Genomic DNA, 57,671 nt, shown 5'->3' on the forward strand with positions numbered 1-57,671 from the left:
CGGGCCGTTCGTCCGGGCCGTTCGTCCGGGCCGTTCGTCCGGGCCGTTCGTCCGGGCCGTTCGTCCGGGCCGTTCGTCCGGGCCGTTCGTCCGGGCCGTTCGTCCGGGCCGTTCGTCCGGGCCGACGATCTGTACGGACGGGAGTCTAGGCCCTGATAAAGGCACGGTAAGCAGCCCGTCACCCACTCCGCGCGAGGGGTGGGGTTTTCCCCAGGGGGCGAGGGCGGTCGCCCTCATGGCGCGGGCCCCCGGGTGACGGGCAGGCTAGGGCTCATGACCAAGCATGGCGACCCCGGCGGCCCCGGCGATCCCCGAGACCCCGTCGGCCCCGGTGAACCCGGCGGCTCTCGCGACTCGGGCGACCCCGGTGGCCTTCGCGTCCGCGTGGACCGCGGCGCGGGCGACGACCGTCCGCCGCCTCCCCGATTCGCGTTCGACCGGCACACCTGGCAGGAGATCGCCCATCTCCTGCTGAACCTCCCCGTGTCGCTGGTCGGTTTCACCTACGTGGTGACCGTGCTGTTCACCAGTGTCCCGCTGACCGTCACCGTCATCGGGCTCCCGCTGCTCGCCGCCGCGCTGATGGGTGCGCGGCTGCTGGGGAGGGCGGAGCGGGCCCGGGCGAGGGCGTTGCTGGGGGTGCGGGTCGAGGAGCCGAGCCGGCTGCCGATGCCGGGCTCCGCGGGGTTCTGGGAGCAGTTGTGGCTGGCGCTGAAGGACCCGGTGGGCTGGCGCACCATGCTCTACGAGCTGATCCGGCTGCCGTGGGGTGTCCTCACCTTCTCCGTCACGCTGGTCTCGCTGTTCGTGCTGTGGCCGGTGCTGCCCTACCTGGCCCGCGCGATGACCGAGGTGGACCGGGCGATGGTCAGGGGGCTGCTCTCCCCGTCCGACGAGCTGGAACGGCGCATCGCCGAACTGGAGTCGGACCGGGGCGTGGTGGTCGACACGGCGGCGGCCGACCTGCGTCGCATCGAACGCGACCTGCACGACGGCGCGCAGGCCCGGCTGGTCAACCTCGCCATGGGGCTGGGCCTGGCCAAGGAGAAGCTGCTGGAGGACCCGGACACGGCGGCGGCGATGGTCGAGGAGGCCCACGGCGAGGTGAAACTGGCCCTGCAGGAACTCCGGGACCTGGCCCGGGGCATCCACCCCGCGGTGCTGACCGACCGGGGCCTGGACGCGGCGCTGTCGTCGGTGGCCACCCGCTGCACGGTGCCGGTGAAGGTGACGGTCGACCTGACCGAACGCCCGGCCGCCGCGATCGAGGGCATCGCGTACTTCACGGTCTCGGAGCTGCTGCAGAACGTGAGCAAGCACAGCGGTGCACGGTCCGCCTCGGTGGACGTGTGGCGCACCGACGACCGGCTGCTGGTGCAGGTGGAGGACGACGGCCACGGGGGCGCGAGCCTGGAACGGGGCACGGGGATGCGCGGGCTCGCCGACCGGCTGGGAGCGGTCGACGGGCTGTTCGTCGTCGACTCCCCGCAGGGCGGCCCGACGACGGTGACCGCGGAACTGCCGTGGCGCGCCCGCGCCGAGGACCGTGCCGACGCCTCCCACGCCCCGCACACCCCGCCTGCCCCGTCCGCCCCGCCGACGTCCCACACCGCGTCCGCCCCGCAGCCCCCGTCCGCCCGCCCCCCGCGCCGGACCGCACCCTGAGGCGCACGCGGGCCGACCCCGCGCCCCGCCCCCGGACCTGCCCCGCCCCCGTCCCCCTGGGTACGGGGGCGTCGTCCGTGCCCGGTGCCGCCGACGCGGGCACGGCCGGCGCGGCCGGCGCGGAAACGGGCCCCGCGGTGGGGTTAACCCCCGTCCAGGACTGCGACGGACTCCATGGTCCGCCGACCTGCGACGGAGCAGGCTGGAGCACGACAGGACAGCCGCCGGACAGGAGAGGGACGACGCCGATGGCCACCGACTACGGACAGGGCGACGGGTACGGCTACGGGCCGGCCCACGGACTCGGCAGCGGACCGGGGCGCCGGGAGACCGCCGGGCGCCGCCACCGGCTGCCGGCCGCGCTGCGGGCACCGGTCGAGGGGCGCACCTGGCGCGAGCTGGGCTACGTCCTGCTGAGCCTGCCGATCAGCGTCGTGCTGTTCACCTACGCGGTCACGATGGTGTCGCTGGGGGCCGGTCTGCTGGTGACCTTTCTGGGCGTCCCGGTGCTGGCGGCGGCGCTCGCGGGATGCCGCGGGATCGGCGTGCTGGAACGGGCACGGGCCCGGGCGCTGCTGGACCTGGAGGTCGACGAGCCGGAACCCGTACGGATGAGGAAGCCGGGCGCGATGGCCTGGATGGGGGCGGTGCTCAAGAGCGGCACCTCCTGGCGGGCCCTGCTGTACTCGCTGCTCCAGATGCCGTGGTCGATCTTCACCTTCACCGTGTCGGTGACGTTCTGGTCGATCGGCTGGACGCTGCTGACGTACCCCCTGTGGTTCTGGGTGTTCCCGGCCTACGCCGGACAGGGCGGCATCCAGCTGTACGGGGACGGGCAGCACCGGATCTACCTCGACAACGCCTTCGAGGTCACCGTGACCGCGCTGGTGGGCCTGCTGTTCACCCTCGCCACGCCGTGGATCGTGCGGGCGCTGACGACGGTCGACCGGGTCATGGTGCACGGGCTGCTGGGGCCGTCGCGGCTGGCGACGCGGGTGGTGGAGCTGGAGTCGGACCGGGGCGTGGTCGTGGACACGGCGGCGGCCGACCTGCGCCGCATCGAACGCGACCTGCACGACGGCGCGCAGGCCCGGCTGGTCAACCTCGCCATGGGGCTGGGCCTGGCCAAGGAGAAGCTGCGGGAGGACCCGCAGGCCGCGGCCCACATGGTGGACGAGGCGCACGGCGAGGTGAAGACCGCGCTCCAGGAGCTCCGGGACCTGGCCCGGGGCATCCACCCGGCGGTGCTGACCGACCGGGGACTGGACGCGGCGCTCTCGTCGGTGGCCTCTCGCTGCACGGTGCCGGTGCGGGTCGAGGTGGACCTGACGGAGCGGCCCGCGTCGGCGATCGAGGGCATCGCGTACTTCACGGTCTCCGAGCTGCTGCAGAACATCAGCAAGCACTCGGGCGCGACCGCTGCGAGCGTGGAGGTGTGGCGGACGGAGGACCGGCTGCTGCTCCAGGTGACGGACAACGGTGTGGGCGGCGCCGACGTGGCCGCCGGCTCGGGTCTCGCGGGGCTGGCGGAGCGGCTGGACGCGGTGGACGGCATCCTGGTGGTCGATTCGCCGGCGGGCGGCCCGACCCGCGTGACGGCCGAGCTGCCGTGGCGCACCGAACCGCACCGGTGAGCCCTGCGCCCCGGACCGCACGGGCACGCCGCACCGGCCACACCCCTCCGGCCCCGTGCCGCACCGGCGCCGACCCGGCGCCGGCGGTCCTGCGCCCCGGACCGGCCCCGCACTGGTGCGTACGCACCGGTGCGTACCTCGCCCGCGTCCGGCCCCGAGCCCCGCGACCACCGTCCGGCGGCATCGACGGCCCCGGCGGCCCCCGCGGCCCCGGCGACACCCGGCGGCGGACACTCCCGACCGCGTCCCCCTCCGCATGTCCGGGACGAACTGGGATGCTGGTCCTGTCGAACGGGCCGCCACACGGGCGGTGCCGGGACAGGGCTGGGGGGCCGAGGAACGTGGAGGACAGGGTGCGGGTGGTCATCGCCGAGGACTCGGTGCTGTTGCGGGAGGGACTGACCCGGCTGCTGACCGACCGGGGCCACGACGTGGTGGCCGGGGTCGGCGACGGTGAGGCACTGATCAAGACCGTCGGCGAACTGGCCGACCAGGGGGAACTCCCGGACGTGGTCGTCGCCGACGTCCGGATGCCCCCGACGCACACCGACGAAGGCGTGCGCGCGGCGGTGCAGCTGCGCAGGTCGCACCCGGGGGTGGGGGTCCTGGTGCTGTCGCAGTACGTGGAGGAGCGCTACGCCACCGAGCTGCTCGCCGGATCCAGCCGGGGCGTCGGCTACCTGCTGAAGGACCGGGTGGCCGAGGTGCGCGAGTTCGTGGACGCGGTCGTACGGGTGGCCGGGGGCGGTACGGCCCTGGACCCGGAGGTGGTCGCCCAGCTGCTCGGGCGCAGCCGCAAGCAGGACGTGCTCGCGGGACTGACCCCGCGGGAGCGCGAGGTCCTGGGGCTGATGGCCGAGGGGCGCACGAACTCGGCGATCGCCCGGCAGCTGGTGGTGAGCGACGGCGCGGTGGAGAAGCACGTCAGCAACATCTTCATGAAGCTGGGGCTGTCCCCGAGCGACGGCGATCACCGCAGGGTGCTGGCCGTGCTGACCTATCTGAACTCCTGATCCGCCCGAAGGGTCCGTCCCACCGACCGGATCCGTCCCTCGGCCGTCCCGCCCGCCCTGAGGCGTCCCGCCGGTCCTGAGCCTCCGCCCGGTCCGTCCGTCACCGCCCGTCCGTCGGCCCGTCCGTCGCCGCCCCTTCGTCGTCGCCCGTTCGGCACCGCCGCCTCTCGGTGTCCGATGCCCCGAACCCGGATTGCGATCCGCTCCCACCGGTACCCGGACCCCGGAGGTCGCAGATCTCCGGCCCCGGAGGTTCCAGGTCCCCGAACCCGGAGGTTTCCCGGATCCGCAATCTCCCCGGACCCGGAGCCTTCCCGGACCCGGAGCAGCCGCCCCCGTCCCGGAGGGCTTCCGGACGCCGGGCCCCCGCGACCGGCGCCGCTCCCCGGCGGACGCGCGCCCGCCCGTACGGGCGATTTCCGGGGCCGGAGGCGCGGCGGTGCGGCCGGGCGCGAACCGGCGCGGGAGCGGGCCGCGTCTTGGATGGCAAGGGTGCGGGGCCGGAAACCGGCGTGATTCAAGGGAAAAGGCGGGACACATCGGTACGTCGTGACGGGCCGCGTTCGGGTCCAACATGCGAATGACCCGAGGAAGGCGACCCTTACGGACGTAGGGTTGATCCAGGGAGGGCCTGCGGGAGGGCCGTCCCGGACAGCCGCCTCGAGGAGGTCCAGTTCAGTGACCAGTCAGGTCAGCAGCCCAGCGGAGCAGGCCGACGGAGCAGTCGTAGGAGAGCAGCGCACAGCGGCGGGGGCGAAGGACGTCCGCCGGCTCGACCGGGTGATCATCAGGTTCGCGGGGGACTCGGGTGACGGCATGCAGCTCACCGGTGACCGCTTCACCTCCGAGACCGCGTCCTTCGGCAACGACCTGTCGACGCTGCCGAACTTCCCCGCGGAGATCCGCGCGCCCGCCGGCACCCTGCCGGGGGTCTCGTCCTTCCAGTTGCACTTCGCCGACCACGACATCCTGACCCCGGGTGACGCGCCGAACGTGCTGGTGGCGATGAACCCGGCCGCCCTGAAGGCGAACGTCGGGGACCTGCCGCGCGGCGCCGAGATCATCGTCAACACGGACGAGTTCACCAAGCGGGCGATGGCCAAGGTCGGCTACGAGAGCAACCCGCTGGAGGACGGCTCGCTCGACGGCTACCACCTCCATCCGGTGCCGCTGACGACGCTCACGGTCGAGGCCCTGAAGGACTTCGAGCTGAGCCGCAAGGAGGCCGAGCGCAGCAAGAACATGTTCGCGCTGGGCCTGCTGAGCTGGATGTACCACCGGCCCACCGAGGGCACGGAGCGCTTCCTGAGGTCGAAGTTCGCGAAGAAGCCGGACATCGCGGCGGCCAACATCGCGGCCTACCGGGCCGGCTGGAACTTCGGCGAGACGACCGAGGACTTCGCCGTCTCCTACGAGGTGGCCCCGGCCGCGACGGCGTTCCCGCCGGGCGTGTACCGGAACATCTCGGGGAACCTGGCGCTGGCCTACGGCCTGATCGCGGCGTCCCGACAGGCGGACCTGCCGCTGTTCCTGGGGTCCTACCCGATCACCCCGGCGTCCGACATCCTGCACGAGCTGAGCCGCCACAAGAACTTCGGCGTGCGCACCTTCCAGGCGGAGGACGAGATCGCGGGCATCGGCGCGGCCCTCGGCGCGGCCTTCGGGGGGTCGCTCGCGGTCACCACGACCTCCGGTCCCGGCGTGGCGCTGAAGTCGGAGACCATCGGGCTGGCGGTGTCGCTGGAGCTGCCGCTGCTGATCGTGGACATCCAGCGGGGCGGCCCGTCGACGGGGCTGCCGACCAAGACGGAGCAGGCGGACCTGCTGCAGGCGATGTACGGGCGCAACGGCGAGGCGCCGGTCCCGGTGGTGGCACCGCGCACGCCGGCGGACTGCTTCGACGCCGCGCTGGAGGCGGCCCGGATCGCGCTGACGTACCGGACTCCGGTGTTCCTGCTGTCCGACGGTTACCTGGCCAACGGTTCGGAGCCCTGGCGGGTGCCGGACCTGGAGGAGCTGCCGGACCTCGGGGTGCAGTTCGCGCAGGGCCCGAACCACACCACCGAGGACGGCACGGAGGTGTTCTGGCCGTACAAGCGCGACCCCGAGACGCTGGCCAGGCCCTGGGCGGTCCCGGGCACCCCCGGCCTGGAGCACCGCATCGGCGGCATCGAGAAGCAGGACGGCACGGGCAACATCTCCTACGACCCGGCCAACCACGACTTCATGGTCCGCACCCGGCAGGCCAAGGTCGACGGCATCGAGGTGCCCGACCTGGAGGTGGACGACCCGGACGGCGCGCGGACCCTGGTCCTGGGCTGGGGGTCGACGTACGGGCCGATCACGGCGGCCGTGCGGCGGCTGCGCCGGGCCGGGGAGGCGGTGGCGCAGGCGCACCTGCGGCACGTCAACCCCTTCCCGAAGAACCTCGGGGACGTCCTGCGGTCGTACGACAGGGTGGTGGTCCCCGAGATGAACCTGGGCCAGCTCGCCACCCTGATCCGGGCGAGGTACCTGGTCGACGCGCGGTCCTACAACCAGGTCAACGGCATGCCGTTCAAGGCGGAGCAGCTCGCAACGGCTCTGAAGGAGGCCATCGATGGCTGAGACGTCCACACGAGGCGCGGCGACGGGCCCGGACGCGGGCACGGGACCCGAGGCGGGCACGGGATCCGCGGCGGGCACCGGCACGCTCGGGCCCCTCTCGCTGGTGCCGAAGGCCGAGGGCAAGCAGTCCATGAAGGACTTCAAGTCCGACCAGGAAGTGCGCTGGTGCCCCGGTTGCGGTGACTACGCCGTGCTCGCCGCCGTGCAGGGCTTCATGCCCGAGCTCGGGCTGGCGCGGGAGAACATCGTCTTCGTCTCCGGCATCGGCTGCTCCTCCCGCTTCCCGTACTACATGAACACCTACGGGATGCACTCCATCCACGGCCGGGCCCCGGCCATCGCCACCGGCCTCGCGGCCTCCCGGCGCGATCTGAGCGTGTGGGTGGTCACGGGGGACGGCGACGCGCTGTCCATCGGCGGCAACCACCTGATCCACGCCCTGCGCCGCAACGTCAACCTGAAGATCCTGTTGTTCAACAACCGGATCTACGGTCTGACCAAGGGCCAGTACAGCCCGACCTCCGAGGTCGGGAAAATCACCAAGTCGACGCCGATGGGTTCGCTGGACGCCCCGTTCAACCCGGTGTCGCTGGCGCTGGGCGCGGAGGCGTCGTTCGTGGCCCGCACGGTCGACTCGGACCGCAAGCACCTCACCGGGGTGCTGCGCGAGGCCGCCGCCCACCCGGGCACGGCCCTGGTGGAGATCTACCAGAACTGCAACATCTTCAACGACGGTGCCTTCGAGGTCCTCAAGGACCGGCAGCAGGCCGAGGAGGCGGTGATCCGGCTCGAACACGGGCAGCCGATCCGCTTCGGCAGCGAGGGCTCCAAGGGGGTCGTGCGGGACCGGCTGACGGGCGACCTCCGGATCGTCGCGGTCACCCCGGAGAACGAGGCCGACATCCTGGTCCACGACGCGCACGCCGCGTCGCCGACCACCGCGTTCGCGCTCTCCCGGCTCGCCGACCCGGACACGCTGCACCACACCCCGATCGGCGTGCTGCGCTCCGTGGACCGCCCGGTCTACGACACGCTGATGTCCGACCAGCTCGACACCGCCGTCGAGCAGCAGGGCAAGGGCGATCTCGCCGCGCTCCTCGCGGGCGGCGACACGTGGACGGTCGTGGGGTGAACCCGGGGGCACCGACGCACGGTGCCCTCCGCACACCGGCAGGACGGGGCCCGGACACCGAGGAGCGGTGTCCGGGCCCCGCCGTGTGTGCGCCGGCGGCGCAGGAGTCTCGCAGGGTCCCCGGACGCGTGCGCGGCCTCGGCGACGGCCGCCCGGCGCGGACGCGGTGGCTTCAGGAGGCGGCGCGGGCCGCGTCGTACGCCTGCCGGGCGGCGAGCACCTCGGGCGTGCGGCGCTCGGTCCACCGGGCCAGCTCACGGACCTGCTCGGCGGCCTCCCGGCCCAGGCCGGTGAGGGAGTAGTCGACGCGTGGGGGGATGACCGGACGGGCGTCGCGGTGCACCAGGCCGTCGCGCTCCAGGGTCTGGAGGGTCTGGGTGAGCATCTTCTCGCTGACCCTGCCGATGGCCCGGCGCAGTTCGCCGAAGCGGTGCGGCCGGTCGAGCAGGAGGACGAGCACCAGCACGCCCCAGCGGCTGGTCACGTGTTCCAGGATCAGCCGGTGGGGACACATCGCCTCGGCTTCGTCCCGTGCGGCACGTCCACTGACCGTCATACCCGTACCTTCATACCCGTACCTTACTTCAAGGTGGGTACTTTCAATGAGTTAGTACCTCCCCTACGGTGGGTGGGAAAGCCACCCACCCGCACAAGGAGTCGCACACCATGGGCATCGTCGTCACCGGCGCCACCGGGCACCTCGGCCGGCACGTCGTCGGGCAGCTGCTGGAGAAGGTCCCGGCCGACCGGATCACCGCCGTCGTCCGGAACGCCGACAGGGCCGCCGACCTCGCCGGACGCGGCGTCCGGATCGCCGTCGCCGACTACAACGCGCCCGAGACCTTCGACGGCGTCTTCGCGGCCGGGGACAAGGTGCTGCTGATCTCCGGCAGCGAGGTGGACCAGGACCGGGTCGCCCAGCACCGGGTGGTGATCGACGCCGCCCGGGCCGCCGGGGTCGCCCTGCTCGCCTACACCAGCGCGCCCGGCACGCTGACCGCCTCGCTCGCCGACGCCCACCGGGGCACCGAGGAGGTGCTGCTCGGCTCGGGGCTGCCGTACACGCTGCTGCGCAACTGCTGGTACCACGAGGTCTACACCGAGAACCTCGCCCCGGTCCTGGAGCACCGCGCGGTGGTCGCGGCGGCCGGCGAGGGCCGGGTGTCGTCCGCGTCGCGCGCCGACTACGCCGCTGCCGCCGTCGCCGTGCTGACCGGCGAGGGCCACGAGAACAAGACCTACGAGCTCGCCGGTGACCGGGCGTGGAGCTTCGCCGAGTACGCGGCCGAGCTGAGCCGGCAGACCGGCGAGGAGATCGCCTACCGGAAGGTCACGCAGGAGGAGCTGACCGCGATCCTGACCGGTGCGGGCCTGCCCGAGCCGGTGGCCGCCGTCTACGCGGGTGCGGACGCCTCCATCGCCAAGGGCGAGCTGGTCGTCGACAGCGGCGACCTGTCCCGTCTGACCGGCCGTCCGACCACTCCGCTGTCCGAGGCGATCACCGCCGCCCTGAAGGGCTGACCGGCACCCCCGCCGCACCCCCCGATACCTCGCCCCGCCCCCGCCCCGGCCCCGGCCGTCGGTGCGGGGGCGGGGCCGGCACCGGACGACCCGGTGACCGAGGTATCCCACCTCCCGCTGCCCCTCCCCGCCTCCCGTACCCGGACCCGCGCCCCGACCCCGTCATGACCGTATCCCGGTACGGGCATGACAGGCAGGGGCCCGCGGCGTTACCGTCGAACAGTTCGGGCGGCGCCCGGACACGGCACACGCAGGGAACCGAGGGAGGGCCAGTGACCGGGAAGCCGGCCGCCGAAGGGCGCACAGGACTGCTGAACGGCTTCGCGGCCTATGGCATGTGGGGCCTGGTCCCCCTCTTCTGGCCCCTGCTGATGCCCGCCGGAGCGGTGGAGATCCTCGCCCACCGGATGGTGTGGTCCCTGCTCTTCGTCGGCGTCGCCCTGCTGCTCGTGCGCCGCTGGGCGTGGCTCGGCGAACTGCTGCGGCAGCCGCGCCGGCTGGCGCTGGTGGCGCTGGCCGCGGCGGTCATCACCGTCAACTGGGGCGTCTACATCTGGGCGGTCAACTCCGGGCACGTCGTCGAGGCGTCCCTCGGCTACTTCATCAACCCGCTCGTCACGATCGCGATGGGCGTGCTGCTGCTGAAGGAGCGCCTGCGCCCGGCGCAGTGGGCGGCCGTGGGCGTCGGCGCCGCGGCGGTCGCCGTCCTGACCGTGGGGTACGGGCAGCCGCCGTGGATCTCGCTCTGCCTCGCCTTCTCGTTCGCCACCTACGGCCTCGTGAAGAAGAAGGTCGACCTCGGCGGGGTCGAGTCACTGGCCGCGGAGAGCGCGATCCAGTTCCTGCCCGCGCTCGGCTACCTGATGTGGCTGGGCAGCCGGGGCGAGGCCACCTTCGGCACCGAGGGCACCGGCCACGTACTGCTGATGGTCGCCTCCGGACTCGTCACCGCGCTGCCGCTGGTCTGCTTCGGCGCCGCCGCCATCCGCGTGCCGCTGTCCACGCTGGGGCTCCTGCAGTACATGACGCCGGTCTTCCAGTTCCTGCTCGGCGTCCTGTACTTCAAGGAGGCCATGCCGCCCGAGCGCTGGGCCGGGTTCGCGCTGGTGTGGCTGGCGCTCACGCTGCTCACCTGGGACGCGCTGCGCACCGCCCGCCGGACCGCACGCACCCTCGCCGAACACCGGGCCGCCGGCCGGACGGCCGCCGGCGGCCCGCGCGCGGGCGGCACGGCGCACACCCCGGCGCCGGAGCCGGTACCCGCACCGGTGCCGGTACCGGCCGGGCCGGAGGGCTCCCCGGCGGCCGGCGCACCGCTCCGGACCGACGCGCCCCGAAGCGAGACGGCCCGGAGCGACACGGCCCGGTCCCGTCCGTGACGCGCTCAGCGGCGCCGGCGCGGTAGAACTGTGGGCATGAATCAGACGCCGGCACCGCCCGTCTCCGTCCCCGTGCACTGGAAGCTGGTCATCGACGCGGGGGACCCGCACGCCCAGGCGGACTTCTGGGCCGCGGCCCTGGGTTACCTGGTCGAGGACAACAGCGCCCTCATCGAGCGGTTGCTCGCGTCCGGCGCCCTGCCCGCCGAGGCGGTGGTGGTACACCACGGCCGCCACGCCTTCCGGGACCTGATCGGGGTACGGCACCCCGACGACCCCTACGAGGAGGCGAGCGGCACGGGGCTGGGCCGGCGGCTGCTCTTCCAGCGGGTCCCGGAGGCGAAGACGGTCAAGAACCGGCTGCACCTCGACCTCCATCCGGAACCGGCGGACCGCCGCGAGGAGGAGGTCCGCCGACTGGAGCGGCTGGGTGCGCGGGTGCTGCGGGAGGTGCGGGAACCCTCCGGGACCTGGACCGTGATGACCGACCCCGAGTCGAACGAGTTCTGCGTGCACTGACCAGCACCCGGGCCTCGGCCACCGCGCTGCGGGCACGGCGACAAGGGGCAGAGACAGCGGAAACAACGGCAGCGGAAGCAACGCAACGGAAACCACGGCGACAGAACCCCGCGTGGGCTCCCGGACGGTGACCGCCCGGCCGTACGCCGCCCTTCCGTACACCCCCCGGGTCCGCTCCGCGCTTCCCGGGCGGGCCCGTTCGCCTCCGGAATGCGCGAACGGGTGTCCTGATACCGCTCTTGACGGAGATTCAGTTTCAGCTTCACCATCCAGGCACCCCCACACCCAGGGGATGCCTGTGGACTCCCACGGGCTCACCCGAGGAACTCGGAGCCCCCCATGAAGCTCTCCGTTTCCGTCCGTACGGCGGCCGCCGGTGCCGTCGCCACCGCCACCCTGCTGGCCGGCGGCACCGCGTCCGCCGGCGCGGCCCCCGCCCCCGCCCCGCGCGCCGCCGCCGCACCCGACATACCCGTGGCCAACGTCAAGGCGCACCTGTCCCGGCTCCAGTCCATAGCCGCCGCCAACGGCGGCAACCGCGCCCACGGCCGCCCCGGCTACCAGGCGTCCCTCACCTACCTGAAGGACCAACTGGACGCGGCCGGATTCACCACCCGGGTGCAGCAGTTCACCGCTTCCGGACGCACCGGCTACAACCTCGTCGCCGACTGGCCCGGCGGCGACTCCGAGCACGTCCTGATGGTCGGCGCCCACCTCGACGGGGTCACCTCCGGCCCCGCGATCAACGACAACGGTTCCGGCTCGGCCGCCGTGCTGGAGACCGCGCTCGCCGTCGCCCGGACGGGGTACCAGCCCTCCAGCCACCTGCGGTTCGCCTGGTGGGGGGCGGAGGAACTGGGCCTGGTCGGCTCCCGGTACTACGTCGCCCAGCTGTCGTCCGCCGACCGCTCCCGCATCGACGGCTACCTGAACTTCGACATGATCGGCTCGCCGAACCCCGGCTACTTCGTCTACGACGACGACCCGGTGATCGAGCAGACCTTCAAGGACTACTTCGCGGGCATCGGCGTCCCCACCGAGATCGAGACCGAGGGCGACGGCCGGTCGGACCACGCCTCCTTCAAGAACGCGGGTGTCCCGGTCGGCGGCCTGTTCACGGGCGCGAGCCGGACCAAGACCGCCGCCCAGGCCAGGAAGTGGGGCGGCACGGCGGGCCGCGCGTTCGACCGCTGCTACCACTCCTCGTGCGACACGACGGCCAACATCGACGACACGGCCCTGAACCGCAACAGCGACGCGATCGCCCACACCGTCTGGGAGCTGTCGCAGTGACGCGGTGACGCACCCCTCAGGGGTAGCTCCGGAGCCACCAGCCACGGAGTGACGGAGCGACGGAGCGGGACGCCGACGGAGGGGCGCGAGCCCTCCTGCGGCGCGGCTCAGTCCTGCCGGGTGCGGGCCCGGGTGTGGAGCCGGTCCATGCGGGCCCGGGCCGACTCCAGGGCGTCGGTCTCGGCGCCGGCCGGTCCCCCGTCGGCCGCGAGTTCCGTCCACAGCGCGAGGAGTTCCCGGCCGAGTTCCAGCCCCCGCAACGGGTCGCGCACCGCCCGCCAGGCGGTGGCGGCACCGCGGACGCTGCTGTACGCGGCCTCGGCGTCCCCCGCGCGGCGGCGGAGCGCGGCGACGTCGAGGCAGGTCCGCAGGGCGGGCTCGGGATGCCCGGCCAAGTAGGCGACGTAGGCGCCGAGTTCCCGTACGCGGAGCACCTCGGGATGCTCCGCTCCCAGGGTGGCCGTCGCCTCGGTCACGGTCTCCTCGGCCAGGCGTGCGGCCGGGTCCAGCCTGCCGTGCCGGACGGCGTCGCTGATCCGGGCCACGGGCTCGGCCAGCAGGCCGCCCGCGGTGGGACCGGGGAACTCGGACCCGTCCCCCAGCACCGCCTCCGCCACCGCGTCGAACCCGCGGGGCGGGGCCGGCCGGTCGTCCGGGTCGGGGCTCCGGTGCGGGGAGGTCCCCGCTGCCCGTCGGGGCCCCTCGTCGGCGACGACGGGGTGCGGCTTCGCCTCCATCACCGGGGGCGGACCGAAGGTCCCGGTGGGCGGCGCCACCGTGCCGAACGGCACCGCCCGGCCCGTGTCGCCGACCGGCAGCGGGGCCGGGGGACGCACCACGGCGTTCCGCGCCGCCACCGCGTCGGGTGCCGGGGCCTGCGGCGGCGCGGAGGGGACCGGGGGCGCGAAGGGCGCGGCGGGCGGTGCGGGCCGCGCTTGTTCCGTGGGCGTCGAGACGGGCGCGGGCGTCGAGGTCGGCGCGGGAGCGGCCGGTGCGGGTGCCGTGCTCGGGCCGGTCGGCACCGGGTCGGCGGTGAAACGGCTGGAGCCGTCCGGCTCGACCCGGAGCGGGACGACGAAGCCGATGCGCTCGTCACGGACCGTCGCCAGGACGGCGTGCCCGGCGGCGCGGGCCAGGTGCTGGAGGCGGTCCAGGACGGCCTGCTGCACTTCCTCCCCGGGTGCGACGGTCACCGGCACCCCGCCGACCGACGCGACGGCGTCACCGGCCCCGTGGGCGGGGATGCGGACCTCGATCGGCTCGGCGGCACCGTGCGTCGTGTGCGCCGCCTGCTGCTGTTCCCGCTTCTTCTCGCGGCTGAGTCGCGCCATGGTCCCCTCATTCGGGTCGTACACCTACCGACCAGTCTGTCCGCCTCCCCCGGTTTCTCACGTCACCGCGCTGTCACAGGCTCGTCCCAACGGCCGTCCGCCCCCGCGCCGGGCTCGCGCCGGGCGGAGCAACGGGGCCCCGGCGGGGCGTGCGGGGCCCACCGGGGCTCGTGGGACCGCGACACGACCCGCGCGCTCGGTGGAGCGGCAACCTGCGCAGGGGCGGAGTGTGCGGAGGGGGAAGTGCGCGAAGGAGCAGGGAAGGGCATGCAAGGGCACGGAGGAGCGGAACGGGAACGGCCGGCAACCGCCGCCACGGCTCCTGGACCCCGCCCCCGCCTGGCTCGCCCTGCGGACCGGACGGACCGGAGGAGCCCGGCGCACCGCCGGGCCACCGGCCGGTCACGCGGACGACGCCCCGGCCGGGGCCGGGGCGCTGCGGCGGGAGAACGACGTGCGTCTGGCCCGCGTGTGCGCCGAGGCCCCCCTGCTGCTCACGCCCACGGCGCCGACCGCACCGCACGGCCACGACGGCCCCGGGGACGTCTACTCGACCGCCCTCACGTGGGCGTTCAACCTGAGCGGGCACCCGGCGCTGAGCCTCCCGGCCGGGCTCGGCACCGAGGGCTGCCCGGCGGGCCTTCAGCTGGTGGCACCGCACGGGCGGGAGGACCTGCTGCTGGCCGTGGCGCGGGCGGCGGAGGCGGGCACTCAGGTGCGCGCGGCGGCGAACACCCGGGCGCGCGCGGCACTCGCGGGACCCGAGACGCATGCGCGTGCGGAGGCGAACACACAGGCGCGCGCCCCCGCCCCTACGGCCCCGCCACCGTCGGAGGCGGCCACATAACGGCCGGGCACAGGAGACGCCCCCGGGCGGCGGAGCGTCCCGGGGCCGCTGCCGCGCCGACGGCGAAGCCCGCCGGGACGGCCTGGCAGGGCCGGTCCCGGCGGGCTTCAGCCACCGGCCGGGGCGGGCCGACGCGGCCCACCGCCGGCCGCCGCCCCGGAAGGGCCGCTTCACCTGCCTGGAGGGCTACTTCGCCCCCTCGGCCGCCTTCACCAGGGCGTCCTTGGTGACCGCGCCGACGTAGACGGTGCCGTCCTCGGTGATCAGGGCGTTGATCAGGCGGGTGCTGAACACCGTGCCGGTGCCGAACTCGCCCTTGACCCGGTCGCCGAGGGAGCCGAGGAAGCCGTCCAGGTCGCTGCCGGTGCCGCCGGCGGGCAGGCCCGGGCCGCCGGTGTCGAAGGTGGCGACGGAGTTCCAGCCCTCGCCGAGGACCGTCATCCCGTCGAGCCCCCGGGCCGGGCCGTCCTCGGGCCCCGGAGCCTTCCCGGGCCGGCCGGAGTCCTCGGCGGCACTCTTGCCGGAGTGCCGCCCGGCTTCCTTCTCCGCCTTCTCCGCCTGCTCCGCCTCCTTCTGCGCCTTCTTCGCCAGGTCGCCCTCCTCGGTCACCCGGGCGCCCTCGGGCGGGGTGAAGTCGAAGGTCGAGGCGGCGGGGCGGTCGAAGTCGACCTTGGTGAAGCCGACGTCGACGACGGCCGCGCCGCCGCTCGCCGGGGTCAGGGTGAACTTCAGCGGCAGGCCGGTCTCGTGGTCGACGGCGATGCTGATCGCGCCGACCGTGGTGCCGGACTGCCGGGGCTGGACGACCAGCTTGTAGGCGTCCCGGCCCGCGACCCGAGCGGTGCCGTCGACGGTCACGGAGGTGGTGTCGTCGACCGCCTTCAGGGCCTCCTCGGCGAAGTCCTTCGGGGTGGCGGGCGGCTGGTGCTTCCCGTCGTCCTCGCCTGGCCGCTCGTCGACCGTGCCGTGGAAGACCTCGTCGGACGTGCTGTCGTAGCCCCAGACGTCGCTGCCGTTGCGGATGAGGCTGTACTCGTCGGAGCCGTCCAGGATCGACAGCTTCTGCCGGTCCGGGCCGTCGGCGGCGACGCGCAGCGTGTGGGTGCCGGAGGCCAGCTCGGTCAGCTGGGCGGAGGGGTCGGCCGAGGAGCCGTCACCGCCCTGGCCGAGGGCGCCGGAGGTGAGGGCGCTCTCCAGCCCGCCGAGGTCCGGCAGGCCGAGGTCGGTGGTCACCTTCACCGTGCCGGACAGCTGCTCCACGTCCGACTCGGCGATCTTCTCGATGAGCTGGGCGGCGGTGATCTTCGGCAGGTCGGGGTCACCGGAGCTGGCGAGGGCGGGCACGAGCCCGATGGTCGCGGCCGCCACCCCCATCACCGTGACCGGGACGACGTACCGGGCGGCCCTGCGGCGGGCCGGGCCGGGCTCGACGGCCGGCGCCGCGGGCGTCTGGTCGTCGGATGCGTTCGGTGCCATGTGTGCCTTACCTCCTGGTCGGCGGCGGCCTGCGTCGCGTGCTGCGCACCTGTTCACCCCGAGCCGCCGTTCTCACCCGAATCGGTGAGGACTGGTGATGTCCGTCGTGTTCCATCTGACCAAACCGCAGCGGAGGATGCGTCAGACCGCGGGCCCAACTCCGTGTACTGCTGGGGTATGACATCGGGGCCGCCACGGGTCCGCCAACCAGTAGGGGTCGTCGGGGACGGGGCGCGGCGGCCGGTCCGGGCCGGGGGCCGGCCCGGCCGGTGCACCACGGTGCCGGACCGCACGCGGCGGGTCCGGGCCGCGGGTCAGCCCGCCCGGTGCACCACGGCGTCGCACAGCTCCGTCAGGGCCGTCCTCGCCTCGCACTCCGGCAGCGGGGCCAGCACGGCGCGCGCCTCCTGGGCGTAGCGGACGGTGTCCCGGCGCGCCTGCTCCAGGGCGGGGTGGGCGCGCAGCAGGCGCAGCGCCTCGGCGTGCCGGCGGTCGTCGGTGAGGTCGGAGTCGAGCAGTTCGCACAGGGCGAGGTCGTCGGCCAGTCCGAGCCGGGCCGCCCGTTCGCGCAGGCGCAGCACCGGCAGGGTGGCGACGCCCTCGCGCAGGTCCGTGCCGGGGGTCTTGCCCGACTCGTGGGAGTCGGAGGCGATGTCCAGGACGTCGTCGGCGAGCTGGAACGCGACGCCGAGGCGTTCGCCGTACTGGGTGAGCACGTCCACGAACGTCTCGTCGGCGCCGGACATCATGGCGCCGAACCGGCAGGAGACCGCGACCAGGGAGCCGGTCTTGCCGCCGAGCACGTCCAGGTAGTGCTCCACGGGGTCCCGGCCGTCCTGCGGGCCCGCGGTCTCCAGGATCTGCCCGGTGACGAGCCGCTCGAACGCCACGGCCTGCACGCGGACGGCCTCGGGGCCGAGGTCGGCCAGGATCTGCGAGGCCCGGGCGAAGAGGAAGTCGCCGGTGAGGACGGCGACCGAGTTGCCCCAGCGGGTGTTGGCGCTGGGCACCCCGCGCCGCACGGCGGCCTCGTCCATCACGTCGTCGTGGTACAGCGTGGCCAGGTGGGTCAGCTCCACCACCACGGCCGACGGCACGATGCCGGGCGCGTAGGGGTCGCCGAACTGGGCGGAGAGCATCACGAGCAGCGGCCGGAACCGCTTTCCGCCGGCCCGTACCAGGTGCTGGGCGGCCTCCGTGATGAAGGGGACCTCACTCTTGGTGGCCTCGAGCAGCCCTTCCTCGACAGCCGTCATACCGGCCTGGACATCGGCTTCCAGAGCCTGGTCCCGCACGCTCAGCCCGAACGGCCCGACGACGGTCACGAGGGGTCTCCTGTCTGCTGGTGTCCACTGGCGTTTACACGGTTTGTCGATAGGTCGCTGCCATCACTCAAGTCAGCGTATCCGGTCATGTTTCGATCACCGCCAGGGCCCGGGGCTACGGGCGGGGCAGGAGACGATCAGGACCGGCCCGTTTTCGATCGGACGACAACAAGGAACATTTTCCGACTTTCCGGGGTGCATCGCAGCGCACTCCGGACCACACCTCGACATGCGCACCATCCTGCCCGCCCCGACGCCCGATTTGCCGCAATTACCAAGCGAATTCCCCTTGGCGTGAAATGCTCCGGCACCCCTCGGCCCGTGAGGTCGGTCACGCGCCACCCGGCAGAGGGACGACGGGCGCGGGCCGCCGGTTCCCCGTTGCCCCGTGGCGAGTTGAGCCGTGGCGACCGCAAAGGATCAAGTGGAGCAAACCGCCCATGTCAAGATCAAGCAGCGTTTACCGTGACGGCCGCACTTGTTCCCGGCGTGTGCTCTCGCATACGTTCCGGGCCGCCGGGCGGACGCCGAATCCTGCCGCCGCCCGCACCACCCATCGACGAACTCACTCACGCACGGCAGGAGCGGGGGACCCAGGTAAGTCGCCGGGACGGCCACGCGCCGGAACGGCTCGGGGTGAAGCCGTGCCCGCAGGGGCACGGCCGGACACTCTCCCGTCCGAACCCGACAGCTCACCTCGCAGGCGTAGGAGAGGAACACAGACATGCCTGCATCCGGTCAGCTCCGCCGCCTCGGCGGTCGCCGTCTCGCCCGCACCCTCGCCGTGGCCGGCACCGGCGTCGCCGTGGCCGCCCTCCCGCTGCTCGGCGCCTCCAGCGCCTCCGCGGCCACCCCCGCCGCCCCGGCCGCCGCCACCGCGGCGACGGTGTACCCGGACAACCTCGACGGCTGGATCCGCGAGTCGCTGTCCGTCATGGCCCAGCACGGCATCCCCGGCTCCTACGAGGGCATCCACCGCAACATCATCCGCGAGTCCTCGGGCAACCCGCAGGCCATCAACCTGTGGGACTCCAACGCGGCCAAGGGCACCCCGTCCAAGGGCCTGCTCCAGGTCATCGACCCGACCTTCGCCGCCTACCACGTGCCCGGCACCGTCTACGACCCGTACGACCCGGTCGCCAACATCACGGCCGCCTGCAACTACGCGGCCGACCGCTACGGCTCCATCGACAACGTCTTCGGGGCGTACTGAGCCACCACCCTCCCCGCGGCGGGCGGGGACGGGACGCCCGGGGCGGACAGGTGCGGCACGTGTTGGGGCACGTGCGGCACCGCGCCCCGGCCGAACAGTCGCTCGAGGACGACGGCCACGCCGTCGTCCTCGTTCGTCGTGGTGACCTCGTCCGCCACCGCCTTCAGCTCCGGGTGGGCGTTGGCCATCGCGACCCCGCGGGCCGCCCAGTCGAACATGGGGATGTCGTTGGGCATGTCACCGAACGCGAGGGTGTCCGCGGGGCTCAGGCCCAGGTGCCCGGCCGCCAGCGCCAGGCCGGTGGCCTTGGTGATCCCGCACGGCTGGAGCTCCACCGTGCCCGGCCCCGACATGGTGACGGTGGCCAGCGAGCCGATCACCGAACGGGCCGTCGCCGCCAGCTCGTCGTCGGACAGCACCGGGTGGCGCAGCAGCACCTTGCTGATCGGCCGCTCCCACAGGTCGGAGCGCCGCTCCACCCGCACGGCGGGCAGCGTGGGGTGCGGCATCCGGTAACCCGGCTCGATCAGCGTGAGCCCGTCGACCCCGTCCTGGTCGACCGCCGCGTACACCTCCCCCGTCTCCGCCTCGATCTTGCCGAGCGCGGTCTCCGCCAGCTCCCGGTCCAGGGTCACCGACCACAGCAGCCGGTCGCTCCCGGCGTCGTACACCTGGGCGCCCTGCCCGCACACCGCGAGCCCCGTGCAGCCGAGGTCCTCCAGGAGGGGGCGCACCCGGGGGGCCGGACGCCCCGTCACCACCAGGTGCCGGGCACCGGCCCGCGTGGCCCGCGCGAGCGCGGCGAGGGTCCGGTCCGACAGGGTGTCGTCGCCGCGCAGCAGCGTCCCGTCCAGGTCGGTGGCGATGAGTGAATATGCGGTGGGTGCGGCCATGATCAGAGAATACGGACAGCGCACGCCCCCCATTCACCACGTCCGCCCGCCCCGCTCCTCACGTCCGCCCCACCCCGCCACCACGCGCCACCCCGGCCGCACGCACCCGACCCCCGCAGCCGTCCCCGCGTCCGGCCCCCGCGTCCGGTCCTCGCATCCGGCCGCCCGCCCCGCCGCCCGACACGACGGTGCCGGACGCTGCCAGCCGCTGCCGGACGCTGCCGGACGCTGCCGGGCTGTGCCGGACGGTGCCCGGTCGTCGACGGTTCGTGCACCCGGTGGCGAAAAGGGCAGGACGCCACCTACCGGCCACCGGCCCCCGGCGGTACCTTCCAAGGGTCCAGGGGGACTTGATCGGGGGGTCGGGTGAACAGTGGACGCCTGCGTGTGCTGAGGCCGGAGGAGCTCGGCGAGGGGGAGAAGGAACGGTGGCGCGACCTGCGCGCCGCCGCGGACACACCGCGCAATCCGTTCATGGAACCGGAGTTCACCGCGGCCGTCGGACGGGTCCGGCCGCGGGCCCGGGTCGCCGTGCTGTACGAGGGGGCGGAGCCGGCCGGCTTCCTGCCGTACGAACGGGGACCGTGGGGACAGGGCCGGGCGATCGGGCTCGGGGTGTCGGACTGCCAGGGAGCGATCCTGGCGCCGGGGGCGGTCCCGGACGCCCGGGAGCTGCTGCGCGCCTGCTCCCTGTCCAGCTTCGCCTTCGACAACCTGGAGGCGGACCAGCCGCTGTTCGTGCCGTACGCGGCCGAGGAGCACGCCACCTACGTCATCGACGTGGAGAAGGGCTACGAGACCTACGAGTCGGTGCTGCGCACGCAGGCACCGAAGTTCCTGAAGACCACGCTGGCCAAGGAGCGCCGGCTCGGCCGCCAGGTCGGTCCGGTCCGGTTCGTCCTCGACGAGCGCGACCCGGCCGCGCTGCGCACGCTCATGGAGTGGAAGTCCGCGCAGTACCGCAGGACGGGCCGGCGCGACCGGTTCGCGCAGGAGTGGATCGCCCTGCTGGTGGCCCGGCTCGCCGAGACCAGGGCCGCGCAGTGCACGGGCACGCTGTCGGTCCTCTACGCCGGCGGCCGTCCCGTCGCCGCGCACTTCGGCCTGCGCTCGGCCTCCGTGCTCGCCTGCTGGTTCCCGGCCTACGACCCGGAGTTCGCGAAGTACTCGCCCGGGCTGGTGCTGCACCTGCGGATGGCGGAGGCGGCAGCCGCCGACGGCGTGGGCCTGCTCGACCTGGGGCGCGGCCGGGCCGAGTACAAGGACTCGCTGAGGACCGGCGAACTCGCCGTCCACGAAGGGGCGGTGACCCGTCCGGGGGCGGGTGCGGCGCTGCACCGGCTGAGCCGCGAGCCGGTGCGCCGGGCACACGGCTTCGTCCGCGCCCGCCCGCGCCTGGCGTCGCTGGCCTCGCGGACCCTGCGGGGCGCGGGCCGGCTGCGCCGTTCCTGAGGAGGGAGGGAACCCATGTCCCGCAGTACACCGTCCGGCTGGAGACCGTCCCGCGGAACACCGTCCGGCAGCACGTCCTCTCCCGGAACACCGTCCCGCGGAGCAGCGTCCCGCAGAGCACGCGCGGCCCGGGAGGAGATCCGCCGTTTCCTGGCCATCGGGGCGGTGCAGGTCGCCGAGGTGGACCTGCGCGGCGCCGAGGTGGACCTGAGACCCGGCCCCGGCAGCCCGGCGGTCGGGCACGGCGAGGTGTTCGCCCTGGTCCGCCGCGACGGCCGGCCCGTCGGGACGCTGCTGGGACACGTCCCGGAGGGGGCCGACCCCCGGGCGGTACTGGCCCGCCTCGCCCGCGCCGCCGTGCCGGCCGGCGGTGCGGCGGCCGGGAGGGCCGCCGACGCGGGGGCCGCGCCCGCTGCTGTGGCCGGGCCCGTCTCCGGGGCGGGCGGCGGGGACTCCGCGGGCGGGGCGGCGGAACCGCCGTGCACGACGGTCGTCGTGGCCACCCGGGAGCGCGCGGGGCAGTTGGCCCGGGCGCTCGACTCCCTGCTCGCCCAGGACCACCCCCGGTTCGAGGTCGTCGTCGTCGACAACGCCCCGGTGACCGACGCGACGCACGACCTGGTGCACGGGGCGTACAGGGGGCGCGTGCGCTATGTACGCGAGCCGGTCCCGGGGCTCGCGGTGGCCCACAACGCGGGGCTCGCGCGGGCGCGGGGCGAGGTCGTCGCCTTCACCGACGACGACGTGGTCGCCGACCCCCGCTGGCTGACCGAGCTGACCGCGCCCTTCGCCGCCGACCCCCGGCTCGGCTGCGCCACCGGCCTGATCCTGCCCGCCCGGCTGCGGACACCGGCTCAGGTGCTGCTGGAGAGCCACGGAGGCTTCGCCAAGGGCTTCACACCGGTCACCTACGACCCGCGGCACCCGCCCCGCGAGGAGCCGCTGTTCCCGTTCACCGCGGGCCGGTTCGGCTCGGGCGCCAACATGGCGTTCCGCGCCGGGGCCCTGCGGGAGGCCGGCGGCTTCGACCCGGCCACCGGCGCCGGCACGGCCGCGCGCGGCGGGGACGACCTGTACGGCTTCGTCCGCGTCCTCGCCGAGGGTCACCGGCTGCACTACACGCCGTACGCGCTGGTCTGGCACCACCACCGGGAGACCTGGGCCGACCTGGAGACCCAGGCGTACGGCTACGGCGCCGGGCTCACCGCCTACCTCACCGCCGTCCTGGTCAACCGTCCCGCGCTGCTGCCCGCGTTCCTCGCCCGGCTGCCCGGCGGGCTGTCCCACGCCCGGTCCCTGACCGCCGTGCGGGACACCGACGGCGGCGGCACCCCAGGCGCCCACGACACCCGCACCCATCCCTGGCCGCGCCGACTGTCCCGGCTGCAACGGCGGGGCATGCTGTACGGACCGGTCGGCTACCTACGGGCCCGGCGCGCGCTGCGCGGCTCCCGGGACGGCGCGTCGGGGGCGGGGGCGGGGGCGGGCGCGGGTGGTGCGGCTGCGGGTGCGGGGGCAGGTGCGGGTACGGCTGCGGCTGTGGTGGTGGGTACGGCTGCGGGTACGGCTGTGGCTGCGGAGAGGAGAACGCGATGACGGCGTCGCCCCAGCGGTCCGGGGCGGGGCAACCCCGCCCGGAGGGCACCGCGCGGACTGCGCCCGGATCGGGCGGGAGCCCGGCCGTGCCGGTGTTCCTCTACCACGCCGTCATGGACGACCCGCCCGACTGGATCGCCGAGTTCACCGTCACCCCGCGCCGGTTCGCCGCGCACCTGGACGCCGTGGTGGACAGCGGCCGCACCCCCGTCACCATCAGCGCCCTCGCCGACCACCTCGCCGGGCGCGCCCCGTTGCCGCCCCGGCCGGTGCTGCTCACCTTCGACGACGGGTTCGCCGACCTGCCCGGCCCGACCGCCGAGGCGCTCGCCGCCCGGTCCCTGCCCGCCACCGCCTACCTCACCACCGGTGCCCTGACCACGGGCGGCGGGAGCCTGCTGCCGCCCGGGCCGATGATGGGCCTCGACCGGGCGGCGGACCTGGAGGCCGCGGGCATCGAGGTCGGCAGCCACACCGTGACCCACGCCCAGCTGGACACCCTGCCCACCCGCCGGCTCCGGGCCGAACTGGCCGACTCCAAGGCCGTCCTGGAGGACGCCCTCGGCCACCCGGTCCCGCACCTCGCCTACCCGCACGGATACAACAGCCCCCGGGTCCGGGCGATGACGGCCCGCGCCGGGTACGAGACGGCCACCGCGGTGCGGCACGCGCTCAGCTCGGGCCGGGACGAGCCGTACCGCATCGCACGGCTCATCGTCCGGCGCACCCACACGCTCGCCGACGTCGAGGACTGGCTGGCGGGCCGGGGCGCGCGGGTCGCGCCCTACCGCGACGGCCCGAGGACGGTCGGCTGGCGCTGGTACCGCCGGGCCCGGGCGGCGGTGCGCGGACCGGAGTTCGCGGGCTGACCGGGCCCGGCAGGACGGGGACGGCAGGACGGGGACGGCAGGAGGGGAACGGCAGCAGCGGGACCGTAGGGGCGGCACGGGGCGGGCGCACCGGCGGGCACGCGAAGCGGACCGGAGGCCGGCAGGCAGGCGGGCGGACCGGGCGGTCAGCGGCCGGACCCGGAGCCCGCCCGCCCGCCGGGTCACCCGACCGGCTGGTTCAGGTACGGGTCGGCCACCACCTCGCGCAGGCTGTCCCACGCCGCGTCGCCGGACAGGGCGAGGTCGCAGTGCGGTCCGGGGTCCCGGTGGTTCCACTGGAGGGCGGCCTTGACGCCGTCCAGGCTCTTGAGCACCCCGGGGACCTGGGCGTACCACTCGGCCTGGCGGTCCGGGCGGGACGGGTCGGAAGCGCTGCCGAACTCGGAGAGCATCAGCGGTTTCCCGTCCGAGATGTGCGCCCGGACCCAGGCGTGCGTGGCCCGCTGGGTCCGGGCGAAGCTCCGCCAGTCCGTCCGGTGGCAGCGGTAGTAGTTGTACTGGTTGTAGCCGATCCAGTCGACGTACGCGTCGCCCGGGTACATCCGCTCGAACAGGTCGGCGTGGCCCAGGTAGCCGGTGATGATCCACGTCCAGACCACGTTGTCGACACCGAGTTCCCGGAACCGGTCGTGGATGTGCCGGTGGGCCGCCACGTACTCCTCGGGGGTGCCGTTGTCCGGGGTGCGGGTGTCCATCTCCAGGTCGAAGGAGAGGAAGACCTTCCGGCCGGTGCGCTCGCCGTAGTCCCTGATGCGCCGGGCCTGGACGTCGATGACGGTCTCGTCCAGCTCACCGGCGGCGATCTGCTTCCACGTGGGCTGCTGCTCCTTCGTGCCGCCCCACCACTTGCTCTCCCAGGAGAGCAGCAGCATGCGGTCCTCGCCGACGGCCTGTTCCTCCGGGCTGAGCAACTGCCCCTCCCGGCGGGTGCCTTCGGGCAGCGACATGTCGTGGTACGTGTACACGATGTCGAGCCGGCGGCCCACCCGCTTCTCGTAGGCGGCGACCTCCCGCTCCAGGGTGTGCCGTTGGTGCGGCACGAACGCCCCGAACCAGGCACCGCACGGGGGTTCGAGCAGTTCGGTGGGGCGGCACTCCTCCCGGGCGGAGGCGTCCGTCCCGCCCGCCGGTCCGGAGGCGTTCCGCAGGGCGAGCAGCGCGGCCAGCAGGGCGCCGACGACCACCGCCGACGTGAACAGCAGCCGGCGGCGCGGCGACTGCGGCCGGGCCCTCGGCACGCGGTGCCGGCCGGTGCCCGGGCCGGAGCGGGCCGCACCGGACGCGCCGGGGGCGGGACCGAGTCCGGGATCCGCGCCGAGGCCGGGGTCGGGGCCGGGGTCGGGGTCGAGGTCGGGGTCGAGGTCGGGGTCGAGGTCGAGGTCGAGGTCGGCGGGGTGGCCTTTCGCGGCGGCACCGGCGGGGTGACCGTCGGTGGCAGTCCCAGCGGGGTAGCCGTGGGAGCCGGGAACGTCGGCGCGGCCGTCGGAGCCGGGACCGGCGGTGTCCCGGGCGTCCCGCAGGGCGGCGGTGACGCGGTGGAGGAGACGGGCGGGGTGACGGGCGAACCTCACAGAGCGGAACCCTTCCGTGTCCGGGGCGTCGGGGGCGAGCCGCCCGGTCGCGGGCAGAACGCGGCGAGCGTCGTCAGCACCGTCAGGGCGAGCAGCACCCGCTGGGCGCTGAAGGTGTGGGTGGCGATCAGCACGGTGGCGGTGATCATGGCCGCGCCGACGCTGGCGAGGACCACCAGCATCAGCCGCTCCAGCAGGTCGGAGTGGCGGGCGAAGCGCGGGTCACGCCCGTCGACGGGCCCCTCGGCGGGCCGTGCGCCCAGCGCCGGGGCACAGGCCGCCACCAGGGCCGCCCCCGGCCCCGCCGCCAGGAACGCCACGACGGCCGCGCCGCGCAGCGGTGACCCCCCGGGCAGCGCGAGCGAGGCCAGCGCCAGCCAGCCGCCGAACGGCGGCAGCATCCGGACGACGAGTTCCTGCGGTGTCATCACTCCGTCCCTCCTTCGCCGCGCAGTGCGTAGACCGTCCCGGCGCCGTTCTCCGCCACCAGCCGGAAGCGGGGCGAGGCCGCCACCGCCCGTTCGATGCCGGTCAACTGCTCTCGGGTGAGCTGCCCGTTCATCTCGGAGTGGGCGAACTGGCCCTGGGTGAAGAGGAGGTAGGCGGTGCCCGGCCTCTCCACCCCGGCCAGGTCCGAGGCCAGGGTGGCGGCCGGGTCGGTGACGATCCGGTCGATGTGGGACCGCTCGTCGTCCAGGTACCAGTAGTGGTCGATGGTCCCGTACGAGGCGTAGGCGAGCGGGTAGTTGCGGTTGGCGGCGACGACCAGCGAGCCCTCGGCGGCCTCGGCGAAGACCTGCCGCACGAGCGCCACCTCCTGCGGGGGGAAGTAGTTGACGCGGTCCTTGCCCGAGTAGCTCGGGACGAAGGCCAGCGTCACCACGAGGAGCACGGCCGGCGGCCCCCACCCGGCGAGGCGGCGGCGCACGGCGGACCTCTCCCGGACACCTGCCGCCCGCGGCGGTCCGGCCGGCGCCTCGACGGCCGGGGCCTCGGCGGCCGGCGCGCGCACCGTCGGCAGCAGGGCCGCCGCGGCGAAGAACGCGGCACCGGGCAGCATGAACATCAGCACCCGGAAGATCATCTCGCTGCCGTAGCTGCTCGCCACCAGCATCGGCAGGGGAGCCGCCGCGAGCAGCAGCAGAGGCATCGCCCGGTGCCTCAGAACCCGTTGCCGCCACATCCCGGCCGCCGCCAGCAGCAGGACCGCACCGGACAGCAGCCGGGCGGCCCACGAGGTGGCGACCGCCCCGGTGCCGGTCGGCGTGGTGCCGTAACCGGTCGCCACGTTGCCGCCGATGTCGCCGACCGAACGGATCATGTCCGGCAGCGCGGCGGACAGGAAGGGCAGCGCGGCGGTCAGGCACCACGTCAGGAAGAGCACGACGGTGGTGGCCACGGGCACCCAGTCGCGGTACCGGCGCAGCAGGCACAGCGCGAGCAGGGACACCACCAGCATGCCCGGGGTGAGCTGGTGGGAGATCACGATCGCCGTCACCATGACCACGAGCACCGCCGTCCACACGGCCTGCCCCTGCCGCCGGGCACCGCCGCCGGTGCGGCCGAACCGGCGCAGCACCACGGCCAGCACCCCCAGGTGCAGCGCGAACGCCACCGACTGCGGGGAGAAGTAGTCCTGGCCCACCCAGTTGGCCACGAAGAACAGCCAGACCCCGGTCCAGATCAGCCGCCGGTCCTCGGTGAAGGTGCGGTAGATCAGCAGCAGCGGGAGCAGCAGCATCAGGCTCGACGCCAACGGCCACCACGCCATGTACATCGCCGCCGAGTCCACGCCCAGCAGGCGCACCAGCGCGGCCTGGGCGGCGAAGAAGCCGGGCCACTGGTCGTAGACCGCCATGTCGCCGACCTCGGCCGCGCTCTGCAGCCCGCCCGCGGTCAGCAGGTGGTCGACCACACCGTCGTGCTTCCACGCCCACGCGTACAACGGCGTCGGGTAGAGCACGGCCTGGGTGGCCCGCTCCATCACCAGCAGGCCCAGCACGTACGCCGCGGGCCAGCCGCCGCGGCGCCCGGGACGGCGCACCGTCAGCCAGAAGCCCGCGGTCAGCACCGCGAGCCCGGCCCAGAACGCCGGGTGCAGTGCGGTCACCAGGCCGAAGTCGTCCAGCGCCGACACGTCCGTGTGCCGCACCGCGTACGCCCACAGGGCGAGCGCCACGGCCAACGGCACGACGGGCCAGGCGGCGAGGGCACGGCGTCCGGACCACACGGGCGGAAGGTCGGCCAGGTCCGTCACGGGGTCCCCGGGCTCGCGCGGCCCGCGCGGCCCGCGCGGCTCGCGGGACTCGCGGGACTCGCGCGGCTCACGGTCGAGGCTGTCCTCCGGTGCGGGTTCGGGCCCGGATCTCTCGCGTGCAGTGGCTGGCGGACGCACGGTGGTTCCCCCCTGACGGTTAGGCTCTGACGTCTTGTTCAGTCCTCTTGCGCAGTCCCCTGGTGCGGTCCTCTTGGGGGCCCTCTTGTGCGGTCCTCCTGTTCAGTCCTTCTTTCAGTCCTTCTGTTCAGTCCTCGGGCGTCCTGGACGGGCCCGGTGGGGCGGACGGGCCGGGCGGCTCCGGTGAGCCCGGCGGGCGGGGCGGCCGACCGGGGGCGGGCGGGTCTCCACGGGTGACGTCCCGGTGCAGCGGACGCAGCGGACGCAGGGGACGGAGCAGGCGGAGCGCGTGACCGGGCAGGGCCGAGGCCGCCACGGCACGCACCACGGGCACGAGCAGGACGAGGACGACCAGCAGGACCGGCGCGACCGACGCGAGCGCCCCTTGCCACACCCAGCCGCCCACCGCGACGAGGTACAGGACCCCCCAGCGTCTCTCCCACGACAACCGCCCGCCCGCACACCCGAGCAGCAGCCACAGCGGGACGAGGCACAGCAGCGTGCAGACCACCGGCGCCCACCGCAGCAGCGGTCCGGTGCCGTCGAGCCCCACCGCGTCCGCGACGAGCCCGGCCGCTTCCTCGTACAACGGCCCTTCCGCCGGCCGCGGTTCCCGTCCCAGAGCGATGGGCGCGGCGTGCAGCGCGAGCAGCGCGGAGCCCAGCGCGGCACCGGCCGACCGGGGCGCGGGGCGCAGGCACAGGGTCACCGAGGCGACGAAGACCAGGAGCAGCACTCCCCCGGCCGCCAGCGCGGGCAACGGCAGTTCGTGCAGCAGGTCCTGCCCGGTGAGGTCGTCGCGCGAGGGGCCACGGAGCCAGGCCAACGGGCGCACGGACCACCAGAAGACGAACGTGGCGAGGCCGAGGCCCCCCCACAGGGCGCGCCGAAGGAAGCGGTCCGGATCCACGGGGGCGGGGCCGGACCCCGGACCCGTACCGGCGCCGGGGACGAGGGCGGGGACGGAAGGGGACGGAGCAGCCGACGTCGGGAGGGGCGCGGCGGGCGGAGCCTCGTCCCGGGGCGCGCTGCTCGCCTCGGCGGGGGCCTCGCGCTCCCAGGAAGCGAGCCCGCCGGGCGGAGCGGACCGGACGGGCGGAACCGACGGACCGGGCGGATCGGATGCGTCGCCCAGGACCGCCTCGCCCGCGCCCTCGGCCCCGCCCCGGACCATCTCGCCCGCGCCCTCGGTTCCGACCCGGTCCCGGACCTCGTCCTCGCGACCGTCCACCTCCGTGCCGGCCGGGCCGCCCAGGCCCGCCGGCCCCGAGCCCCGTGGACCCGGGCTGGCCGGAGCCGAACCCGGCACACCTGCGGGCGCCCCCTCTGCGGGCGCCCCGTCCGCGAGCTCCGCAGCTGCGGGCACCGCGTCCGCAGGCACCCCCTCCGCGCCCACCGCGTCCACAGGCACCGCGTCCGTCGGCACCGCGTCCGCCGGTGACGCCTCCGCCGGTGACGCGTGCGCCGGGGACAGGTCGCCGGGCCGCGCGTCCGAGGGCGCGGTCTCCCCCGTGACCGCTTGCGGACCGCCCGCCCCGGAGGTGCCCCCGCCCGGCCTCGGCGGCTGCTGCCGACGCACCGCGACCGTGGGCGGGTCCACCCGGAATGCCTCGCGCTCGTAGCCCGGGGTGCCGATGAACAGCGACACCGTGTCCTCGCTCCCGCCCTTGCGGCCGCACCCGGCGACGCCGCCCCCGTCCGGGTCCCCGCCCTCGTACGCGGCCCGGCGGGCCCAGCTCGTGCCGTAGCCGGCGGTGGCGTTCAACCGGGCCCAGCGGGTGCCGTAGACAGGCTCGGCGGGCGGTGGGTCCGCCGGGGCGGCCGGCCCGGGGCGCAGCGCCGAGCGCAGGCCGAACACCGAGACGACCGCGATGAGCGACATGCTGCCCAGCACCGCCCAGCCCGCGCCGGAGATCCCCGCCGGGGTGAACAGCACGGCCGCGCTGCCCAGGACCAGCACGCACATCGCCCCCTGGAGCGCGGCGAGCACACCGGTGCGGCCCTGGACCCGCAGGACCCCGATGTACAGCTCCACGACGACCCGGGGCAGCGCCCCGAGGGCGAGCAACCGCAGGACGGTGGAACCGTGTTCGGCGTAGTCGGGGCTGAACGGGGTGAGGATCTGCTCCGCGCACACGACCAGGACCAGCACCACCGGCACCAGCAGCAGGCCCATCCGCCGCAGCGCGCCGCGCACGCCGTCCGCGAGCCGGCGCGGGTCGTGCGAGGCGTGCGCGGTGAGCGAGGAGGCCATGTTGATGGCCATGAACTCCATGGTGCCGCCGACGGTGTAGGCGATGTAGAAGTAGCCGTTCTCGGCGGCGCTGAAGCGGACGGCGACCATCACCGGCAGCAGGTTGATCATCGCCAGGCTGAACAGCGCGCCGAGCGAGTCGCCCGCCAGGAAGCGCCCCACGGACCGCAGCCGGGGCGGTTCCACGTCCTGGTCGGCGGCGGCCTGGCGCGGGATGAGACGGCGGAAGATCAGCCAGCCCAGGGGCAGCGTGGAGAAGGCGATCGCCACGGCCCAGGAGACGAAGATGCCGAGCACCGGCATCGCCCCGGCGAAGACGGCCAGCAGGGCCAGCTTGCCGACGGAGAACACGGCGTTGCCGGCCGGCACCCACTCCGCCCTGCGCAGCCCGGTCAGCACCCCGTCCTGGAGCGTGAGCAGCGCCCAGGCCACGCACGCCGCGACGAACAGGGCCCCGGCGGACAGGGTGCCGAGGGGTGCGTACGAGGCGCCCCACTGGTCGAGGGTGAGCAGGAAGACGCCCGCCGCCAGGGCGACGACCAGCGAACTCGCCCCGTACACGCCCCACACCAGACGTGCGGTCTCCCGCCCGGCCCGGGGGACGAAGCGCACCACCGCGCCGATCATCGTGGTGGCCGTGATGCCGGCGAGCAGCCGCATCGCGGCGATCGCGGCGGACCCCTGGCCGACGGCGTCCTCGGAGTAGTAGCGCGCGGCGACCAGCCAGAAGCCGAGACCGAGGACGGCCGAGACCCCGGTGCTGAGCATGAGGAAGTAGGCGTTCTTGAACAGTGAGTCGGAGCCGCCCGCCGACCCCGGCCGGGGCCCCGGCCGGCTGCCGCCGCGGTGGGCCGCGGAGGGCTCGTGCACCCGGGTCTCAGCCACCGGTGTCCCGCTCCCCCGGCCCCGGTGCGGGCCGGCGGGTGAGTTCCCGCGGCGGTTCGGCTGGCGGCACGCCGGACCGCCGGAGCACGTCCAGTGCCTCCCGGGCCCGCAGCGGGTCGACGGGCAGCGCGTGCCGGGCGAACCAGCGGGCCGCCGCGGGCGCCGGTGACGGATCGGTGAACTCCGGGCCGGCGTAGTCGTCCAGCGGCGGGTCGTAGAGGTAGCCGACGACGATGCCGCGGCGGGCCAGCGCCGCCCTCGCCGCGTCCCGGTCCGCCACCAGCAGCGGGACCCGGAACAGCGGCTGCACCGCCGCGCCGTCCGCGCGCGGGCGGGCCCAGCGGGACGCGAGCAGCGTGGCGGTGCCGGCCCGGTGGGCGGCGAGGATCCCGTCGAGCCGGGCGAGCCGCCGCCCGATGCGGCGCAGCCGTACCGGGCCCGGCTCCCGTCGGTAGTCGTGCAGGTCGACGCGGACCCAGGGGTCGTGGGCGCCGAGGTCCGGGGCGGTGGCCACGGCGCGGCGCAGGTCCTCGGGGCGCAGGGGCATCCGGATGCCCTCGCGTTCCGTCAGGCCCAGCAGATCCAGCGTGGCCCGGGCGGCCCGGCGCAGCCCGAGCCGCCGGACCGCCGCCTCCGCGTACGGGCGGACGGCGTAGGCGAGTTCGGACCGGACGCGGCGCGGGAACAGCAGGTCGTCGCGGGCCGCGCGGAACGCGTCGGCGAGATGCGGATCGGCGACCGCGAGCAGGCCGCCCGACTTGGCGCCGACGTGCTTGGACAGGCTGAACGCCGACGCGTCGCCCCAGGCCCCGACCGGCCGTCCGCCAATCTCGCTGCCGAGGGCGTGGGCCGCGTCCTCGATCAGCGGGATGCCCAGCGACGCGCAGCGGGCCCGCAGTTCCGGCGCCGGGTCGGGGTTGCCGTACAGGTTCGTGGTGAGCACGGCGGAGACCGAACCCCACACGTCGTCGGGCACCGCGCCGACGTCGAGGGACCCGTCGAACGGGTCGAGCGGCGCCTGCACCGGGCGCAGCCCGGCGGCCAGCACCACGAAGAGGATGACGTCGTCGTTGACCGGCGACATCAGCACCCGGCCGCCGGGCGGGCACCAGTGGCGCAGCGCCACGTACAGCCCGAGCCGGCACGACGGCATGTACACGCTTTCCCGGCCGAGCCGGGCCCGCAGGATCTCCTCCAGCTCTCGCGGCCGGACACCCGCACGCACCGAACCCGGACCGGCCTCCCCTCTGGCCATCCGCCCCCCTGAGGTGCCGTCGGAAGGCCCCCTCCCCGAGACCTCCCGGCACCCGCCCAGAGTCACCCCGTTCGCACCGCTCCGTCAAGATTGCGTCGCGCCCTGTGGATGACGCCCGGTACGCGCGTGACCCGGGACGCGCCCGCGCGCCGCACGCCACCCTGCGCGGCGCCGTACACCGCCCTGCGCGTCGCCGCACGCCACCCTGCGCTTCGCCGCACGCCACCCTGCGCGGCGCCGTACATCGTCCTGCGCGGCGCCGTGCGCCGACCCGCCCGCGCCCCGTCCGTCACCCCGCCCGTCCCCCCGCTCGTCGCCCGCCCACCGGGACGGCCCTGCCCAAGAGCCGGGTGTCCCCCGTAACGTGTGGCACGGCCACGGACACGTGGAGCACTGCGCACACGAAAGCGAGGCAGCACCCGATGCCCCCCTTCGATGTCCCCGAGGGCGATCCCTTCGGCCCGCACAACCTGCCGTACGGCGTGTTCTCGCCCCCCGGTTCGTCGGAGCGGACCGTCGGCGTCCGGCTCGGCGACCACGTCCTCGACGCCGGAGCCGCGGCCCGCGCGCTCGGCTCCCCGTACGCCTCCCTGCTGGCCCGTCCGACGCTCAACGCCCTGCTGGCGGCGGGCCGTACGGCCTGGTCGGACGTCCGGCGGGCGATCACCGCCTGGGTGACCGTCCCCGCGCACCGGGACACGGTCGAGCCGCTGTTCCACCCCCTGTCCGCGGTGACCCTGCACCTGCCCTTCGAGGTCGCGGACTACGTGGACTTCTACGCCTCGGAGAACCACGCGCGGAACGTGGGCCGGATGTTCCGTCCCGACGCCCCGGACTCGCTCACGCCCAACTGGAAGCACCTGCCGATCGGTTACCACGGCCGGTCCGGCACGGTCGTGGTGTCCGGCACCGAGGTGGTGCGTCCCGCGGGCCAGCGCAAGACGCCCGCCGACGACGCCCCGGTCTTCGGCCCGTCCGTCCGGCTGGACATCGAGGCCGAGGTCGGTTTCGTCGTCGGCGTGCCGTCCGAGCAGGGACGCCCGGTGCCGCTCGGTGCCTTCCGGGACCACGTGTTCGGCCTGTGCCTCCTCAACGACTGGTCCGCGCGCGACGTCCAGGCCTGGGAGTATGTCCCCCTGGGCCCGTTCCTCGGCAAGTCCTTCGCGACCTCCGTGTCCGCGTGGATCACCCCGCTGGACGCCCTGGACGAGGCCCGGGTGGCGCCCCCGGAGCGCACCCACGCCCTGCTCCCCTACCTGGACGACCGCGACGAGGAGCCCGGCGGCTACGACCTGCGGATCACCGTCGCGCTCAACGGCCACGTGATCTCCGAGCCGCCCTTCTCCACCATGTACTGGACGGCCGCCCAGCAGCTCGCCCACATGACGGTGAACGGGGCGTCGCTGCGCACCGGCGACCTGTACGGCTCCGGCACGGTGAGCGGAACCGCCGAGCGGGAACGCGGATCGTTGCTGGAGCTGACCTGGAACGGCCGCGACCCGCTGGAACTGCCCGACGGCAAGCGGACGTTCCTGGAGGACGGCGACGAGGTGACCCTGACCGCGTGGGCGCCCGGCCCCGGCGGAGTGCGGGTCGGCCTCGGCGAGGTCACCGGCCGGGTGGTCCCCACGCCGTCCTGACCGGAGAACCGTTTCGCGGGGGTCGGCCGGTGCGCCACCGGTCCGGCGCCGCACCGGCCGACCCCTCCCCCGCACCGCGCCGCCGCGTCATACTGGGCGGCGGGCGGTGCGGACGGTCCCGGCAACACGCACGGGAACCGGCGCGCCCGCCCCGCGCGCCTTCCCGCCGTGTCCCGAGCCGCCCTCTTCCGACAGGATCCGGAGTCCGTGGCATGACCGTCTGCCTGCTCCTGCTGAGCTTCGTCGCCGTGACGGCCGCCTTCCCGGTCCCCCGGGCGCTGACCCGGGCGACGTGGCCGGAACGGGAACCGGTGGTGGGCCTGTGGGTGTGGCAGTGCCTGGTCGCCACCGTCCTGCTGTGCTGCGTGACCGCCCTCGCCCTCGGCGCCGCCGCCGTGTTCGGCACCGTCCGCGCGCAGCTCTTCGCACCGGCCCCGCCCGCCGTGACCGCCGCCTACGACCTGTCCTCGGCACCGGCCTGGGCGGTCGTCCTCACCGTGCTCCTGGCCTGCGGGGCCGCCTGGACGACCGCGATGCTCGCGCGGGAGCTGTTCGAGACCCGCAGGCGCCGCTCCCGGGCCCGCGCCCACCTGCGGGAACGGGCCCCCGACCTGCCCGCCGGGCTGCCCGGCGGACAGGGACCGCTGCTGGTGCTGGAGGACGAGTACCCGGACGCCTGGTGGATGCCGGGCAGTCCGGCCCGGCTGATCGTCACCACCGGCGCCCTGCACCGCCTCACCGACCACCAGCTCGACGCGGTCCTCACCCACGAGCGGGGGCACGCGCGGGCCCGCCACGACTGGCTGCTGCACCTGTCCACCGCGCTGGCCACCGGTTTCCCGCGCGTCCCGCTGTTCACGCACTTCTGCGACCAGACGCACCGCCTCGTCGAGCTGGCCGCCGACGACACCGCCTCCCGCCGCTGCGGCCACCTGACCACGGCCCTGGCCCTGATCGAGCTGAACCAGCACCGCGGGGTCCTGTCCTGCGCCTCCAGCCACCGCCTGCTCGGCGAGCGCGTCGACCGCCTGCTGCAGCCGCCGCCCCGCCTCGGCCGCCGTGACCGCGCCCTGACGACGACGGCTGCGGCCCTGGTCCCCCTGGTGCCCCTGCTGATCACCTTCGCGCCCGGGCTCACCGCGCTGCCGTAGCCGAGGACGGGCGACCGGCGCCGGGTCGGCGGGTCGCCGGGTCTCCGGGTCGCCGAGCCGACACGGGCCGCCGGGTCCGCACCGGGCCGCCGGCCGACCGCCGGGTCAGAACCAGGGCACCGGGTCGGTACCAGGCCGCCGGGCCGGCGGCGGCAGCCCGCCCCGCGCTCGTGGCCCACGCGGGGCCGGCCCAGGGGTCACTCCCAGAGGGGGCAATCCCAGAGGTCACCCGCAAGGGTCTCCCCCAACGGGTCACCCCCAGCAGGTCACTCCCACGGGTCGGGTTCCGGCTCCTCCTCGGGCCAGACCTCGTCCGGACCCTCGGCGACGGCCTGGCGGGAGGCCGTGCCGCGTCCGGCCGGGGCGTCGGCCGTGGAGGCACCCGGCGAGCTGCCCGACGGGACCTCCGGCGCGGCGCCCGACGGGGCGTCCGACGGGGCGTCCGATGAGGCATCCGGCGAGGCGGACAGGCCCGCCAGTACCTCCAGCACCCCCTCGCCGTAGGTCGCCAGCTTCTTCTCGCCGACCCCGCTGATCCCTCCCAGCTCGGCGACCGACGAGGGCCGCGCCGCGGCGATCTCCCGAAGGGTGGCGTCGTGGAAGATGACGTACGCCGGGACGCCCTGCTCGCGGGCCTGCTCCGCGCGCCAGGCGCGCAGCGCCTCGAAGACCGGGACCAGCTCCTCGGGGAAGTCCGCGGCGGCACCCGCCGCGCGCCCGCCCCGGCCGGAGCCGCCGGCGCCCCCTCTCGTCCTGGCCGTGGGCGCTCTCTTCGGCTCCTTGCGCAGCGGCACCTCCCGCTCGCGCCGCAGCACCGCTCCGCTGGCCTCCGTCAGCACCAGCGTGCCGTAGTCGCCCTCGACGGCGAGCAGGCCCTGGGCCAGCAGCTGGCGGACCACGCCCCGCCACTCGCCCTCGTCGAGCTCCTCCCCGATGCCGAACACGGACAGCTGGTCGTGGTCGAACTGGATGACCTTGGCCGTGCGCCGCCCGAGCAGGATGTCCACGATCTGCACCGCGCCGAACTTCTGCCCCCGCTCGCGCTGCAGCCGCACCACAGTGGACAGCACCTTCTGCGCCGCGACCGTGCCGTCCCAGGTCTCCGGCGGGGTGAGACAGGTGTCGCAGTTGCCGCACGCCTCCCCGCCGGGCTCCTGGCCGAAGTAGGCGAGCAGCTGGCCGCGCCGGCAGCGGGCCGTCTCGCACAGGGCGAGCATCGCGTCCAGGTGCTGGGCGGCCCGGCGCCGGAACGCCTCGTCGCCCTCGCCGGTCTGGATCAGCTTGCGCTGCTGGATGACGTCGTTCAGCCCGTAGGCCATCCACGCCGTGGACGGCAGGCCGTCACGGCCCGCGCGCCCGGTCTCCTGGTAGTAGCCCTCGACCGACTTGGGCAGGTCGAGGTGGGCGACGAAGCGGACGTCGGGCTTGTCGATGCCCATGCCGAAGGCGATGGTCGCCACCACCACCAGGCCGTCCTCCCGCAGGAAGCGCGCCTGGTGCGCGGCGCGCGTCCCCGCGTCCAGCCCCGCGTGGTAGGGCACCGCCTCCACCCCGTTGCGGGACAGGAACTCGGCGGTCTTCTCCACGGAGTTGCGGGACAGGCAGTAGACGATGCCCGCGTCCCCGGCGTGCTCCTCGCGCAGGAACTGCAGCAGCTGCTTCTTCGGGTCGGCCTTGGGGACGATGCGGTACTGGATGTTGGGCCGGTCGAAGCTGGCCACGAAGTGCCGGGCGTCCGGCATGCCCAGCCGCTCGGTGATCTCCCGGTGGGTGGCGTCGGTGGCCGTCGCGGTCAGCGCGATGCGCGGCACGTCCGGCCACCGCTCGCCGAGCACCGACAGCATGAGGTAGTCCGGGCGGAAGTCGTGGCCCCACTGGGACACGCAGTGCGCCTCGTCGATCGCGAACACGGAGATCTTGCCGCGCGAGAGCAGGTCCAGCGTGCCCTCCAGCCGCAGCCGCTCCGGCGCCAGGTACAGCAGGTCCAGCTCCCCGGCGAGGAACTCGGCCTCCACCACCCGGCGCTCGTCGAAGTTCTGCGTCGAGTTCATGAACCCGGCGCGCACCCCGAGCGCCCGCAGGGCGTCCACCTGGTCCTGCATCAGCGCGATCAGCGGGGAGACCACCACCCCCGTACCCGGTCTGACCAGGGCCGGGATCTGGTAGCACAGCGACTTGCCGCCGCCGGTGGGCATGAGCACCACGGCGTCGCCGCCGGCCACCACGTGCTCGATCACGGCTTCCTGCTCGCCCCGGAAGGCGTCGTACCCGAACACCCGGTGCAGCGTGGCCCGCGCCTCGCTCTCCGTCACTGCCATCTCGGCGATACCGCCCATCCCGCCCATCGACCCGTCCCCCGTGCGTCGTCCCTCGACCACTGCGTCCACGATAGGCGTCCGCGCCGACAGACCCGGAGTTTTCCACAGGCACCGGCCCCGGGCGGCCCCACCACCACCTCAGGCCGGGAGGCCGGGCACCGGGACGACCAGGACGAGGAGGCCCTGCCGCGTGGCGGGACGAGGCGGTCCGCGCCCGTGGAGGGACCAGGCGGTCCCCGCCCCGTTGAGGACCAGGCGGTCCGCGCCGGTGGCGGGACGAGGGCGGGTGACGCGCCCGGTCGCCGCAGCCCCGCATGCGAAAGGGTCCGGGCCCCCCTGGGGGAGACCCGGACCCTTCGGCGTACGCGCGGCACAGGCGCGCCCCTGCGCCTCAGCGCACGAACACCCCCGCCGTGCCGGCCAGGTCCAGGAAGTACTGCGGGGCCACGCCGAGCACCACCGTGACCGCCACGCCGACCGCGATCGCCGTCATCGTCAGCGGCGACGGCACCGCGACGGTCGGGCCCTCCGGGCGGGGCTCGCTGAAGAACATCAGGACGATCACCCGGATGTAGAAGAACGCGGCGATGGCCGAGGCGATCACACCGACCACGACCAGCGGCACCGCGCCGCCCTCCGCCGCCGCCTTGAAGACGGCGAACTTGCCGGTGAAGCCCGCGGTGAGCGGGATACCGGCGAAGGCCAGCAGGAACACCGCGAACACCGCCGCCACCAGCGGCGAACGGCGGCCCAGACCGGCCCACTTGGACAGGTGCGTGGCCTCGCCGCCCGCGTCGCGGACGAGGGTGACCACGGCGAAGGCGCCCATCGTGACGAAGGAGTACGCCGCCAGGTAGAACAGCACCGACGACACCCCGTCCGGGGTGGCGGCGATGACGCCCGCGAGGATGAAGCCCGCGTGGGAGATCGCCGAGTAGGCCAGCAGCCGCTTGATGTCGGTCTGGGTGATGGCGACGATCGCACCGATCAGCATGGTGGCGATCGCGACGCCCCACATCACCGGCCGCCAGTCCCAGCGCAGCCCGGGCAGGACCACGTAGAGGATGCGCAGCAGGGCGCCGAAGGCGGCCGTCTTGGTGGCGGCGGCCATGAAGCCGGTGACCGGCGTCGGGGCGCCCTGGTAGACGTCCGGGGTCCACATGTGGAACGGGACGGCGCCCACCTTGAACAGCAGGCCCATCACCACGAGGGCGCTGCCGACGAGCAGCAGCGCGTCGTTGCCCATGGTGCCCGCCAGCGCCGGGCTGACGTCCTGCACGGTGCCCTCGACGACCTGCGCGATCGTGGCGTACGACATCGAGCCGGCGTAGCCGTACAGCAGGGCGATGCCGAACAGCATGAACGCCGAGGCGAACGCGCCGAGCAGGAAGTACTTGACCGCCGCCTCCTGCGAGATGAGCCGCTTGCGGCGGGCCAGCGCGCAGAGCAGGTACAGCGGGAGGGAGAGCACTTCCAGCGCCACGAACAGCGTCAGCAGGTCGTTGGCCGAGGGGAAGACCAGCATGCCCGCGACCGCGAACAGCAGGAGCGGGAACACCTCGGTGGTGGTGAAGCCGGCCTTGACCGCCTTCTTCTCCTGGTCGCTGCCCGGTACGGCGGCGGCCTGGGCGGCGAAGGAGTCGACCCGGTTGCCGTGCGCCTCCGGGTCGAGCCGGCGTTCGGCGAAGGTGAACAGGCCCACCAGGGCGGTCAGCAGGATGACGCCCTGGAGGAACAGGGCGGGGCCGTCGACGGCGATGGCGCCCATCGCCGCGATGCCCGCCTTCGTCGTGCCGTAGCCGTCGACCGCCAGCGCCACCACGGCGGCGAAGGCGGCGGTGAGGGCGACCGCGGCGACGAACATCTGCGCGTAGTACCGCGACTTCCGCGGCACCAGGCCCTCGACGAGCACCCCGACGACCGCCGCTCCCACGACGATCAGCGTGGGCGCGAGCTGGGCGTACTCGATCTTCGGCGCGTCGATCTTCGCGATCGGTTCGGCCGCCGTCGTCCACAGGCTGTGGATGGCTGTTGCGCTCACTTGGCCGCCTCCACCTCGGGCTGGGGGTCCTTCTGGTCCACGTCGGACATGGTGTGCTGCACCGCCGGGTTCACGATGTCCGTGACGGGCTTCGGATAGACGCCCAGGAACAGCAGCAGCACGATCAGCGGTGTCACCACCGCGATCTCACGCAGCCGCAGGTCGGGCAGCTCGGCGACCTCCGGCTTCACCGGGCCCGTCATCGTCCGCTGGTAGAGGACGAGGACGTACAGGGCGGCGAGCACGATGCCGAGGGTCGCGACGATCGCGATCGCCGGATGGCGGGTGAACGTGCCGACCAGGACCAGGAACTCGCTGACGAACGGCGCCAGTCCCGGCAGCGACAGCGTCGCCAGGCCGCCGATCAGGAACGTGCCGGCCAGCACCGGGGCCACCTTCTGCACCCCGCCGTAGTCGGCGATGAGCCGGGAGCCGCGCCGCGAGATCAGGAACCCGGCGACCAGCAGCAGCAGCGCCGTCGAGATGCCGTGGTTGACCATGTACAGCGTGGCCCCGGACTGGCCCTGGCTGGTCAGGGCGAAGATGCCCATCACGATGAAGCCGAAGTGCGAGATCGACGCGTAGGCGATCAGGCGCTTGATGTCGCGCTGGCCCACCGCGAGCAGCGCGCCGTAGATGATGCTGATGACGGCGAGCACCAGGACGACCGGGGTCGCCCACTGGCTCGCCTCCGGGAACAGCCCGAGGCAGAAGCGCAGCATGGCGAAGGTGCCCACCTTGTCCACGACCGCCGTGATGAGCACGGCGACCGGGGCGGTCGACTCCCCCATGGCGTTGGGCAGCCAGGTGTGCAGCGGCCACAGGGGCGCCTTCACCGCGAACGCGAAGAAGAAGCCGAGGAACAGCCAGCGTTCGGTGCTCTGCGCCATCTCCAGCGAGCCGTTGGCCCGCGCCTCGGCGATCTCGGGGAGGGAGAAGTTCCCGGCGACCATGTACAGCCCGATCACCGCGGCCAGCATGATCAGTCCGCCGGCCAGGTTGTAGAGGAGGAACTTCACCGCCGCGTAGGACCGCTGGGTGGCGCCGGCCTTCTCGCCGTGCTCGTGCGCCCGGTCCCCGAAGCCGCCGATCAGGAAGTACAGCGGGATCAGCATGGCTTCGAACAGGATGTAGAAGAGGAAGACGTCGGTGGCCGTGAAGGCGAGGATCACCATCGCCTCGATGGCGAGGATCAGGGCGAAGAAGCCCTGCGTCGGCCGCCACCGCTTGCTGCCCGTCTCCAGGGGGTCGGCGTCGTGCCAGGACGCCAGCACGATGAACGGGATCAGCAGCGCGGTCAGCGCGATGAGCGCGACCGAGATGCCGTCCACCGCCAGGTCGTAGCGGACCCCGAAGTCGGCGATCCAGGCGTGCGACTCCGTGAGCTGGTAGCGGTCGCCGCCCGGTTCGAAGCGCACCAGGATGACGACCGCCAGGGCGAGCGTGGCGAGGGAGACCAGCAGGGCCAGCCACTTGGCGGCCGTGCGCTTGGAGGCCGGTACGGCGGCCGTGGCGATCGCCCCGATGGCCGGGAGCGCCGCCGTCGCTGTCAGCAGAGGAAAGGACATCGGTATCAGACCGCCCTCATCAGCAGGGTCGCGGCGACCAGGACCGCCGCGCCGCCGAACATGGAGACCGCGTAGGAGCGCGCGAAGCCGTTCTGCAGCCGGCGCATGCGGCCGGACAGGCCGCCGAACGAGGCCGCCGTCCCGTTGACGACGCCGTCGACCAGGGTGTGGTCGACGTACACCAGCGAGCGCGTGAGGTGTTCGCCGCCGCGGACCAGGACGACGTGGTTGAAGTCGTCCTGGAGGAGGTCGCGGCGGGCGGCCCGGGTGAGGAACGATCCGCGCGGGGCGACCGCCGGGACCGGGCGGCGCCCGTACTGGGCCCAGGCGACGGCCACACCGACGACCATCACGGCGACCGTGGCCAGCGTGACCGTCAGGGCGCTGACCGGGGGGTGGCCGTGGTCGTACCCGGTGACCGGCTGCAGCCAGTTCAGGAAGCGGTCGCCGATGCTGAAGAAGGCACCGCCGGCGACCGATCCGACGGCCAGCACGATCATCGGGATCGTCATGACCTTGGGCGACTCGTGCGGGTGCGGCGGAGCGTACTCGCCGCGGGTCTCGGCGGCGGGCTCCACATCCGGAGCCGCCGGGGACGGCGTCGGGGCGTTGCGCCAGCGTTCCTCGCCGAAGAACGTCATCAGCATCACGCGCGTCATGTAGTACGCGGTGAGGGCCGCGCCCAGCAGGGCGCACGCGCCGAGGATCCAGCCCTCGGCGCCGCCCTTGGCGAACGCCGACTCGATGATCTTGTCCTTGGAGAAGAAGCCGGACAGGCCCGGGAAGCCGATGATGGCGAGGTAGCCGAGGCCGAAGGTGACGAAGGTGACCGGCATGTACTTCCTGAGGCCGCCGTAACGGCGCATGTCGACCTCGTCGTTCATGCCGTGCATGACCGAACCGGCGCCGAGGAAGAGGCCGGCCTTGAAGAAGCCGTGCGTCACCAGGTGCATGATCGCGAAGACGTAGCCGATGGGGCCGAGGCCCGCGGCCAGGACCATGTAGCCGATCTGCGACATGGTCGAGCCGGCCAGCGCCTTCTTGATGTCGTCCTTGGCGCAACCGACGATCGCACCGAACAGCAGCGTGACCGCGCCGACGATGGTGACGACGAGCTGCGCGTCCGGGGCGCCGTTGAAGATCGCGCCGGAGCGGACGATGAGGTAGACGCCCGCGGTCACCATGGTCGCGGCGTGGATGAGGGCCGAGACCGGGGTCGGGCCCTCCATCGCGTCGCCGAGCCAGGACTGCAGCGGCACCTGGGCGGACTTGCCGCAGGCGGCCAGCAGCAGCATCAGGCCGATCGCGGTGAGCTTGCCCTCACCGGCGGCCGAGGCGAGCCCCGGCTCCCCCTCGGAGCCGAGGACCGGCCCGAAGGCGAAGGTGCCGAACCAGGCGAACATCATCATGATCGCGATCGACAGGCCGATGTCGCCGACCCGGTTGACCAGGAAGGCCTTCTTGGCGGCGGTCGCCGCGCTGGGCTTGTGCTGCCAGAAGCCGATCAGCAGGTAGGAGGCGAGACCGACGCCCTCCCAGCCGAAGTACAGCAGCAGGTAGTTGTCGGCGAGGACCAGCAGGAGCATCGCCGCGAGGAAGAGGTTCAGGAAGCCGAAGAAGCGGCGGCGCCGCTCGTCGTGCTCCATGTACCCGACGGAGTAGAGGTGGATCAGCGAGCCGACGCCGGTGATCAGCAGGACGAACGTCATCGACAGCTGGTCGAGCCGGAAGGCGATGTCGGCCTGGAAGCCCTCCACCGGGATCCAGCTGAACAGGTGCTGGGTGACGGTGCGGTCGGCCGCGTCCCGGCCCAGCAGGTCGGTGAACAGCACCAGGCCGACCACGAAGGAGACGCCGGCCAGGGCCGTGCCGATCCAGTGGCCGACGGCGTCCAGTCTACGGCCGCCGCACAGCAGGACCGCCGCTCCGAGCAGGGGCGCCGCCACCAGCAGCGCAATCAGGTTCTCCACGATTCAGCAGCCCCTCACAGCTTCATCAGGCTGGCGTCGTCGACCGAGGCCGAGTGGCGGGAACGGAACAGGGACACGATGATCGCCAGCCCGACCACGACCTCCGCGGCGGCGACGACCATCGTGAAGAAGGCGATGATCTGACCGTCGAGGTTGCCGTGCATCCGGGAGAAGGCGACGAAGGCGAGGTTGCAGGCGTTGAGCATGAGCTCGATGCACATGAACACCACGATCGCGTTGCGCCTGATCAGTACGCCGGTGGCGCCGATCGTGAAGAGCAGGGCGGCGAGGTAGAGGTAGTTGACCGGGTTCACTTCTGCCCCTCCTCGGTCCCCTTGAACGGTCCGGCTTCGATCGCCGTGCGGCCCAGACGCTCCTCCGCGCGCTGCTCCAGCGCCCGCAGGTCGTTCATCGCCTCCTGCGACACGTCACGGATCTGGCCCCGCTCACGCAGCGTGGCGCTGACCGTGAGGTCGGAGGGCGTGCCGTCGGGCAGCAGGCCGGCGATGTCCACGGCGTTGTGCCGCGCGTACACGCCGGGGGCGGGCAACGGCGGGAGGTAGGTGCCCTCGCGGACCCGCTGCTCGGCCAGCTCCCGCTGGGTCCTGGCCCGCTCGGTGCGCTCCCGGTGGGTGAGCACCATGGCGCCGACGGCGGCCGTGATGAGCAGGGCGCCGGTGATCTCGAAGGCGAACACGTACCGGGTGAACAGGAGGGCGGCGATGCCCTCCACGTTGCCCCCGGCGTTCGCCGCGCCGATGCCGTTGAACTCGGTGAGGGAGGCGTTGCCGATGCCGCCGACCAGCAGGATGCCGAAGCCGGTCATGCACAGCAGGGCCAGCCAGCGCTGCCCCTTGATGGTCTCCTTCAGGGAGTCCGCCGCGGTGACGCCGACCAGCATCACCACGAACAGGAACAGCATCATGACCGCGCCGGTGTAGACGACGATCTGCACGACGCCCAGGAAGTAGGCGCCGTTGGCGAGGTAGAACACCGCCAGGATGATCATGGTGCCGGCGAGGCAGAGCGCGCTGTGCACGGCCCGCCTCATGAAGACGGTGCACAGGGCGCCGATCACCGCGATCGTGCCCAGGATCCAGAACTGGACGGCCTCGCCGGTGGAGGTGGTGTAGGCGGCGAGCGCGGTCATCGGCCGATCACCTGCTCCGACGCCGGTTCGTCCTCGCCGAACGTGGACTCCGCCTCCTGGACGACCTCTCCCTTGGAATGGGCGACCTGGCGTTCCGTGCCGGGGGCGGCCTCGGTCACCAGGCCCCGGTAGTAGTCCTGTTCGTCGGTGCCCGGGTACATGGCGTGCGGGCTGTCCACCATGCCCTCCTCCAGACCGGCGAGCAGCTGCTCCTTGGTGTAGATGAGGTCGGCGCGGCTGGAGTCGGCCAGTTCGAACTCGTTGGTCATCGTCAGCGCCCGGGTGGGGCACGCCTCGATGCACAGGCCGCACAGGATGCAGCGGGCGTAGTTGATCTGGTAGACGCGGCCGTACCGCTCGCCCGGCGAGTAGCGCTCCTCCTCGGTGTTGTCCGCGCCCTCCACGTAGATCGCGTCGGCGGGACAGGCCCAGGCGCACAGCTCGCAGCCGACGCACTTCTCCAGGCCGTCCGGATGGCGGTTGAGCTGGTGCCGTCCGTGGAAGCGCGGAGCGGTGGTCTTCTGCTGCTCGGGGTACTGCTCGGTGAGCCGCTTCTTGAACATGGCCTTGAAGGTCACGCCGAAGCCGGCCACGGGGTTCAGGAATCCGGGCTTGGTCTGCCCGGCCTCCTTGGGCTCCTCAGCCATCGGACGCCTCCTTTCCATCCGTGGATCCGCTCGGAGATTCGTCACTCCGAGTATCGGGACCACCACTGACAATCAGCTCCCGCTCCCGGCGGGGGCGGCGGCGGGGCACCGGCGGCAGTTCCTGGCCGGGCAGCGGCGGGACGGGGAACCCGCCCGCCATCGGGTCGAACGCGGCCGGGGGTTCGGCGGTGGCCTGCTCCGCCCGCTTGGCCTTGTCGCGGAACAGGTCCGCGACGAAGGAGAGCAGCAGCAGCGCCAGGACCGCGCCGCCGATGTAGAGCGCGATGTCGGCGAAGGCCACGTTCTCGTTGCGCAGGGCGCGCACGGTGGCCACGAGCATCAGCCAGGCCAGCGCGACCGGGATGAGCACCTTCCAGCCCAGCTTCATCAGCTGGTCGTAGCGCACCCGGGGCAGCGTGCCGCGCAGCCAGACGAAGCAGAACAGCAGCATCTGGACCTTGAGGACGAACCAGAGCAGCGGCCACCAGCCGTGGTTGGCGCCCTCCCAGAAGGTGCTGACGGGCCAGGGGGCCCGCCAGCCGCCGAGGAACAGCGTGGTCGCCACGGCGGAGACGGTCACCATGTTGATGTACTCGGCGAGCATGAACATCGCGAACTTGATCGACGAGTACTCGGTGTTGAAGCCGCCGACCAGGTCGCCCTCGGACTCCGGCATGTCGAACGGGGCGCGGTTGGTCTCCCCGACCATGGTGACGATGTAGATGATGAAGGAGATCGGCAGCAGCAGGATGTACCAGCGGTCGGTCTGCTGCTCCACGATCTGCGAGGTCGACATCGACCCCGAGTAGAGGAAGACGGAGGCGAAGGCGAGGCCCATCGCGATCTCGTAGGAGATCATCTGCGCGCACGAGCGCAGTCCGCCCAGCAGCGGGTAGGTGGAGCCGGAGCTCCAGCCGGCGAGCATGATGCCGTAGATGCCGATCGAGGCGACCGCGAGGATGTAGAGCATCGCGATCGGCAGGTCGGTCAGCTGCATCGTGGTGCGCTGGCCGAAGATCGAGACCTCGTTGCCGGCCGGCCCGAAGGGGATCACGGCGATCGCCATGAAGGCCGGGATGGCCGCGACGATCGGCGCGAGGACGTAGACCGCCTTGTCGGCCCGCTTGACGACGACGTCTTCCTTGAGCATCAGTTTCACGCCGTCGGCGAGCGACTGGAGCATGCCCCAGGGGCCGTTGCGGTTGGGGCCGATGCGCAGCTGCATCCAGGCGACGAACTTGCGCTCCATCACGATGGCGATCAGCACCGTCACCATCAGGAACGCGAAGCAGAACACCGCCTTGACGACGACCAGCCACCAGGGGTCGCGGCCGAACATCGAGAGGTCTTCGGCGGAGAGGTACATCATGCCTCCACCTCCTGGGGGGCCTCGCCGGCGCCGGTCGCCGGGCCGATGCGGACGAGGGATCCGGGCAGCGCCCCGGTGTCGGAGGCGACGCCGTCGCCGGCCGAGTTCAGCGGCAGCCACACCACCCGGTCGGGCATCTCGGTGACGGCCAGCGGCAGCGCGACCGTTCCCGTGGTGCCGGTGACCGCGAGCAGGTCGCCGTCCTTGACGCCCGCCTCGGCGGCCGTGGCGGCCGAGAGGCGGGCGAGCGCGGCGTGCCGGGTGCCGGCGAGCGCCTCGTCGCCCTGCTGGAGCAGGCCCTGGTCGAGCAGCAGCCGGTGTCCGGCCAGCACCGCCTCGCCGGCGGCGGGCCGGGGCAGCGCGCCCGCCCGGTCCTCCGGGTCGGTGGCCCGCGGGCCGTCCCAGGTGCCGAGCCGGTCCAGCTCGGCGCGCAGGGTGCGCAGGTCGGGCAGGCCCAGGTGGACGTCCATGGCGTCGGCCAGCATCTGCAGCACCCGCGCGTCGGTCGGCGCGGGACGGCGGGTCATCTGGTCGGGCTTGATCGCCGCCTCGAACAGGCGGGCCCTGCCCTCCCAGTTGAGGAAGGTGCCGTCCTTCTCGGCGACCGGGGAGACCGGCAGCACGACGTCGGCGAGCGCGGTGACCTCGCCGGGCCGCAGCTCCAGGGAGACCACGAACCCGGCCTCGGCCAGGGCCTGGCGGGCGCGGGCCGGGTCGGGCAGGTCGGCGACCTCCACCCCGGCCACCAGCAGCGCCTGCAGCTGGCCGTCCGCCGCGGCTTCGACGATGCCGGTGGTGTCGCGGCCGAAGCGGAGCGGGAGTTCGGCGACGCCCCAGGCGGCGGCGACCTCCTCCCGCGCCCGCGGGTCGGTCGCCGGACGCCCGCCCGGCAGCAGGGTGGGCAGGGCGCCCGCCTCGATCGCGCCCCGCTCGCCGGCGCGGCGCGGGATCCACGCCAGCCGGGCGCCGGTCGCGGTGGCCGTCCGCACGGCGGCGGTGAGGCCGCCCGCGACGGCCGCGAGCCGCTCCCCGACGACGATCACCGCGCCGTCGGCGCGCAGCGCCTCGGACGCGGCGGCCCCGTCGCCCTCCAGGCCGACCCCGCTCGCGAGGGCGTCCAGCCACTCGGTCTCGGTGCCGGGGGCGGCGGGCAGCAGCGTGCCGCCCGCCTTCTGAAGACCGCGGGTGGCGTGGGTGGCCAGCGCGAAGGTGCGCTGGCCGCGCTTGCGCCAGGCCTTGCGCAGCCGCAGGAAGACGCCGGGCGCCTCCTCCTCCGACTCGAACCCGACCAGCAGCACGGCGGGCGCCTTCTCCAGCGCGGTGTAGGTGACGCCCGTGCCGTCGAGGTCCCGGCCGCGGCCGGCGACCCGGGCGGCCAGGAAGTCGGCCTCCTCGCCGCTGTGCACCCGCGCCCGGAAGTCGATGTCGTTGGTGCCCAGCGCCACGCGCGCGAACTTGCTGTACGCGTAGGCGTCCTCGACGGTGAGCCGGCCGCCGGTCAGGACGCCGGTGCGGCCCCGGGAGGCGAGCAGCCCCTGGGCGGCGATCTGCAGCGCCTCCGGCCAGGAGGCGGGCTCCAGGTCACCCTCAGCGTTGCGCACCAGCGGGGTGTGCAGCCGGTCGCGCTGCTGCGCATAGCGGAACCCGAAGCGGCCCTTGTCGCAGAGCCACTCCTCGTTCACCTCGGGGTCGTTGCCCGCGAGGCGCCGCATGACCTTGCCGCGCCGGTGGTCGGTGCGGGTGGCGCAGCCGCCGGAGCAGTGCTCGCACACCGACGGCGAGGAGACCAGGTCGAAGGGGCGGGCGCGGAAGCGGTAGGCCGCCGAGGTGAGCGCGCCGACCGGGCAGATCTGGATGGTGTTGCCGGAGAAGTACGACTCGAAGGGGTCGCCCTCGCCGGTGCCGACCTGCTGCAGGGCGCCCCGCTCCAGCAGTTCGATCATCGGGTCGCCCGCGACCTGCACGGAGAACCGGGTGCAGCGCGCGCACAGCACGCACCGCTCGCGGTCGAGCAGGACCTGGGTGGAGATCGGGACGGGCTTCTCGTAGGTGCGCTTGGTCCCGTCGAAGCGGGAGTCGGCGTGCCCGTGCGACATGGACTGGTTCTGCAGCGGGCACTCGCCGCCCTTGTCGCAGACCGGGCAGTCCAGGGGGTGGTTGATGAGCAGGAACTCCAGCATCCCCTTCTGCGCCTTCTCGGCGACCGGGGAGGTCAGCTGGGTCCTCACCACCATGCCGTCGGTGCAGGTGATGGTGCAGGAGGCCATCGGCTTGCGCTGGCCCTCGACCTCGACGATGCACTGGCGGCAGGCGCCGACCGGGTCGAGGAGGGGGTGGTCGCAGAACCGGGGGATCTCGATGCCGAGCTGTTCGGCGGCCCGGATGACCAGGGTGCCCTTGGGCACGCTGATCTCGACGCCGTCGATGGTCAGCGTCACCAGGTCCTCGGGCGGGACCGCCGCCTCTCCCCCGCCGGAGGGAGCGTTGGTGGTCACAGTCATGCGTGCACCTCCGTACGGTCGGCCCAGGCCGTCGACTTGGCCGGGTCGAAGGGGCAGCCACGGCCCGTGATGTGCTGCTCGTACTCCTCCCGGAAATACTTCAGCGAGGAGAAGATCGGCGAGGCGGCGCCGTCGCCGAGGGCGCAGAACGCCTTGCCGTTGATGTTGTCGGCGATGTCGTTCAGCTTGTCCAGGTCGGACATCCGGCCCTTGCCGGCCTCGATGTCCCGCAACAACTGCACCAGCCAGTACGTCCCTTCGCGGCAGGGCGTGCACTTGCCGCAGGACTCGTGGGCGTAGAACTCCGTCCAGCGGGTCACGGCGCGGACCACGCAGGTGGTCTCGTCGAAGCACTGCAGCGCCTTGGTGCCGAGCATGGAACCGGCGGCGCCCACGCCCTCGTAGTCCAGCGGGACGTCGAGGTGCTCGTCGGTGAGCAGCGGCGTGGAGGAGCCGCCCGGGGTCCAGAACTTCAGCCGGTGGCCCGGGCGCATGCCGCCGCTCATCTCCAGCAGCTGGCGCAGGGTGATGCCGAGCGGTGCCTCGTACTGGCCGGGCTGGGCGACGTGGCCGCTGAGGGAGTAGAGCGTGAAGCCCGGGGACTTCTCGCTGCCCATCGAGCGGAACCAGTCCTTGCCCCGGTTCATGATGGCGGGAACCGAGGCGATGGACTCGACGTTGTTCACGACAGTGGGGCACGCGTAGAGCCCCGCGACCGCGGGGAAGGGAGGACGCAGCCGCGGCTGGCCGCGGCGGCCTTCGAGCGAGTCGAGCAGTGCGGTCTCCTCACCGCAGATGTACGCGCCCGCCCCCGCGTGCACGGTGAGTTCCAGGTCGAGTCCGCTGCCCAGCACGTTCTCGCCGATGAAGCCGGCCTCCCGGGCCTCGCGCACGGCCTCGTGCAGCCGCCGCAGCACGGGCACGACCTCGCCCCGGAGGTAGATGAAGGCGTGCGACGACCGGATGGCGTAGCAGGCGATCACGATGCCCTCGATGAGGCTGTGCGGGTTGGCGAACAGGAGCGGGATGTCCTTGCAGGTGCCGGGCTCCGACTCGTCGGCGTTGACCACGAGGTAGTGGGGCTTGCCGTCGCCCTGCGGGATGAACTGCCACTTCATGCCGGTGGGGAAGCCGGCGCCGCCGCGTCCGCGCAGACCGGAGTCCTTGACGTAGGCGATGACCTCGTCGGGGGTCATGGCGAGCGCCTTGCGGAGCCCTTCGTACCCGTCGTGTCTGCGGTAGGTGTCCAGGGTCCAGGAGCGGTCCTGGTCCCAGAAGGCGGACAGGACGGGTGCGAGCAGCTTCTCCGGTCCGGTGTCCTTGATCTCGGGTGCCAAGGTCATCACTCCCCCTCCTCGGCAGCGGTTCCCGTGGGGCCGGAGGGACGGGGCGGTGTCTCCGGGTCACGGGAGGTGGTGGGTGACGGGTGGGCGGGGTCGGAGGCCGCGGTGTCCTGCGGCGCGTCGTGCGAGCTGAGGTGCTCGGTGGGCGACGGCTCGTGCGGCGGGGCCTCGTGGCGGGCCTCGCCGCGCGGGTGGACCACGCGGGCGGGCGGGGCCTCGCCCTTGGCCAGCTTCAGCCCGGCCAGGGAGGCGGGGCCGGCCCCTCCGGTGGCCTCGACGGCGCCGTCCCGCTCGTCGGGGAAGCCGGCGAGGATCCGGGCGGTCTCCTTGAAGGTGCACAGCGGGGCCCCGCGGGTGGGCGCCACCGGGCGGCCGGCCCGCAGGTCGTCCACCATGCGCTTGGCGCTCTCGGGCGTCTGGTTGTCGAAGAACTCCCAGTTCACCATCACCACGGGCGCGAAGTCGCAGGCCGCGTTGCACTCGATGTGCTCCAGCGTGACCTTGCCGTCGCCGGTGGTCTCGCCGTTGCCGACGCCGAGGTGCTCCTGGAGTTCCTCGAAGATCTGGTCGCCGCCCATGACGGCGCACAGGGTGTTGGTGCACACGCCGACCTGGTAGTCGCCGCTCGGCTTGCGCCGGTACATGGTGTAGAAGGTCGCGACGGCGGTGACCTCGGCCGTGGTCAGGCCGAGGACGTCCGCACAGAACCGCATCCCGGTGCGCGTGACGTGGCCCTCCTCCGACTGCACCAGGTGCAGCAGGGGCAGGAGGGCGGACCGGGAGTCCGGGTAGCGGGCGACGATCTCGCGCGCGTCGGCCTCCAGCCGGGCGCGGACGTCGTCGGGGTAGTCGGGCGCGGGCAGTTCGGGCATGCCCAGGCTGACGCCCCGCTCCGAAGAAGAGGTGGTCACCGGTCGACGCCTCCCATCACGGGGTCGATGGACGCGACGGCGACGATGACGTCGGCGACCTGGCCGCCCTCGCACATCGCCGCCATGGCCTGCAGGTTGGTGAAGGACGGGTCGCGGAAGTGGACCCGGTAGGGGCGGGTGCCGCCGTCGGAGACGACGTGCACCCCGAGTTCGCCCTTGGGCGACTCGACCGCGGTGTACGCCTGGCCGGGCGGGACCCGGAAGCCCTCGGTGACCAGCTTGAAGTGGTGGATCAGGGCCTCCATGGAGGTGCCCATGATCTGCTTGATGTGGTCGAGGGAGTTGCCCAGGCCGTCCGGTCCCAGGGCGAGCTGGGCGGGCCAGGCGATCTTCTTGTCGGCGACCATGACCGGGCCCGGCTGGAGCCGGTCCAGGCACTGCTCGATGATGTTCAGCGACTGGCGCATCTCCTCCAGGCGGATCAGGAAGCGCCCGTAGGAGTCAGCGGTGTCGGCGGTCGGGACCTCGAAGTCGTAGGTCTCGTAGCCGCAGTAGGGCTGCGCCTTGCGCAGGTCGTGGGGCAGGCCGGTGGAACGCAGCACCGGGCCGGTGACCCCGAGGGCCATGCAGCCGGCCAGGTCGAGGTAGCCGACGTCCTGCAGCCGGGCCTTGAAGATGGGGTTCCCGGTGGCGAGCGCGTCGTACTCCGGGAGGTTCTTGCGCATCTTCTTCACGAACTCGCGGATCTGGTCCACCGCGCCGGGCGGCAGGTCCTGGGCGAGTCCGCCGGGGCGGATGTAGGCGTGGTTCATCCGGAGGCCGGTGATCAGCTCGAAGATGTCGAGCACGAGTTCGCGGTCCCGGAACCCGTAGATCATGATCGTGGTGGCGCCGAGCTCCATGCCGCCGGTGGCGATGGCCACCAGGTGGGAGGAGAGGCGGTTCAGCTCCATCAGGAGCACCCGGATCACCGAGGCGCGGTCGGGCACCTGGTCCTCGATGCCGAGCAGCTTCTCGACCGCGAGGCAGTACGCCGTCTCGTTGAAGAACGGCGTCAGGTAGTCCATGCGCGTCACGAACGTGGTGCCCTGCGTCCACGTGCGGTACTCGAGGTTCTTCTCGATGCCGGTGTGGAGGTAGCCGATGCCCGCACGGGCCTCGGTGACCGTCTCGCCGTCGATCTCCAGGATCAGCCGCAGCACGCCGTGGGTGGAGGGGTGCTGGGGGCCCATGTTGACGACGATGCGTTCGTCGTCGGCGCGGGCCGCGGCCTCGACGATCTCGTCCCAGTCGCCGCCGGTCACCGTGTAGACGGGACCCTCGGTGGTGTCGCGGGCCGAGGCGGAAGAGGGGGTGTGCGTGCTCATGAGTACGACCTCCGCTGGTCCGGAGCCGGGATCTGGGCGCCCTTGTACTCGACGGGGATGCCGCCGAGGGGGTAGTCCTTGCGCTGCGGGTGGCCCTGCCAGTCGTCCGGCATCATGATCCGCGTCAGGGCCGGGTGACCGTCGAAGACGATGCCGAAGAAGTCGTACGTCTCGCGCTCGTGCCAGTCGTTGGTCGGGTAGACCGAGAACAGCGACGGGATGTGCGGGTCGCTGTCCGGCGCGCTGACCTCCAGGCGGATCACCCGGTTGTGGGTGATCGAGCGCAGGTGGTAGACGGCGTGCAGCTCGCGGCCCTTGTCGTTCGGGTAGTGCACGCCGCTGACGCCGGTGCACAGCTCGAAGCGCAGCGCCGGGTCGTCGCGGAGGGTCCTCGCCACCCGCACGAGGTGCTCGCGCTCGACGTGGAAGGTGAGTTCGCCGCGGTCGACGACCGTCTTGCCGATGGCGTTGGCCGGGAGGAGGTCCTGCTCCTCCAGCGCGCCCTCGAGTTCGTCGGCGACCTCGTCGAACCATCCGCCGTAGGGGCGGCTGGACGGCCCCGGGAGCCGGACCGGCCGGACCAGCCCGCCGTAACCGGAGGTGTCGCCTCCGTTGTTGGCGCCGAACATGCCGCGCTGGACGCGGATCTCCTCGCCGCCGTCGCCGCGCTGGCCGGGCAGGTTCTGCGCGGAGAGGTCCTTCTCGGGGTTCACGCCGTCCCCCGCGTGGTGCGCGTCGCTCATCGCAGCAGCCCCTTCATCTCGATGGTGGGCAGGGCCTTGAGCGCCGCCTCCTCCGCCTCGCGGGCCGCCTCCTCGGCGTTCACGCCGAGCTTGGAGTTCTGGATCTTCTGGTGCAGCTTGAGGATCGCGTCCAGGAGCATCTCTGGGCGGGGCGGACAGCCGGGCAGGTAGATGTCGACCGGGACGACGTGGTCGACGCCCTGGACGATCGCGTAGTTGTTGAACATGCCGCCCGAGGAGGCGCAGACCCCCATGGAGATCACCCACTTCGGGTTCGGCATCTGGTCGTAGACCTGCCGCAGCACCGGCGCCATCTTCTGGCTGACCCGGCCGGCCACGATCATCAGGTCCGCCTGCCGGGGCGAGCCGCGGAAGACCTCCATGCCGAAGCGGGCCAGGTCGTACCGGCCGGCACCGGTGGTCATCATCTCGATGGCACAGCAGGCGAGGCCGAACGTGGCGGGGAAGACGGACGACTTGCGCACCCATCCCGCCGCCTGCTCGACGGTGGTCAGCAGGAAGCCGCTCGGCAGCTTTTCTTCGAGTCCCATGGCTAACCCCTCAGTCCCATTCCAGGCCGCCGCGCCGCCATACGTACGCGTACGCGACGAAGACGGTGAGCACGAAGAGCAGCATCTCCACGAGCCCGAAGATCCCCAGGGCGTCGAAGCTGACGGCCCAGGGGTAGAGGAAGACGATCTCGATATCGAAGATGATGAAGAGCATCGCCGTCAGGTAGTACTTGATCGGGAAGCGCCCGCCGCCGGCCGGCGTGGGGGTCGGCTCGATTCCGCATTCGTAGGCCTCGAGCCTGGCGCGGTTGTAGCGCTTCGGACCGATCAGCGTGGCCATGACCACGGAGAAGATCGCAAAGCCTGCCCCGAGGGCTCCCAGTACGAGGATGGGCGCATACGCGTTCACCGCTCCTCGCTCCTCTCAGTCGGCACTGACTGCTGGCGCGTCGGGCCTCCCACCTGCCTCAGCAACCTCTCGAACCACGCCCGCCCCGGCGAAGATCGAGAACATGTGAAGCAGGTCACAAGCCCAACTGCTCCGCATCCTATGCCCGGTGGTCTGTGATCTGCGACACGGGGTATCCCACTACCTTTGTGATCTCTGCCACCTGACGAACGATCATGAAGTCGGATGAGCGGTGATCTTCACACGCGAAGCGTCCGCGCGATCACGAGAAGTGACATTTTGGCACGTCGACGCAGGTCGGAGGGGTGCGTCTCCATATCAAGAGGTTTCCCCTGCATGCAAATTGGTGCTGGACCGGATCTCTTGATAGTGGCCGTTCACACCTGCGGGGGGCTGCGGGGAGCGATGTGGACACGTGCACGCGTTCACGAAGTCGTGCGACTCCCGCCGCCCCTCCCGACCCCCTCGCGGGCGTCACCCCCGCGGTCCGCCCCGGCCGAACCCCGGGACGCCGCCGCAGGGGTAATCGTTCCGTGACCTCCGCCACATCCGCAGGCCCGGCCGAACAAGGGGGCTTGGCCAATCGGCGGAACCGGTGGTAGGTGGCGGGCAATTCGGGCGTAACGATGAAAGACCGTGATCACAGGCCGATTACCGGGCGTCCGCAATGTCCGTTACGGCGTCAATAAGGAACGACACGCCCGGGATTCGGGGTCTCGATTGAACAACTGTGGCGCAGCACACGTTTCTTGTGGATATGAAGGAGCCCCTGGTACCGGTTGTTCCCATGTCCCACACCGCTCACATACGCAGCCACCGGAAGCCCCGGCGCACCGCACAGACCACGATGGCGATGCGGGCCGGCGTGGCCGGTGGCGTCCTCAGCACCCTGGCAGTGGCCGGCGCATCGGGTTCGGCGAACGCAGCCGAGCCGGTGACCCAGACCCTCGAACTGCCCACCCTGACGGCCGACCTGGCCGCTCAGGTCGCCCAGTCCGCGGACGCCACGCAGCAGGCCGCCGCGAACTACCAGCTGCGGGCCGAGCGCGACGCGGCCGCCGCCGAGGCGGCCAAGGAGGCCAAGGCGGACCTCGCCGAGGCCAAGAAGAAGGCGGCGGCGAAGAAGAAGGCCGCCGAGGAGGCCCGCAAGGCCGCCGCGGAGCGCGCCACGCGCACCGCCGACCGCCCGGACCTGTCCACCAGCACCGCTAGCACCGCCACGACCGCCTCCGCGCCCGCCAGCGGCAGCGTCGCGACGGTCATCGCCTTCCTCAAGGCGCAGGTCGGCGACGCCTACGTCATGGGCGCCACGGGCCCCAACGCCTGGGACTGCTCCAGCCTGGTGCAGGCCGCGTTCAAGCAGGTCGGCGTCGACCTGCCGCGCGTCTCCCAGGCCCAGTCGACGGTCGGCACCGACATCCCGCTCTCGCAGATCCAGGTCGGCGACATCCTGTACTGGGGCGGGAAGGGCTCCGCGTACCACACGGGTGTCTACATCGGTAACGGTCAGTACCTGGACGCGGCCAACCCCTCCAAGGGCGTCGTCATCCAGGACCTCTCGGGCTACCCGGCGTCGGGCGCCGTGCGCGTGCTCTGAGCCGTACGACGAGACGCCGGAGGGCCGCTGCCGCTCGGGGGCAGCGGCCCTCCGCCGTTCACATCCCGCCCCTCCGGGGGCACTTCGGGCGGATCGCCCACGCCGGTGCGACGGCCCGAACGGGTCGGCACGGCGCCCGCAGGAGTGACCGGCGAGGGCCGGCACCCCACCCGCACGGGTGACCGCCGGCCGCCCCGCGGCGCACCCGCCCGCGCGGAGCCGCGGGGAACACCCGCCGGGCGGGGGCAGTTGCACGGGATTGCCCGAATCACCCCCTTGCCGGGGCGCCTTGGCATGCCCTCACGTCCGCGCGGAGCGGCTCCACGGCCCCTGGAAGGCCCGCAGAGCGCTCCGACGGGCGGGTGGGCGGCCGGGAGTCCACGATCGGCCGCCGGCCGCTCCCAGTCGCGCTGTACGGTCTCCGCGCCGAGGAGCGCGCCGCCGGGACGCCGGGCGCGTCGGCACGGAACGGGGTGAGGCCCCGCCGGGGCCCGGCGCCGGCGGCGCGGATGCACCGGCGGACGCCGTGCCGCCGCCGGTCCCGTCGACCGCGAGGGAGCCTGGCCGAACGTCCCCGTACGGACCATCCGCCCCACTCGCGCCGTACGCCCTTTTCCCGCCGTGCGCCCGCTCGTTCCGGGCCGCTGTCGCCGGCCGGTCGCCCGGGGCGCCCCACGTCACGCTCACGCCGGGCAGGAGCCCCGGGACGAACGGGACCCGTCGGACGAGCCGGGCCTGTCGGACGGGGCGACCGGCCCGCGGGCGCACGCCCGCGGGCTCCGTCGGCCGGTCAGGCCTTCGGGGCCACCTTGCTCAGGCCGTTGATGATGCGGTCCATGGCGTCGCCGCCCGTCGGGTCGGTCAGGTTGGCGAGCAGCTTGAGGGTGAACCGCATCAGCATCGGGTGGGTGAGTCCGCGCTGGGCGGCGATCTGCATGATCTTCGGGTTGCCGATGAGCTTCACGAAGGCGCGGCCGAGCGTGTAGTAGCCGCCGTAGGTGTCCTTGAGGACCCGCGGGTAGCGCTGGAGGGCGAACTCCCGCTGGGCCGGGGTCGCCCGCGCGTGCGCCTGCACGATGACCTCGGCGGCGATCTGCGCGGACTCCATGGCGTAGGCGATGCCCTCGCCGTTGAACGGGTTGACCAGGCCGCCCGCGTCGCCGACCAGGAGCAGTCCGCGGGTGTAGTGGGGCTGGCGGTTGAAGGCCATCGGGAGGGCGGCGCCGCGGATCGGACCGGTCATGTTGTCCGGGGTGTAGCCCCACTCCTCGGGCATCGAGGCGCACCACGCCTTCAGGACCTCGCGCCAGTCCAACTCCTTGAAGGAATCGGAGGTGTTGAGGACACCGAGGCCGACGTTGCTGGTGCCGTCGCCCATGCCGAAGATCCAGCCGTAGCCCGGCAGCAGCCGGTCCTGGGCACCGCGGCGGTCCCACAACTCCAGCCAGGACTCCAGGTAGTCGTCGTCGTGGCGGGGCGAGGTGAAGTACGTGCGGACGGCGACACCCATCGGACGGTCCTCGCGCCGGTGCAGGCCCATCGCCAGCGACAGCCGGGTGGAGTTGCCGTCGGCGGCCACCACCAGCGGGGCGTGGAAGGTGACTTCGCGCTTCTCCTCGCCCAGCTTGGCCTTCACGCCGGTGATGCGGCCGGTGCGGTCGTCGATGATCGGCGCGCCCACGTTGCAGCGCTCGTACAGCCGCGCGCCGGCCTTCTGGGCCTGCCGGGCGAGCTGTTCGTCGAAGTCGTCACGCTTGCGGACCAGGCCGTAGTCGGGGAAGGAGGCGAGTTCCGGCCAGTCCAGCTGGAGCCGGACGCCGCCGCCGATGATGCGCAGGCCCTTGTTGCGCAGCCAGCCGGCCTCTTCGGAGATGTCGATGCCCATGGCGACGAGCTGCTTGGTGGCGCGCGGGGTGAGGCCGTCGCCGCAGACCTTCTCCCGCGGGAACTCGGTCTTCTCCAGCAGGAGCACGTCGAGGCCGGACCTGGCCAGGTGGTAGGCGGTGGTGGAGCCGGCTGGCCCCGCGCCCACGACGATCACGTCGGCGGTGTTGTCGGAGAGGGGCTCGGTCACGGCGGGTTCTCCCCAAGGCTCGAAATCTGGTGCCGGCCGGCACGGGACAGGGGCAGTCTATGCAGGAGAATCGATCACCCGGCTGAAGGGCTGTCTCCATGACCAGAGCTCTCCCCGTCGTGCGGCTCCGTGTGCCCACCCATGAGGACGCCGTCGTGTGGCACCGCCTCTTCGCCGACCCCGAGGTCATGGAGTTCCAGGGCGGGAGGGCCGCCGAGCTGTCGGTCTACGAGGAGCTCACCGCCCGCCAACG

43 protein-coding genes, 1 pseudogene and 1 riboswitch (1 of these 45 running past the window's edge) are annotated in these 57,671 nt (G+C 73.3%); of the genes and pseudogenes, 18 read left to right on the plus strand and 26 right to left on the minus strand.

Going from position 1 to position 57,671, the window contains the following annotated elements:
* The first annotated feature begins 273 nt into the window (after positions 1-273).
* The 5 genes from AC02VZ_RS22615 (at position 274) to AC02VZ_RS22635 (ending at position 8,051) form a co-directional block, all read left to right on the plus strand.
* Positions 274-1,665, plus strand: a complete 1,392-nt coding sequence (locus AC02VZ_RS22615) for a sensor histidine kinase (RefSeq protein WP_476476250.1) — start codon at positions 274-276, stop codon at positions 1,663-1,665.
* 248 nt (positions 1,666-1,913) lie between these two features.
* Positions 1,914-3,299 carry a sensor histidine kinase gene (locus tag AC02VZ_RS22620; RefSeq protein WP_476476251.1) on the plus strand — a complete coding sequence of 462 codons (1,386 nt, stop codon included), beginning with the start codon at positions 1,914-1,916 and terminating at the stop codon, positions 3,297-3,299.
* Between the two features lie 353 nt (positions 3,300-3,652).
* Positions 3,653-4,312: a response regulator transcription factor gene (locus AC02VZ_RS22625; protein ID WP_362092455.1), complete on the plus strand. Its 660-nt coding sequence runs from the start codon at positions 3,653-3,655 to the stop codon at positions 4,310-4,312.
* Positions 4,313-4,990: 678 nt separating this feature from the next.
* A complete protein-coding gene (locus AC02VZ_RS22630) occupies positions 4,991-6,919 on the plus strand; it encodes a 2-oxoacid:acceptor oxidoreductase subunit alpha (RefSeq protein WP_432056020.1) in 1,929 nt (642 codons plus the stop codon).
* On the plus strand, positions 6,912-8,051 hold the full coding sequence (locus tag AC02VZ_RS22635; RefSeq protein WP_432056019.1) for a 2-oxoacid:ferredoxin oxidoreductase subunit beta: 1,140 nt from the start codon (positions 6,912-6,914) through the stop codon (positions 8,049-8,051). The genes AC02VZ_RS22630 and AC02VZ_RS22635 overlap by 8 nt, the downstream gene beginning before the upstream one ends.
* Positions 8,052-8,223: 172 nt before the next feature.
* On the opposite strand, the gene AC02VZ_RS22640 is transcribed toward AC02VZ_RS22635, so the two are convergent.
* Positions 8,224-8,607 carry a winged helix-turn-helix transcriptional regulator gene (locus AC02VZ_RS22640; RefSeq protein ID WP_432056018.1) on the minus strand — a complete coding sequence of 128 codons (384 nt, stop codon included), beginning with the start codon at positions 8,605-8,607 and terminating at the stop codon, positions 8,224-8,226.
* Between the two features lie 110 nt (positions 8,608-8,717).
* Between AC02VZ_RS22640 and AC02VZ_RS22645 the strand changes: the two genes are divergently transcribed.
* The 4 genes from AC02VZ_RS22645 (at position 8,718) to AC02VZ_RS22660 (ending at position 12,763) form a co-directional block, all read left to right on the plus strand.
* The gene (locus AC02VZ_RS22645; RefSeq protein ID WP_432056017.1) at positions 8,718-9,572 is read left to right on the plus strand and encodes an SDR family oxidoreductase; all 855 of its coding nucleotides are present in this window, start codon (positions 8,718-8,720) and stop codon (positions 9,570-9,572) included.
* Positions 9,573-9,844: 272 nt separating this feature from the next.
* Positions 9,845-10,951: an EamA family transporter RarD gene (gene rarD, locus AC02VZ_RS22650; RefSeq protein ID WP_432056016.1), complete on the plus strand. Its 1,107-nt coding sequence runs from the start codon at positions 9,845-9,847 to the stop codon at positions 10,949-10,951.
* Positions 10,952-10,987: 36 nt separating this feature from the next.
* A complete protein-coding gene (locus tag AC02VZ_RS22655) occupies positions 10,988-11,470 on the plus strand; it encodes a VOC family protein (protein WP_432056015.1) in 483 nt (160 codons plus the stop codon).
* Between the two features lie 339 nt (positions 11,471-11,809).
* Positions 11,810-12,763, plus strand: a complete 954-nt coding sequence (locus AC02VZ_RS22660) for a M28 family metallopeptidase (protein ID WP_432056014.1) — start codon at positions 11,810-11,812, stop codon at positions 12,761-12,763.
* 107 nt (positions 12,764-12,870) lie between these two features.
* Here the strand turns inward: AC02VZ_RS22660 and AC02VZ_RS22665 are convergent, their stop codons facing one another.
* Positions 12,871-14,094, minus strand: a complete 1,224-nt coding sequence (locus AC02VZ_RS22665; RefSeq protein WP_432056013.1) for a tetratricopeptide repeat protein — start codon at positions 14,092-14,094, stop codon at positions 12,871-12,873.
* A 310-nt stretch (positions 14,095-14,404) separates the two neighbouring features.
* Here AC02VZ_RS22665 and AC02VZ_RS22670 point away from each other — a divergent pair.
* A pseudogene (locus AC02VZ_RS22670) lies at positions 14,405-14,800 on the plus strand (amidase family protein); the annotation flags it as partial.
* Positions 14,801-15,127: 327 nt separating this feature from the next.
* Here AC02VZ_RS22670 and AC02VZ_RS22675 read toward each other — a convergent pair.
* Together AC02VZ_RS22675 and AC02VZ_RS22680 are read right to left on the minus strand one after the other, a co-directional pair.
* Positions 15,128-16,417, minus strand: coding sequence for a LolA family protein (locus AC02VZ_RS22675; RefSeq protein WP_432056012.1), 1,290 nt, complete (start codon positions 16,415-16,417; stop codon positions 15,128-15,130).
* Between the two features lie 314 nt (positions 16,418-16,731).
* Positions 16,732-17,742: a polyprenyl synthetase family protein gene (locus AC02VZ_RS22680; RefSeq protein ID WP_432056011.1), complete on the minus strand. Its 1,011-nt coding sequence runs from the start codon at positions 17,740-17,742 to the stop codon at positions 16,732-16,734.
* A 556-nt stretch (positions 17,743-18,298) separates the two neighbouring features.
* Positions 18,299-18,463, plus strand: a riboswitch (cyclic di-AMP (ydaO/yuaA leader).
* A gap of 3 nt (positions 18,464-18,466) precedes the next feature.
* On the opposite strand from AC02VZ_RS22680, the gene AC02VZ_RS22685 reads away from it, so the two are divergent.
* Entirely contained in the window at positions 18,467-18,955 is a 489-nt protein-coding gene (locus tag AC02VZ_RS22685) for a transglycosylase SLT domain-containing protein (RefSeq protein ID WP_432056010.1), read from the plus strand.
* On the opposite strand, the gene AC02VZ_RS22690 is transcribed toward AC02VZ_RS22685, so the two are convergent.
* Positions 18,919-19,848: an HAD family hydrolase gene (locus AC02VZ_RS22690; protein ID WP_432056009.1), complete on the minus strand. Its 930-nt coding sequence runs from the start codon at positions 19,846-19,848 to the stop codon at positions 18,919-18,921. The genes AC02VZ_RS22685 and AC02VZ_RS22690 overlap by 37 nt on opposite strands.
* Before the next feature lie 366 nt (positions 19,849-20,214).
* Between AC02VZ_RS22690 and AC02VZ_RS22695 the strand changes: the two genes are divergently transcribed.
* From AC02VZ_RS22695 to AC02VZ_RS22705, 3 genes are all read left to right on the plus strand, one after another.
* On the plus strand, positions 20,215-21,300 hold the full coding sequence (locus AC02VZ_RS22695) for a GNAT family N-acetyltransferase (protein WP_432056008.1): 1,086 nt from the start codon (positions 20,215-20,217) through the stop codon (positions 21,298-21,300).
* A 15-nt stretch (positions 21,301-21,315) separates the two neighbouring features.
* Entirely contained in the window at positions 21,316-22,896 is a 1,581-nt protein-coding gene (locus AC02VZ_RS22700) for a glycosyltransferase family 2 protein (protein WP_432056007.1), read from the plus strand.
* 92 nt (positions 22,897-22,988) lie between these two features.
* Positions 22,989-23,765, plus strand: a complete 777-nt coding sequence (locus AC02VZ_RS22705) for a polysaccharide deacetylase family protein (protein WP_432056049.1) — start codon at positions 22,989-22,991, stop codon at positions 23,763-23,765.
* A gap of 182 nt (positions 23,766-23,947) precedes the next feature.
* Here AC02VZ_RS22705 and AC02VZ_RS22710 read toward each other — a convergent pair whose 3' ends face one another.
* The 5 genes from AC02VZ_RS22710 to AC02VZ_RS22730 form a co-directional block, all read right to left on the minus strand.
* Entirely contained in the window at positions 23,948-25,357 is a 1,410-nt protein-coding gene (locus AC02VZ_RS22710; RefSeq protein ID WP_432056006.1) for a glycosyl hydrolase, read from the minus strand.
* Positions 25,354-25,785 (minus strand): hypothetical protein, encoded by a 432-nt coding sequence (locus AC02VZ_RS22715; protein WP_432056005.1) that lies wholly within the window; start codon positions 25,783-25,785, stop codon positions 25,354-25,356. Before AC02VZ_RS22715 ends, AC02VZ_RS22710 begins: the two co-directional genes overlap by 4 nt.
* Entirely contained in the window at positions 25,785-27,614 is a 1,830-nt protein-coding gene (locus AC02VZ_RS22720; protein ID WP_432056004.1) for a glycosyltransferase, read from the minus strand. The genes AC02VZ_RS22715 and AC02VZ_RS22720 overlap by 1 nt, the downstream gene beginning before the upstream one ends.
* Before the next feature lie 265 nt (positions 27,615-27,879).
* The gene (locus AC02VZ_RS22725; RefSeq protein ID WP_432056003.1) at positions 27,880-30,891 is read right to left on the minus strand and encodes a lipopolysaccharide biosynthesis protein; all 3,012 of its coding nucleotides are present in this window, start codon (positions 30,889-30,891) and stop codon (positions 27,880-27,882) included.
* On the minus strand, positions 30,884-32,146 hold the full coding sequence (locus AC02VZ_RS22730; RefSeq protein WP_432056002.1) for a DegT/DnrJ/EryC1/StrS family aminotransferase: 1,263 nt from the start codon (positions 32,144-32,146) through the stop codon (positions 30,884-30,886). The genes AC02VZ_RS22725 and AC02VZ_RS22730 overlap by 8 nt, the downstream gene beginning before the upstream one ends.
* A 422-nt stretch (positions 32,147-32,568) precedes the next feature.
* Between AC02VZ_RS22730 and fahA the strand changes: the two genes are divergently transcribed.
* Both fahA and AC02VZ_RS22740 read left to right on the plus strand, forming a co-directional pair.
* Positions 32,569-33,786: a fumarylacetoacetase gene (gene fahA, locus AC02VZ_RS22735; protein ID WP_432056001.1), complete on the plus strand. Its 1,218-nt coding sequence runs from the start codon at positions 32,569-32,571 to the stop codon at positions 33,784-33,786.
* Positions 33,787-33,998: 212 nt separating this feature from the next.
* The gene (locus AC02VZ_RS22740) at positions 33,999-34,937 is read left to right on the plus strand and encodes a M56 family metallopeptidase (protein WP_432056000.1); all 939 of its coding nucleotides are present in this window, start codon (positions 33,999-34,001) and stop codon (positions 34,935-34,937) included.
* A gap of 266 nt (positions 34,938-35,203) precedes the next feature.
* On the opposite strand, the gene recQ is transcribed toward AC02VZ_RS22740, so the two are convergent.
* From recQ to AC02VZ_RS22815, 15 genes are all read right to left on the minus strand, one after another.
* On the minus strand, positions 35,204-37,282 hold the full coding sequence (recQ, locus tag AC02VZ_RS22745) for a DNA helicase RecQ (protein ID WP_432056048.1): 2,079 nt from the start codon (positions 37,280-37,282) through the stop codon (positions 35,204-35,206).
* Positions 37,283-37,646: 364 nt separating this feature from the next.
* Positions 37,647-39,296 carry an NADH-quinone oxidoreductase subunit NuoN gene (nuoN, locus tag AC02VZ_RS22750; RefSeq protein ID WP_432055999.1) on the minus strand — a complete coding sequence of 550 codons (1,650 nt, stop codon included), beginning with the start codon at positions 39,294-39,296 and terminating at the stop codon, positions 37,647-37,649.
* Entirely contained in the window at positions 39,293-40,864 is a 1,572-nt protein-coding gene (locus tag AC02VZ_RS22755; protein ID WP_192229497.1) for an NADH-quinone oxidoreductase subunit M, read from the minus strand. The genes nuoN and AC02VZ_RS22755 overlap by 4 nt, the downstream gene beginning before the upstream one ends.
* A 5-nt stretch (positions 40,865-40,869) precedes the next feature.
* Positions 40,870-42,834, minus strand: a complete 1,965-nt coding sequence (nuoL, locus tag AC02VZ_RS22760; protein WP_432055998.1) for an NADH-quinone oxidoreductase subunit L — start codon at positions 42,832-42,834, stop codon at positions 40,870-40,872.
* Positions 42,835-42,848: 14 nt separating this feature from the next.
* Positions 42,849-43,148 carry an NADH-quinone oxidoreductase subunit NuoK gene (gene nuoK / locus AC02VZ_RS22765; RefSeq protein WP_003974374.1) on the minus strand — a complete coding sequence of 100 codons (300 nt, stop codon included), beginning with the start codon at positions 43,146-43,148 and terminating at the stop codon, positions 42,849-42,851.
* Positions 43,145-43,984, minus strand: a complete 840-nt coding sequence (locus AC02VZ_RS22770; RefSeq protein WP_476476252.1) for an NADH-quinone oxidoreductase subunit J — start codon at positions 43,982-43,984, stop codon at positions 43,145-43,147. The genes nuoK and AC02VZ_RS22770 overlap by 4 nt, the downstream gene beginning before the upstream one ends.
* A complete protein-coding gene (gene nuoI / locus AC02VZ_RS22775) occupies positions 43,981-44,631 on the minus strand; it encodes an NADH-quinone oxidoreductase subunit NuoI (protein WP_432055996.1) in 651 nt (216 codons plus the stop codon). Before nuoI ends, AC02VZ_RS22770 begins: the two co-directional genes overlap by 4 nt.
* On the minus strand, positions 44,624-46,000 hold the full coding sequence (gene nuoH, locus AC02VZ_RS22780; protein ID WP_476476253.1) for an NADH-quinone oxidoreductase subunit NuoH: 1,377 nt from the start codon (positions 45,998-46,000) through the stop codon (positions 44,624-44,626). Before nuoH ends, nuoI begins: the two co-directional genes overlap by 8 nt.
* A complete protein-coding gene (locus tag AC02VZ_RS22785; protein ID WP_432055994.1) occupies positions 45,997-48,501 on the minus strand; it encodes an NADH-quinone oxidoreductase subunit G in 2,505 nt (834 codons plus the stop codon). Before AC02VZ_RS22785 ends, nuoH begins: the two co-directional genes overlap by 4 nt.
* Positions 48,498-49,847: an NADH-quinone oxidoreductase subunit NuoF gene (nuoF, locus tag AC02VZ_RS22790; RefSeq protein WP_476476254.1), complete on the minus strand. Its 1,350-nt coding sequence runs from the start codon at positions 49,845-49,847 to the stop codon at positions 48,498-48,500. Before nuoF ends, AC02VZ_RS22785 begins: the two co-directional genes overlap by 4 nt.
* Positions 49,844-50,755 carry an NADH-quinone oxidoreductase subunit NuoE gene (nuoE, locus tag AC02VZ_RS22795; RefSeq protein ID WP_432055992.1) on the minus strand — a complete coding sequence of 304 codons (912 nt, stop codon included), beginning with the start codon at positions 50,753-50,755 and terminating at the stop codon, positions 49,844-49,846. The genes nuoF and nuoE overlap by 4 nt, the downstream gene beginning before the upstream one ends.
* Positions 50,752-52,083 carry an NADH-quinone oxidoreductase subunit D gene (locus AC02VZ_RS22800; RefSeq protein ID WP_432055991.1) on the minus strand — a complete coding sequence of 444 codons (1,332 nt, stop codon included), beginning with the start codon at positions 52,081-52,083 and terminating at the stop codon, positions 50,752-50,754. The genes nuoE and AC02VZ_RS22800 overlap by 4 nt, the downstream gene beginning before the upstream one ends.
* Entirely contained in the window at positions 52,080-52,826 is a 747-nt protein-coding gene (locus AC02VZ_RS22805) for an NADH-quinone oxidoreductase subunit C (protein ID WP_432055990.1), read from the minus strand. The genes AC02VZ_RS22800 and AC02VZ_RS22805 overlap by 4 nt, the downstream gene beginning before the upstream one ends.
* A complete protein-coding gene (locus tag AC02VZ_RS22810; RefSeq protein WP_004984689.1) occupies positions 52,823-53,377 on the minus strand; it encodes a NuoB/complex I 20 kDa subunit family protein in 555 nt (184 codons plus the stop codon). Before AC02VZ_RS22810 ends, AC02VZ_RS22805 begins: the two co-directional genes overlap by 4 nt.
* A gap of 10 nt (positions 53,378-53,387) precedes the next feature.
* Positions 53,388-53,747: an NADH-quinone oxidoreductase subunit A gene (locus AC02VZ_RS22815; protein WP_164337649.1), complete on the minus strand. Its 360-nt coding sequence runs from the start codon at positions 53,745-53,747 to the stop codon at positions 53,388-53,390.
* Between the two features lie 757 nt (positions 53,748-54,504).
* Here AC02VZ_RS22815 and AC02VZ_RS22820 point away from each other — a divergent pair.
* The gene (locus AC02VZ_RS22820; protein WP_432055989.1) at positions 54,505-55,344 is read left to right on the plus strand and encodes a C40 family peptidase; all 840 of its coding nucleotides are present in this window, start codon (positions 54,505-54,507) and stop codon (positions 55,342-55,344) included.
* A 790-nt stretch (positions 55,345-56,134) separates the two neighbouring features.
* On the opposite strand, the gene AC02VZ_RS22825 is transcribed toward AC02VZ_RS22820, so the two are convergent.
* Positions 56,135-57,418, minus strand: a complete 1,284-nt coding sequence (locus AC02VZ_RS22825) for a geranylgeranyl reductase family protein (RefSeq protein WP_432055988.1) — start codon at positions 57,416-57,418, stop codon at positions 56,135-56,137.
* A 98-nt stretch (positions 57,419-57,516) separates the two neighbouring features.
* Here AC02VZ_RS22825 and AC02VZ_RS22830 point away from each other — a divergent pair, with 98 nt between their 5' ends.
* Positions 57,517-57,671, plus strand: partial view of a GNAT family N-acetyltransferase gene (locus AC02VZ_RS22830; protein ID WP_476476255.1) — the 5' end (the start) only. The gene runs 352 nt beyond the window's last position; only the first 155 of its 507 coding nucleotides appear in the window; the start codon lies at positions 57,517-57,519; its stop codon lies beyond the right edge, outside the window.

Source organism: Streptomyces sp. 3-6 (genome assembly GCF_056323165.1).

Bases quoted from the DNA above. Each gene is read 5' to 3' on its own strand.
- nuoH (WP_476476253.1), bottom strand. From the start codon at position 46,000: ATGATGTACCTCTCCGCCGAAGACCTCTCGATGTTCGGCCGCGACCCC.
- AC02VZ_RS22805 (WP_432055990.1), bottom strand. From the start codon at position 52,826: ATGAGCGACGCGCACCACGCGGGGGACGGCGTGAACCCCGAGAAGGAC.
- AC02VZ_RS22700 (WP_432056007.1), top strand. From the start codon at position 21,316: ATGTCCCGCAGTACACCGTCCGGCTGGAGACCGTCCCGCGGAACACCG.
- recQ (WP_432056048.1), bottom strand. From the start codon at position 37,282: ATGGGCGGGATGGGCGGTATCGCCGAGATGGCAGTGACGGAGAGCGAG.
- nuoI (WP_432055996.1), bottom strand. From the start codon at position 44,631: ATGGCTGAGGAGCCCAAGGAGGCCGGGCAGACCAAGCCCGGATTCCTG.
- AC02VZ_RS22820 (WP_432055989.1), top strand. From the start codon at position 54,505: ATGAAGGAGCCCCTGGTACCGGTTGTTCCCATGTCCCACACCGCTCAC.
- AC02VZ_RS22665 (WP_432056013.1), bottom strand. From the start codon at position 14,094: ATGGCGCGACTCAGCCGCGAGAAGAAGCGGGAACAGCAGCAGGCGGCG.
- fahA (WP_432056001.1), top strand. From the start codon at position 32,569: ATGCCCCCCTTCGATGTCCCCGAGGGCGATCCCTTCGGCCCGCACAAC.
- AC02VZ_RS22635 (WP_432056019.1), top strand. From the start codon at position 6,912: ATGGCTGAGACGTCCACACGAGGCGCGGCGACGGGCCCGGACGCGGGC.
- AC02VZ_RS22690 (WP_432056009.1), bottom strand. From the start codon at position 19,848: ATGGCCGCACCCACCGCATATTCACTCATCGCCACCGACCTGGACGGG.
- AC02VZ_RS22655 (WP_432056015.1), top strand. From the start codon at position 10,988: ATGAATCAGACGCCGGCACCGCCCGTCTCCGTCCCCGTGCACTGGAAG.
- AC02VZ_RS22615 (WP_476476250.1), top strand. From the start codon at position 274: ATGACCAAGCATGGCGACCCCGGCGGCCCCGGCGATCCCCGAGACCCC.
- AC02VZ_RS22755 (WP_192229497.1), bottom strand. From the start codon at position 40,864: ATGTCCTTTCCTCTGCTGACAGCGACGGCGGCGCTCCCGGCCATCGGG.
- AC02VZ_RS22715 (WP_432056005.1), bottom strand. From the start codon at position 25,785: ATGACACCGCAGGAACTCGTCGTCCGGATGCTGCCGCCGTTCGGCGGC.
- AC02VZ_RS22645 (WP_432056017.1), top strand. From the start codon at position 8,718: ATGGGCATCGTCGTCACCGGCGCCACCGGGCACCTCGGCCGGCACGTC.
- AC02VZ_RS22675 (WP_432056012.1), bottom strand. From the start codon at position 16,417: ATGGCACCGAACGCATCCGACGACCAGACGCCCGCGGCGCCGGCCGTC.
- AC02VZ_RS22685 (WP_432056010.1), top strand. From the start codon at position 18,467: ATGCCTGCATCCGGTCAGCTCCGCCGCCTCGGCGGTCGCCGTCTCGCC.
- AC02VZ_RS22640 (WP_432056018.1), bottom strand. From the start codon at position 8,607: ATGACGGTCAGTGGACGTGCCGCACGGGACGAAGCCGAGGCGATGTGT.
- AC02VZ_RS22740 (WP_432056000.1), top strand. From the start codon at position 33,999: ATGACCGTCTGCCTGCTCCTGCTGAGCTTCGTCGCCGTGACGGCCGCC.
- AC02VZ_RS22660 (WP_432056014.1), top strand. From the start codon at position 11,810: ATGAAGCTCTCCGTTTCCGTCCGTACGGCGGCCGCCGGTGCCGTCGCC.
- AC02VZ_RS22620 (WP_476476251.1), top strand. From the start codon at position 1,914: ATGGCCACCGACTACGGACAGGGCGACGGGTACGGCTACGGGCCGGCC.
- AC02VZ_RS22800 (WP_432055991.1), bottom strand. From the start codon at position 52,083: ATGAGCACGCACACCCCCTCTTCCGCCTCGGCCCGCGACACCACCGAG.
- AC02VZ_RS22730 (WP_432056002.1), bottom strand. From the start codon at position 32,146: ATGGCCAGAGGGGAGGCCGGTCCGGGTTCGGTGCGTGCGGGTGTCCGG.
- AC02VZ_RS22770 (WP_476476252.1), bottom strand. From the start codon at position 43,984: ATGACCGCGCTCGCCGCCTACACCACCTCCACCGGCGAGGCCGTCCAG.
- AC02VZ_RS22785 (WP_432055994.1), bottom strand. From the start codon at position 48,501: ATGACTGTGACCACCAACGCTCCCTCCGGCGGGGGAGAGGCGGCGGTC.
- AC02VZ_RS22810 (WP_004984689.1), bottom strand. From the start codon at position 53,377: ATGGGACTCGAAGAAAAGCTGCCGAGCGGCTTCCTGCTGACCACCGTC.